The organism is Gilvimarinus sp. F26214L, assembly GCF_054401055.1.
This window is the reverse complement of the sequence record NZ_JBTIYG010000010.1, coordinates 57,672-114,869: the sequence shown is the minus strand read 5'-3', so window position 1 is coordinate 114,869 and position 57,198 is coordinate 57,672. Positions and strand designations below refer to the sequence as shown.

50 protein-coding genes, 1 tRNA gene, 1 other RNA gene and 1 riboswitch (1 of these 53 cut by a window edge) are annotated in these 57,198 nt (G+C 60.7%); of the genes, 40 read left to right on the top strand and 12 right to left on the bottom strand.

Translation table 11 applies throughout. The features are described from left to right. Positions 1-1,357 carry the 5' portion of a BCCT family transporter gene (locus ACURWW_RS12635; protein WP_445617354.1) on the bottom strand. 170 nt of this gene lie to the left of the window's left edge, so only the first 1,357 of its 1,527 coding nucleotides appear in the window; its start codon is at positions 1,355-1,357; its stop codon lies off the left edge, out of view. A gap of 200 nt (positions 1,358-1,557) precedes the next feature. On the opposite strand from ACURWW_RS12635, the gene ACURWW_RS12630 reads away from it, so the two are divergent. Both ACURWW_RS12630 and ACURWW_RS12625 read left to right on the top strand, forming a co-directional pair. Continuing rightward, positions 1,558-2,427, top strand: coding sequence for a hypothetical protein (locus ACURWW_RS12630; protein ID WP_445617355.1), 870 nt, complete (start codon positions 1,558-1,560; stop codon positions 2,425-2,427). 79 nt (positions 2,428-2,506) lie between these two features. After that, on the top strand, positions 2,507-3,682 hold the full coding sequence (locus ACURWW_RS12625) for a pyridoxal-phosphate-dependent aminotransferase family protein (protein ID WP_445617356.1): 1,176 nt from the start codon (positions 2,507-2,509) through the stop codon (positions 3,680-3,682). Between the two features lie 111 nt (positions 3,683-3,793). Here ACURWW_RS12625 and ACURWW_RS12620 read toward each other — a convergent pair whose 3' ends face one another. Beyond that, the gene (locus tag ACURWW_RS12620) at positions 3,794-5,185 is read right to left on the bottom strand and encodes a RimK family alpha-L-glutamate ligase (protein ID WP_445617357.1); all 1,392 of its coding nucleotides are present in this window, start codon (positions 5,183-5,185) and stop codon (positions 3,794-3,796) included. Positions 5,186-5,214: 29 nt separating this feature from the next. Then, a complete protein-coding gene (locus ACURWW_RS12615; RefSeq protein WP_445617358.1) occupies positions 5,215-6,060 on the bottom strand; it encodes a 6-pyruvoyl trahydropterin synthase family protein in 846 nt (281 codons plus the stop codon). Between the two features lie 210 nt (positions 6,061-6,270). Between ACURWW_RS12615 and ffs the strand changes: the two genes are divergently transcribed. The 17 genes from ffs to ACURWW_RS12530 all read left to right on the top strand — a co-directional run bounded on the left by ffs (position 6,271) and on the right by ACURWW_RS12530 (position 25,656). Next, positions 6,271-6,367: signal recognition particle sRNA small type (gene ffs / locus ACURWW_RS12610), an RNA gene on the top strand. 135 nt (positions 6,368-6,502) lie between these two features. Then, positions 6,503-8,536, top strand: coding sequence for a DNA polymerase III subunit gamma/tau (gene dnaX, locus ACURWW_RS12605; protein WP_445617359.1), 2,034 nt, complete (start codon positions 6,503-6,505; stop codon positions 8,534-8,536). Positions 8,537-8,652: 116 nt separating this feature from the next. Next, positions 8,653-8,970 (top strand): YbaB/EbfC family nucleoid-associated protein, encoded by a 318-nt coding sequence (locus ACURWW_RS12600; protein WP_445617360.1) that lies wholly within the window; start codon positions 8,653-8,655, stop codon positions 8,968-8,970. A gap of 64 nt (positions 8,971-9,034) precedes the next feature. Continuing rightward, entirely contained in the window at positions 9,035-9,628 is a 594-nt protein-coding gene (recR, locus tag ACURWW_RS12595; RefSeq protein ID WP_445617361.1) for a recombination mediator RecR, read from the top strand. A gap of 72 nt (positions 9,629-9,700) precedes the next feature. Beyond that, positions 9,701-10,861: a ribonuclease D gene (gene rnd / locus ACURWW_RS12590; RefSeq protein ID WP_445617362.1), complete on the top strand. Its 1,161-nt coding sequence runs from the start codon at positions 9,701-9,703 to the stop codon at positions 10,859-10,861. Continuing rightward, on the top strand, positions 10,854-11,291 hold the full coding sequence (locus tag ACURWW_RS12585) for a YcgN family cysteine cluster protein (RefSeq protein WP_445617363.1): 438 nt from the start codon (positions 10,854-10,856) through the stop codon (positions 11,289-11,291). The genes rnd and ACURWW_RS12585 overlap by 8 nt, the downstream gene beginning before the upstream one ends. Positions 11,292-11,417: 126 nt before the next feature. Beyond that, complete coding sequence (locus ACURWW_RS12580; protein WP_445617364.1) at positions 11,418-11,831, top strand: hypothetical protein; 414 nt, start codon at positions 11,418-11,420, stop codon at positions 11,829-11,831. Positions 11,832-12,141: 310 nt separating this feature from the next. Further along, positions 12,142-12,987 (top strand): AAA family ATPase, encoded by an 846-nt coding sequence (locus ACURWW_RS12575; RefSeq protein ID WP_445617365.1) that lies wholly within the window; start codon positions 12,142-12,144, stop codon positions 12,985-12,987. A gap of 61 nt (positions 12,988-13,048) precedes the next feature. Next, positions 13,049-14,224 (top strand): vWA domain-containing protein, encoded by a 1,176-nt coding sequence (locus tag ACURWW_RS12570; RefSeq protein WP_445617366.1) that lies wholly within the window; start codon positions 13,049-13,051, stop codon positions 14,222-14,224. A gap of 680 nt (positions 14,225-14,904) precedes the next feature. Then, positions 14,905-15,657 (top strand): TVP38/TMEM64 family protein, encoded by a 753-nt coding sequence (locus ACURWW_RS12565; RefSeq protein ID WP_445617367.1) that lies wholly within the window; start codon positions 14,905-14,907, stop codon positions 15,655-15,657. Continuing rightward, complete coding sequence (locus ACURWW_RS12560; protein ID WP_445617368.1) at positions 15,629-17,008, top strand: MGDG synthase family glycosyltransferase; 1,380 nt, start codon at positions 15,629-15,631, stop codon at positions 17,006-17,008. Before ACURWW_RS12565 ends, ACURWW_RS12560 begins: the two co-directional genes overlap by 29 nt. A gap of 8 nt (positions 17,009-17,016) precedes the next feature. Then, entirely contained in the window at positions 17,017-17,616 is a 600-nt protein-coding gene (locus ACURWW_RS12555) for a YkoP family protein (protein ID WP_445617369.1), read from the top strand. After that, the gene (locus ACURWW_RS12550; protein ID WP_445617370.1) at positions 17,597-18,238 is read left to right on the top strand and encodes a polysaccharide deacetylase family protein; all 642 of its coding nucleotides are present in this window, start codon (positions 17,597-17,599) and stop codon (positions 18,236-18,238) included. The genes ACURWW_RS12555 and ACURWW_RS12550 overlap by 20 nt, the downstream gene beginning before the upstream one ends. 68 nt (positions 18,239-18,306) lie before the next feature. Further along, the gene (hrpA, locus tag ACURWW_RS12545; protein WP_445617371.1) at positions 18,307-22,182 is read left to right on the top strand and encodes an ATP-dependent RNA helicase HrpA; all 3,876 of its coding nucleotides are present in this window, start codon (positions 18,307-18,309) and stop codon (positions 22,180-22,182) included. 127 nt (positions 22,183-22,309) lie between these two features. Then, complete coding sequence (locus ACURWW_RS12540) at positions 22,310-23,233, top strand: serine aminopeptidase domain-containing protein (protein WP_445617372.1); 924 nt, start codon at positions 22,310-22,312, stop codon at positions 23,231-23,233. A 291-nt stretch (positions 23,234-23,524) separates the two neighbouring features. After that, positions 23,525-24,637: an OprO/OprP family phosphate-selective porin gene (locus tag ACURWW_RS12535; protein WP_445617373.1), complete on the top strand. Its 1,113-nt coding sequence runs from the start codon at positions 23,525-23,527 to the stop codon at positions 24,635-24,637. A gap of 278 nt (positions 24,638-24,915) precedes the next feature. Next, a complete protein-coding gene (locus ACURWW_RS12530; RefSeq protein WP_445617447.1) occupies positions 24,916-25,656 on the top strand; it encodes an MlaA family lipoprotein in 741 nt (246 codons plus the stop codon). Between the two features lie 25 nt (positions 25,657-25,681). On the opposite strand, the gene ACURWW_RS12525 is transcribed toward ACURWW_RS12530, so the two are convergent. After that, complete coding sequence (locus tag ACURWW_RS12525) at positions 25,682-26,002, bottom strand: PilZ domain-containing protein (RefSeq protein ID WP_445617374.1); 321 nt, start codon at positions 26,000-26,002, stop codon at positions 25,682-25,684. Between the two features lie 477 nt (positions 26,003-26,479). On the opposite strand from ACURWW_RS12525, the gene ACURWW_RS12520 reads away from it, so the two are divergent. The 3 genes from ACURWW_RS12520 to ACURWW_RS12510 are packed head-to-tail and all read left to right on the top strand — an operon-like array spanning position 26,480 to position 28,552. Further along, complete coding sequence (locus tag ACURWW_RS12520; protein WP_445617375.1) at positions 26,480-27,676, top strand: response regulator; 1,197 nt, start codon at positions 26,480-26,482, stop codon at positions 27,674-27,676. A gap of 1 nt (position 27,677) precedes the next feature. Continuing rightward, complete coding sequence (locus ACURWW_RS12515; protein WP_445617376.1) at positions 27,678-28,160, top strand: STAS domain-containing protein; 483 nt, start codon at positions 27,678-27,680, stop codon at positions 28,158-28,160. Positions 28,161-28,174: 14 nt separating this feature from the next. Then, positions 28,175-28,552 carry a PA4575 family protein gene (locus ACURWW_RS12510; RefSeq protein ID WP_445617377.1) on the top strand — a complete coding sequence of 126 codons (378 nt, stop codon included), beginning with the start codon at positions 28,175-28,177 and terminating at the stop codon, positions 28,550-28,552. 483 nt (positions 28,553-29,035) lie between these two features. Here the strand turns inward: ACURWW_RS12510 and ACURWW_RS12505 are convergent, their stop codons facing one another. Beyond that, the gene (locus ACURWW_RS12505) at positions 29,036-29,875 is read right to left on the bottom strand and encodes a carboxylesterase family protein (RefSeq protein WP_445617378.1); all 840 of its coding nucleotides are present in this window, start codon (positions 29,873-29,875) and stop codon (positions 29,036-29,038) included. 291 nt (positions 29,876-30,166) lie between these two features. Between ACURWW_RS12505 and ACURWW_RS12500 the strand changes: the two genes are divergently transcribed. Further along, positions 30,167-30,754 carry a YdeI/OmpD-associated family protein gene (locus ACURWW_RS12500; RefSeq protein WP_445617379.1) on the top strand — a complete coding sequence of 196 codons (588 nt, stop codon included), beginning with the start codon at positions 30,167-30,169 and terminating at the stop codon, positions 30,752-30,754. Positions 30,755-30,897: 143 nt separating this feature from the next. Next, positions 30,898-31,356, top strand: coding sequence for a hypothetical protein (locus tag ACURWW_RS12495; protein ID WP_445617380.1), 459 nt, complete (start codon positions 30,898-30,900; stop codon positions 31,354-31,356). A gap of 19 nt (positions 31,357-31,375) precedes the next feature. Here ACURWW_RS12495 and ACURWW_RS12490 read toward each other — a convergent pair whose 3' ends face one another. Further along, the gene (locus tag ACURWW_RS12490; protein WP_445617381.1) at positions 31,376-32,305 is read right to left on the bottom strand and encodes a response regulator transcription factor; all 930 of its coding nucleotides are present in this window, start codon (positions 32,303-32,305) and stop codon (positions 31,376-31,378) included. Positions 32,306-32,559: 254 nt separating this feature from the next. Here ACURWW_RS12490 and ACURWW_RS12485 point away from each other — a divergent pair, with 254 nt between their 5' ends. After that, complete coding sequence (locus ACURWW_RS12485) at positions 32,560-32,742, top strand: hypothetical protein (RefSeq protein WP_445617382.1); 183 nt, start codon at positions 32,560-32,562, stop codon at positions 32,740-32,742. Between the two features lie 85 nt (positions 32,743-32,827). Then, a complete protein-coding gene (locus tag ACURWW_RS12480; protein WP_445617383.1) occupies positions 32,828-33,859 on the top strand; it encodes a hypothetical protein in 1,032 nt (343 codons plus the stop codon). 206 nt (positions 33,860-34,065) lie between these two features. Here ACURWW_RS12480 and ACURWW_RS12475 read toward each other — a convergent pair whose 3' ends face one another. The 3 genes from ACURWW_RS12475 to ACURWW_RS12465 all read right to left on the bottom strand — a co-directional run bounded on the left by ACURWW_RS12475 (position 34,066) and on the right by ACURWW_RS12465 (position 39,085). Beyond that, entirely contained in the window at positions 34,066-37,260 is a 3,195-nt protein-coding gene (locus ACURWW_RS12475; protein ID WP_445617384.1) for an efflux RND transporter permease subunit, read from the bottom strand. Positions 37,261-37,400: 140 nt separating this feature from the next. Next, positions 37,401-38,573 carry an efflux RND transporter periplasmic adaptor subunit gene (locus ACURWW_RS12470; RefSeq protein ID WP_445617385.1) on the bottom strand — a complete coding sequence of 391 codons (1,173 nt, stop codon included), beginning with the start codon at positions 38,571-38,573 and terminating at the stop codon, positions 37,401-37,403. Between the two features lie 110 nt (positions 38,574-38,683). Next, positions 38,684-39,085: a hypothetical protein gene (locus tag ACURWW_RS12465; protein ID WP_445617386.1), complete on the bottom strand. Its 402-nt coding sequence runs from the start codon at positions 39,083-39,085 to the stop codon at positions 38,684-38,686. On the opposite strand from ACURWW_RS12465, the gene ACURWW_RS12460 reads away from it, so the two are divergent. Next, positions 39,072-40,025: an AraC family transcriptional regulator gene (locus ACURWW_RS12460; RefSeq protein ID WP_445617387.1), complete on the top strand. Its 954-nt coding sequence runs from the start codon at positions 39,072-39,074 to the stop codon at positions 40,023-40,025. The genes ACURWW_RS12465 and ACURWW_RS12460 overlap by 14 nt on opposite strands. 33 nt (positions 40,026-40,058) lie before the next feature. Here ACURWW_RS12460 and dusA read toward each other — a convergent pair whose 3' ends face one another. Then, on the bottom strand, positions 40,059-41,078 hold the full coding sequence (dusA, locus tag ACURWW_RS12455) for a tRNA dihydrouridine(20/20a) synthase DusA (protein ID WP_445617388.1): 1,020 nt from the start codon (positions 41,076-41,078) through the stop codon (positions 40,059-40,061). A 200-nt stretch (positions 41,079-41,278) separates the two neighbouring features. Here dusA and gltX point away from each other — a divergent pair, with 200 nt between their 5' ends. Next, complete coding sequence (gene gltX / locus ACURWW_RS12450; RefSeq protein ID WP_445617389.1) at positions 41,279-42,772, top strand: glutamate--tRNA ligase; 1,494 nt, start codon at positions 41,279-41,281, stop codon at positions 42,770-42,772. A gap of 194 nt (positions 42,773-42,966) precedes the next feature. Continuing rightward, positions 42,967-43,042, top strand: a tRNA-Ala gene (locus ACURWW_RS12445). 157 nt (positions 43,043-43,199) lie between these two features. Here ACURWW_RS12445 and ACURWW_RS12440 read toward each other — a convergent pair. Both ACURWW_RS12440 and ACURWW_RS12435 read right to left on the bottom strand, forming a co-directional pair. Then, positions 43,200-43,415, bottom strand: coding sequence for a cold-shock protein (locus tag ACURWW_RS12440; RefSeq protein WP_445617390.1), 216 nt, complete (start codon positions 43,413-43,415; stop codon positions 43,200-43,202). A gap of 358 nt (positions 43,416-43,773) precedes the next feature. Continuing rightward, positions 43,774-43,923, bottom strand: coding sequence for an entericidin A/B family lipoprotein (locus ACURWW_RS12435; RefSeq protein WP_445617448.1), 150 nt, complete (start codon positions 43,921-43,923; stop codon positions 43,774-43,776). 489 nt (positions 43,924-44,412) lie between these two features. Here ACURWW_RS12435 and ACURWW_RS12430 point away from each other — a divergent pair, with 489 nt between their 5' ends. From ACURWW_RS12430 to ACURWW_RS12380, 11 genes are all read left to right on the top strand, one after another. Then, the gene (locus ACURWW_RS12430) at positions 44,413-44,832 is read left to right on the top strand and encodes a DUF4398 domain-containing protein (RefSeq protein ID WP_445617391.1); all 420 of its coding nucleotides are present in this window, start codon (positions 44,413-44,415) and stop codon (positions 44,830-44,832) included. A 21-nt stretch (positions 44,833-44,853) separates the two neighbouring features. Further along, positions 44,854-45,825, top strand: a complete 972-nt coding sequence (locus tag ACURWW_RS12425; protein ID WP_445617392.1) for an OmpA family protein — start codon at positions 44,854-44,856, stop codon at positions 45,823-45,825. Positions 45,826-46,221: 396 nt separating this feature from the next. Continuing rightward, a complete protein-coding gene (locus tag ACURWW_RS12420; RefSeq protein WP_445617393.1) occupies positions 46,222-47,949 on the top strand; it encodes a long-chain fatty acid--CoA ligase in 1,728 nt (575 codons plus the stop codon). Between the two features lie 302 nt (positions 47,950-48,251). Then, a complete protein-coding gene (egtB, locus tag ACURWW_RS12415) occupies positions 48,252-49,604 on the top strand; it encodes an ergothioneine biosynthesis protein EgtB (RefSeq protein ID WP_445617394.1) in 1,353 nt (450 codons plus the stop codon). Further along, positions 49,601-50,605 carry an L-histidine N(alpha)-methyltransferase gene (gene egtD, locus ACURWW_RS12410; RefSeq protein WP_445617395.1) on the top strand — a complete coding sequence of 335 codons (1,005 nt, stop codon included), beginning with the start codon at positions 49,601-49,603 and terminating at the stop codon, positions 50,603-50,605. The genes egtB and egtD overlap by 4 nt, the downstream gene beginning before the upstream one ends. Positions 50,606-50,756: 151 nt before the next feature. Beyond that, complete coding sequence (locus ACURWW_RS12405; RefSeq protein ID WP_445617396.1) at positions 50,757-51,395, top strand: PhzF family phenazine biosynthesis protein; 639 nt, start codon at positions 50,757-50,759, stop codon at positions 51,393-51,395. A gap of 52 nt (positions 51,396-51,447) precedes the next feature. Then, positions 51,448-51,612: riboswitch (cobalamin riboswitch) on the top strand. Positions 51,613-51,756: 144 nt separating this feature from the next. After that, positions 51,757-53,637, top strand: a complete 1,881-nt coding sequence (locus tag ACURWW_RS12400) for a TonB-dependent receptor plug domain-containing protein (RefSeq protein WP_445617397.1) — start codon at positions 51,757-51,759, stop codon at positions 53,635-53,637. A 10-nt stretch (positions 53,638-53,647) separates the two neighbouring features. After that, on the top strand, positions 53,648-54,253 hold the full coding sequence (gene cobO / locus ACURWW_RS12395) for a cob(I)yrinic acid a,c-diamide adenosyltransferase (protein WP_445617398.1): 606 nt from the start codon (positions 53,648-53,650) through the stop codon (positions 54,251-54,253). Positions 54,254-54,314: 61 nt separating this feature from the next. Beyond that, complete coding sequence (locus ACURWW_RS12390; RefSeq protein ID WP_445617449.1) at positions 54,315-55,292, top strand: FecCD family ABC transporter permease; 978 nt, start codon at positions 54,315-54,317, stop codon at positions 55,290-55,292. Continuing rightward, the gene (locus ACURWW_RS12385) at positions 55,289-56,056 is read left to right on the top strand and encodes a heme ABC transporter ATP-binding protein (protein ID WP_445617399.1); all 768 of its coding nucleotides are present in this window, start codon (positions 55,289-55,291) and stop codon (positions 56,054-56,056) included. Before ACURWW_RS12390 ends, ACURWW_RS12385 begins: the two co-directional genes overlap by 4 nt. A 4-nt stretch (positions 56,057-56,060) precedes the next feature. Then, positions 56,061-56,942 carry a cobalamin-binding protein gene (locus ACURWW_RS12380; RefSeq protein WP_445617450.1) on the top strand — a complete coding sequence of 294 codons (882 nt, stop codon included), beginning with the start codon at positions 56,061-56,063 and terminating at the stop codon, positions 56,940-56,942. The last annotated feature ends 256 nt before the right edge of the window (positions 56,943-57,198 follow it).

Here is a 57,198-nt window from a genome sequence, read left to right as displayed (position 1 = left end):
CCCAGAACACGCGTTGGATTGTGGGTGGGTTCGGATGTCCACCGGACGTAACGATGTCGTCCACCAGAGAGCCCGAGTCCGAAGAGGTGATAAAGAATATGATTACAACGACGGTCGCGAGAATCATGGTGACACTGGCCCACGGCATCATCTGCAGCAATGCGTGAAGCGAGATGGCCACGTTTCCTTTGACCTGCTCGGCTATTTCCGCGCCGCCAAAAAGCTGAAACTGCAGGGCGGTTCCGCCGAACACGGACATCCAGAAGAAAGTGACCAGCGTCGGTGCCACCAGGCCCGCGGCGACCAACTCACGCACGGTTCGTCCGCGGGAGATTCGGGCGACGAAGATGCCCACGAACGGCGACCAGGAAATCCACCAGCCCCAGTAGAACAGTGTCCAGGTGGCCTGCCACTCGGTATCTCGCGCAAAGTTGATGGAAAAGCTGGTTTGCACCAACTTCTGGAAATACAGCCCAATTGAATTGACGAAGGTTTCAAGAATGGCCACGGTTGGGCCGGCGATAAGCACGAACAACAGAAGCAGGCCCGCGAGAGCGAGGTTGAGCAGTGCGAGACGGCGGATTCCTTTTCGTACCCCGAGGACAACGGACCCGGTAGCCACCAGGGTGATGACGGCGATAATCAGGACCTGAACGAAAGGAGAAATGCCCACCGGGAAGAAGATGTCGAGGCCCACGTTGATTTGCATTGCCCCCAGGCCGAGCGAAGTGGACACGCCCAGGAGCGTACCCACGGTGCAGAGAATGTCCACTCCATGGCCGATGGGGCCACGAATGCGTTCACCCAGTAGCGGGTACAGGATCGAACGGGGAGCCAGCGGGAGGTCCATGCGAAAATGGAAGTACCCCACCGCCACGGCGAACACCATGTAGATGGCCCAGGGGTGCAGCCCCCAGTGGAAGAATGTGTAGTGCATGGCTTCACGGGCCGAATAGGCAGTGCTGCCATCGCCGACGGGCGGGTCGAGATAGTGGCTCAGGGGCTCCGCTACTCCCCAGAACACGAGACCGGTACCCATGCCCGCCGAAAAAAGCATGACGAACCACGGCAACCGTCGGTACTCCGGTCGCTCGTCCTTCTTACCCAGGCGAACTTTTCCGAAAGGACTCAGAGCCAGCCACACCACGAAGATCAGCATGAACGTCGTGGCTGACACGTAATACCAGCCGAGCGTCTCGGATATCCATGACTGAACACCGGAAAACGCGGTGGACGCGGATTCCGTAAAAACGCCTCCGTAGATGCAGAAAGCGATGACAATCGCGGCTGCGCCCAGGAAAACCACAGGCTCCATTCGGTTGGAGATTTTTTTCCACCATCCCCGGGCTTCCGCCATCTCAGAGCCTGTTCCCTGTCTGCCGCATCCGCATCTTCAGCGTTGAACCTCAGCGTCCATGCACGCTCTGTACCAGAGGCGGAGGCGCTTGCGTCGCCCATCCGCGAGTTTGCCGCTTGGGAAGCGAGTTGACGTGCGGTTTGTATGGGGGTAGTTTTCGCCCATAATCGAACAACAATAATCGACATGGAAGCGCTTTGATGTTGGGCCACTCCTCAATCCTCCCTGTTCTTGCGGCCGTTCTCTTCTTATCCGCCTGTGCATCCGCCCCCTATGAGTACGGCACGGGCCGCATGCATCTGGACGGGCCGCTTTCGCCGCCGATGGAGCAGCAGTTCTACATCGGCGAGCCGCACGCCTTTCTCGATCACGCGGACTGGATCTGGCCGGAAAGCCTGCTTCGCAAACTGATTCTGCTGGACCCCTCCATCGACAGCCATCAGATCTCCCCCGAGACCCTCGGAGCTCTGCGCGCCTATATCGACGATAACGAACTCCACAACGTGCAGGTGCTGGTGAACTGCTACAAGCCCGGCAATCAGTGGATGCGCCTTTTTAAAAACCGGGCCGTGGCGGGCGGTTGGCGATTTACCCTGGGCATTTTGAGCGTGGTGTCCTATACCATTTTTCCGGGGCGGTTCTTCGGGGGCGATGCCTACAACCCCTACACCAATACCATCTACTTGTACTCGGACAACATCAACGTGGCCCTGCATGAGGCCGGGCACGCGAAGGACTTTGGCCGCCGGGCGAACAAGGGGCTCCATGCGGGCATCTACGCCCTGCCGCTGGCCGCGCTGTACTATGAGCATCGCGCGTCGAGCGATGCCCTCAGCTACCTGCAGGACCAGGACAACAGTTTCCAGCAAGCGGAAGCCTACAAGGACCTGTATCCCGCCTACGGTACCTACATCGCAGGCAACCTGACCCGCAACGCCTCTGAGCCCCTGGCGGCCCAGCTCATGCTCATGATTCCCGCGCACATTGCGGGGAGAATTGCGGCCAGCCGGGTGGACCGGTCCGGGTTTGAGGCACCGCCCGGAGGCAGTGTGGACTTGAGCGAACGCTGAGCCGGGCCTTTTTTATTCGCTGATCCACTTGGTGTAGAATCCTGCGGTTTCCATTCCCACCACTGCCAGGGGTTCACACATGTCAGCTTTCCATCCTCCCGTTCGCACGCTCATGGGACCCGGTCCTTCGGACGTTAATCCGCGCATTCTCGAAGCACTGGCGCGACCCACCATCGGCCACTTGGACCCGGAGTTCATCCGTCTGATGGACTCCATCAAGGAACTCCTGCAATACGCCTTTCAAACCGCCAATCGACTCACGCTGCCGATTTCCGCGCCCGGCTCCGCCGGCATGGAAGCGTGTTTTGTGAACCTGCTGGAGCCCGGCGACACCGTGGTGGTATGCCAGAACGGAGTGTTCGGCGGCCGCATGAAGGAGAACGTGGAGCGCAGCGGGGCAACGGCGGTCATGGTGCAGGACGAGTGGGGCACTGCTGTAGACCCCGCCAAAGTTGAAGACGCGCTCAAGGCCCACCCGGAAGCCAAGGTCCTCGCATTCGTGCATGCGGAAACCTCCACCGGCGTACAGTCTGATGCCAGGGCGCTGTGCGCTTTGGCGCGCCAGTACGACTGCCTTTCCATTGTGGATACCGTGACCTCCCTCGGTGGTACGGAGGTGGACGTGGATGGCTGGGGCGCGGACGCGGTCTATTCCGGCACGCAAAAATGTCTGTCTTGTGTCCCGGGCATCTCTCCCGTGACCTTCAGCGAGCGCGCCATCGAAACCATTAAAGGCCGCAAAAACAAGGTCCAGAGCTGGTTTTTGGATATGGATCTGGTGATGGGTTACTGGGGCGGCGAGAGCAAGCGCGCTTACCATCATACGGCGCCCATCAACGCCCTTTATGGGCTGCACGAGTCGCTGCTGATTCTCAAGGAAGAAGGCCTGCAGTCAGCCTGGGATCGACACGCCCTGAATCACCGTGCATTCGCGGCGGGGCTGGAGGCCATGGGTCTTTCGTTGAATGTCGATGCAGAGCACCGACTGCCCCAGCTCAACAGTGTGGTGATTCCCGACGGCGTGGACGATGCTGCGGTCCGATCCGCGCTGCTGGAGCAGTACAGCCTGGAAATCGGCGCCGGTCTCGGAGCGCTCGCCGGCAAGGTCTGGCGCATCGGCCTCATGGGTTTTGGCAGCAGCCGCAAGAACGTTCGCTTTTGTCTGGGCGCGCTGGAGAGCGTCCTGGCGGGGGTGGGAGCGGACATTAACCTCGGTGTTGCCGTGAAGGCGGCCAACGAGGTGTATGGCGCTTAGCAGCGTTACGAACAGCAGTCTGCCCCGGGGTGGAAACCACCACCCCGGATTCAATACGGGCGCTCCGACGTCACTCCATTGCTGCGGGGGCTTGAATCTGCAAGCGTTCCGTTAGCCGCGCCGTTGCTTCCCGGCGGCGAGCCGCCATCCCAATGCCTTCTCTACCGCGCGGGCCATTTTTCCGGCGATGTCCTTGTTGGTCACCCGTTCCATCTCCTCCAGGCTCGGCACCGCCGTCACCCCGATGACCAGCGGCCCGTTGGCTGAGCGGAGCATATCGACCCCGGCGACTTTCAGGCGCAGTGCCTTTGCAGCGCGAACGGCCAGTTGTTTTTCCGTGTCGCTGCTGCGCACCGCGCGGCCGCTGCGGCGCATCTTCTTGCGATCGTTGAAATCCGTGGTCATCTCCATGGAGGCGACGACCTTGCCGTCCACTACAAAACACCGCAGGCTCTTGCCTTCGGCTTCGCTCACGTAATGTTGTACCAGCATGTTCGCGTGACGGGACTCCGCATCGTTGATGAAGGCGCGGGCCTGCTCCCGGGTCTCCGCCAGTTTGATGCTCTTGTGATGTCCACCGTCCAGTTGTTTGACCAGCAGGGGTGGGCCGCCAATCATCGCGATCAGGTCGTCGATGTCCACCGGGGAATTGGCGAAGGCCGTGGTGGGGATGGGGATGTCCGCGGACTGCAGTGCCTGTAACGAAAGCAGTTTGTCCCGGGAGTGGCTGATGGCATCGGCCGTGTTCAGGGCGAAGATTCCCAGAGACGCGAAGTGACGGGTGAGTGCGCAGCCATAGAAGGTCACGTCTGCGCGAATGCGCGGAATCACCGCGTCGAAGTCGGTCAGGGTGTGGCCGCCCAGGTAATGGACTTCGGGGTTGTCCATATCCAGCTTGACGTAGCATTGCTGGATGTTGAGGAAGACCATTTCGTGGCCGCGAGCGGTGCCCGCTTCCAGAATGCGGCGGTTGCTGTAGAGCCCGGGGTCGGTGGCGAGAAGGCCGATTTTCAGGCCGCTCTGGTGCTCGTTCTCGCCATAGAATGCTTTGAGTTCATCTTCACTGAACTGCCCGCCGCAGAAGCTCTCCGCCGGGTCCACCAGCATCCGGCCCAGCATGGCCTCACGGCCCAGCAACATGCGGTAGCCCATGGAATCCCGGTTGGTGAGGGTGAGCTCCACTTCCCAGTAGTTGTCACCGAGTTCGATGTCGGTGCGGATGACGTAGCGTTTTTCGGCCGTGCCCGTGGAGCTTTTCACAACGCGCCGGTCCACCACCGGTGCCTCGCATTGCACCACACTCTTGCGGTCGTTCTGCAGGGGGTGAACCTGAAAGCTGACCCAATCCTCGTCGTTCTTGCGAAACCCCTGAATATTGAACGCGTGAATCGCCGAGGTTTTTGCGCCGGAGTCGACCCGGGCCTTGATGGCTGGGATGTTGAGCGAAGGGAAGACACACCACTCTTCGCTGCCGACGATGATTCGCTCTTCTGCTGTGGTCATAGATCCGCTCGTCTGTGTGCCTGATTGCGTCAACGCACGACCAGTGCGCCTTTTCCCTGACCCTCATAGGCACGCACGGTATAGGCATGTTGCGGCTCGCGAACTTTGAGTGTGTCCGCAATGTGGGCGGCGATGTGCTCCACCGTGCTGTCACTGTCCATAAGGTGGACGTAGCGCTGGGGTAATTGCAGTGAGAACTCACCCTCGGCTGCACGATAGGCGAAACGGTAGTAGCCGGGCGGTGTGTCGTCGTCGGGGGACAGGTCGGCGCGGGTAGCAATGTAACTGTCGCGCAGGGTCTCCGCCCATTCCGCTTCCAGGTCCGGCGCCGCTTCGCCGTTGCGGAGAATATTGATTTTCGAGCGGTGGCCGTGGGCAATGCGCTGGCACTTGCCGTTATGCTTCTTCAGGCCGTGACTGTACTGGTAGTGGGCGCCCGCGATCTCCTCCGTGGTAAAGCGAACGCGAATGGACTGAATTGTGCCCGGCAGCCGCTGGCGCAGTTGCTGTTCACACCAGCGGGCGACAGTCTCGGCATCGATGTGCCCGGCTTCTATCAGAGTGACGCACTGACGGGGTGAGCTGTGGTCGATGGCCTGCCCGTCTTCAAGTGCCCAGTGCAGGCGCACATTCGAGCCCTGATCCTCCAGCCGCAGGTTGGCCGCCTCGGCGGGGACCAGCAGCCGGTGGTCGATCAGGTCGTCCAGCAGGGCGCGGGTGGTGGATTTGACGATGCCGAAGTCGCACACCATCCCCTGTTCGTCCAGCTCACCTTCCAGTTCGATGTGGGAGAGCCAGGTTTCACCGAGAAGGCCCCGCTCGTGGTGCAGGTAGGAAAAGTCGGAATTGGTGAGCTTGTCGACGAAAAGCAGCATAAATCGTAACCGGCGGAAAATGCAGGGATGATAACCCAATGACCGGCGATTGCCGATGATTATCCGGTGGTCCGGGCGGGCCTGAGGTGCGGCGAAAGCGGTGAAACGGGCAGCTGACGTCAGGCTCCCTTGCAATAGGATGCCAAAGTCCCGATAATCGCGCCTCTCGTCTGGCACCATGGGTGCCGGGCGCAGCGCTGTGGTGGCTCTTACCGGTCCCCCCGCAATGACCAGCTGCAAACCCCGCCAGGCCCGGAAGGGAGCAACGGTAGTGGTGACGTCATGTGCCGGGGTGTGGCTGGTTTGAGTCACCTCCATTTCCCCCTTTTCGCCATTGCTGCATTCAGCGGCCACCCTTTCGCCTGCACGGTCGCTCGGTAGGAGACTGCTGCTCCCTGGGTTATAATCCGGGCTTTTCGATACCCCGCAGGCAATCCTTTCAATGAGTTATCAGGTACTGGCAAGAAAGTGGCGCCCCCGCGTATTCCGCGAGATGGTGGGCCAGGAGCACGTGCTCAAGGCGCTCATCAATGCCCTGGACCACAACCGCCTGCATCACGCCTATCTTTTCACCGGCACCCGCGGCGTGGGCAAGACGTCCATCGCCCGAATCCTCGCCAAGTGCCTGAACTGTGAAGCAGGAGTCAGTTCCGAACCCTGCGATCAGTGCGCCGCCTGCCGGGAGATCAACGAAGGCCGCTTCGTGGATCTGATCGAGGTGGATGCGGCCTCCCGCACCAAGGTGGAGGACACCCGCGAGCTGCTGGACAACGTCCAGTACGCGCCCACCAAGGGCCGCTTCAAGGTCTACCTGATCGACGAAGTCCATATGCTCTCCGGTCACAGCTTCAACGCCCTGTTGAAAACTCTGGAAGAGCCGCCGCCCCACGTAAAATTCCTGCTCGCCACTACGGACCCCCACAAGCTGCCGGTGACGATCCTGTCCCGCTGTCTTCAGTTCAACCTGAAGAACATGTCGCCGGAGCGGATCGTGGAGCACCTGGAGCACATTCTCGAGCGGGAGATGATTCCCTGCGAGACCTCCGCACTGTGGCAACTTGGCCGCTCCGCCGACGGCAGTATGCGGGACGCCCTGAGCCTCACGGACCAGGCCATCGCCTTTGGCAACGGCAAGGTGACCGAGGCGGATGTGGCGGCCATGCTGGGCGCCATCGACCAGCGCCAGGTCTACGATATTCTGCGGGCTCTCGCCGACAGCGATGGCCCCCGCATTCTGCAGGCGACGGAAGCCCTGGCGGAACAGTCGGCGGATTTTGCCGAGGCTCTGGCGAACCTGATCAGTATTCTGCATCGCCTGGCCATTGCCCAGGTGCTGCCGGAAGGCATTGACAACACCTTCGGCGACCGGGACGAAATCCTGGCCCTGGCTCAACAACTGCCCGCCGAAGATGTGCAACTCTTCTACCAGACAGCACTGCTGGGCCGGCGTGACCTGGGCCTGGCGCCCGATCCGCGCGGCGGGTTCGAGATGGTTCTGCTGCGCATGCTGGCGTTTCGGCCCCAAGGCATCTCGGAGCCACCGGGTCAGCGCCTTCCCGGTGCCACGAAGGCCCCGCCTGCAGCGCCTCAGCCGCAACCGACGGCGAGTTCCGGGCCCGGCGCCCGGAACCCAGCGTCCCCGGCAGACGCCCCTGAGGCTGCTGCGCAATCGCAATCTGTTCCAGAACCTCAATCTGTTCCACAGCAGGGGAGGCAGCAAGAGTCGGAAAATCCGGCTCCCCCATGGGACGACGGCCCGGTTGCCCCGGCGGAGGGACCCGGGGCAAAAAAGCCTGAAGCTTCTGCCGCCCCGCCGGCGGCACCCGCTCCGGAAGCCGCGCCGGCGAGTGAAGCTGTGGCAACGGGTCAGCCATCCGAGCCGGCGCCGCGCAATGGGCAGCTAGTTCCTGAGCACCCGCGGGCCGGTTTGGCAGCACCTGCCGAAAACAACAGCGAACCGCCGCCTGCCGCCGCGAATACCGCTGAGCGACCGGTGCAGCCTGAACCCGCCACGGCGCCGCGGCAGCCGGAGGCTGCTGCAGGAGCCGAAGCGCCTGCTGCACCCGTTGCCAAGAAGATTACACTGGCAGAACTCACCCCCGACACCTGGAACCCGCTGGTGGACCAGCTTCCCATCGGCGGCGTCATCCAGAACACCGTGCGGAACTGCGTACTGGTCGAAAGGGCGGATAACGCGCTGCAATTTGTACTCGATGAGCGCAACAGCACACTCTACGACGAGTCTCACCAACAACGGCTGGCGGACATTCTCGGCGATCACTTCGGTGAGCCCATCCGCGTGTTCATCCAGGTGGGCGCGGTCACCACGGAAACCCCTGCGGCCGCCAATGCGCGAAGGCAGGCCGAGCGGCAGGCTCAGGCATTGAACGCGGTGAAAAACGACCCGCTGGTGCAGGACCTGATCGACACCTTTTCCGCCACCCTCAGGGAAGAGTCCGTGACACCGCTCGGCTAAGGAGGGGTGTGTATCAGCAAGGCAACCATTAGCAAGGCAATTATAAACAAGGCAACAACGTATTTCGGTTCCGCTTGCGGGTGGGGCCACCGACAGAATCAGCGAGGATTAGAGCCATGAAAGGTCTCGGCGATATCATGAAGCAGGCGCAGGCCATGCAGGAACACATGAAGCAGATGCAGGAAGACCTGGCCAACATGGAAGTGCAGGGCGAGGCCGGCGCCGGCCTGGTCAAGGTCACCATGACCGGGCGCCATGATGTGAAAAAGGTAGAGATCGACGATAGCCTCCTGTCCGATGACAAAGAGGTGCTCGAAGACCTGATTGCCGCGGCGGTGAACAACGCAGTGCGCAAGGTTGAAGAAGAGGGCAAGAACAAGATCGGCGGGATGACAGAAGGTATGAACATTCCCGGATTCAAATGGCCCCTGTAGCGATTGCCGGCTCGCCCGAGTTCCAGGAACCAGAGTATCAATAACGAGAAAATAGTTGGATTGAATGTTCAGCCCTTTGATTGACGATTTGATCGGCGCATTGCGCTGCCTGCCGGGCGTGGGCCCGAAATCCGCCCAACGAATGGCCCTTCACCTGCTGGAGCGGGACCGACAGGGGGCGAGCCAGCTTGCCGCCGCGATCGAGCGCGCGGTGGACCGGGTGGGCCGCTGCCAGAGCTGTCGTATTCTTACGGAGCAGACACTGTGCGAAGTCTGCCGCAACGAGAAGCGGGACGGCACCCTGCTCTGTGTGGTGGAAACCCCGGCCGACGTGTTCGCCATCGAACAGGCCGGAAACTTCAGCGGCAAGTACTTTGTACTGCTCGGCCATCTCTCGCCCATCGACGGGATCGGCCCCGCCGAAATAGGCATGGAGCAGCTTAACCGCCGCCTGGAGGAAGAGGGTATTCAGGAACTGATCCTCGCAACCAACACCACCGTGGAAGGCGAAGCCACCGCGCACTACATCGCGGAGGAAGCCAAACGCCGCGGCATTAAAGTGAGCCGCATTGCCCACGGGGTGCCCATGGGCGGCGAGTTGGAATTCATCGACGGCGGTACGCTCGCCCACGCGTTTTCCAGCCGTTACGCCGTATAGCCCGGCCCGCGCTCGTCATCCGGCCGACAGCTTGTGGCCGCTTTGTGACCTTTCACCAGCAGAAGTAATGCCATGACACCATCTCACATTGAGCCTGTTTGGGTTGCCAGCAACGAAGCACTGCGCGAGTGTTGTGCGGACTTCGTCGGCGCGGGCGCAGTGGCCATGGACACTGAGTTCATGCGCAGTAACACCTTTTATCCGAAAGCCGCCCTGTTTCAACTGTACGCCGGCGACCAGTGCTACCTGGTGGACCCTTTGCCGATCACGGACTTTCAGCCGCTGGTCGATCTGCTGCAGAATCCGGCGGTGATCAAGGTCTTCCACGCCTGCTCCGAGGATCTGGAAGTATTCAATTATTTTCTCGGTTGTGTACCGGAGCCACTGGTGGATACCCAGATCGCCGCCAGCCTGTTGCCGCACGGCAGCTCGACTTCCTATGCGGCGCTGGTGGAGAAGATGCTCGGCGTTTCCCTGGAGAAAGGGGAGACCCGCTCCGACTGGTTGCGGCGGCCCTTATCTGAAAAACAACTCCAGTACGCGGTTCAGGATGTGCACTATCTGTTGCCGTTGTACGAGGTCCTGATAGCTGAGTTGGAGAGGGCAGGGCGCCACAATTGGCTGCGGGAGGATTGTGAGTTGCTGGTGGCCGCCGCCAAACAACCGCCCGATTTAAACGGTTTTTATCCGCGCATCAAATCCGCCTGGAAGCTGAACTCCCACCAACTGGCCGTGCTGCGCGAGCTCAGCCTGTGGCGGGAACGCCGCGCGCGGGAGCGGGACCAACCCCGCAACCACGTGCTTCATGAGCGGGTTTTGTGGAATCTGGCCCGGCAGCAGCCGCGTAGCCTTGAGGAAATGAAACGGGTGGAGGGGATGGAGCCCAGGCAGCTCCGACGCGTGGGCGCGGAAGCGCTGGAAGCCATCGAACGGGGCCGCGCCTTGGATCGGGAGCAGCACCCGGAAGCGCTGCCGGCACCTCTGCCCATTGGCCAGCGGAATCTGGTCAAGGCGCTCAAGCACTGTGCCAGCCAAAAAGCTGAACAGCTTGAGCTCGCGCCGGAAGTGCTGGCCAGGAAGAGCGACTACGACTTTCTGGTCCGCTCCGGTATGGAGGATGGTGTCTACCGCTTGCCCGAGCGCCTGCTGGGCTGGCGTCGTGAGATCATCGGCGAAGCCCTGCTTCGGGTCGCCCGGGAAATGGCCCGCGACGGTGCCGCAAGCGATGACTGACACCTTCTGGCAGAACAAACCCCTGAGCCGGATGAGCGACGCGCAGTGGGAAGCCCTGTGTGATGGCTGTGGCAAATGCTGTCTGCACAAACTTGAAGACTGCGACAGCGGTGAATTGGTCTACACCCGCGTGGCCTGCCGCTATCTGGACGCGGACACCTGCCGCTGCCGGGATTACGCGCACCGCAAGGCCCTGGTTCCGGACTGCGTGGACCTGCGTGGGGCGGAACCGGAGGCCTTCGAGTGGCTGCCGGCCAGTTGTGCCTATCGGTTGCTGGCAGAGGGCCAACCGCTCCCGGAGTGGCACCCACTGGTATCCGGCTCTGGCGACAGTGTCCACGAAGCCGGTGCTTCGGTTCGGGGCCTGGTGCTGAGCGAAGACCACGTCCACCCGGATGGGCTCGAGGAGCACATCGTCCGCTGGGTGTGAGTGGATCGTTGGACTTCATCCCAAGCGGCGGCTATTCTCTGAAACAATTCTGCCCTCCGGGGCGAACCAGAACTGATACTTGCGGATTGGCCCTTGCCGGTCCGCGCCCAAGGAGTAACTGACCTAATGATGTCTAGCCAAGAATACCTGCTCAGCTGGGGCCTCTACCTGCTGGGCTGTCTCGGACTGATGCTGGTCTGGTGGAAGATGACCGGATGGGTGCGAATCCCCTTAGTTCGCAATATCCTTCGAATCAGCGCTCTTGCGACCCTGCTGATGCCTTATCCGGTCCCGGGCCAGGAAAGCTTTCTCGCCCCCGCGCTGATGATGACCTTTGTCGAAGGCCTCTTCTATGAAGACCTCGGGTTTTCCCATGCGGGGATTCCCCTGCTGATCACCATCGTGTTGGCGAATATCATTTATCTGATTGTGGATCTGGCCACACAGCCGTTTCGTCGCAAGCGCGACTCCAAGGCCGGCGAGGCGAGTGCAGGGCAGGGCGACTCCAGCGAGCGTAAAACGCCGACTCTGGGCATTTGAGCATCCACCAAATCCGGAAGGCCGGCCCCGCCGGCTTTCACTCGCTTCTTGCGCGATCGCTCTGCACCCATCGACTATTCCTGCGGCCATTCCCGGCAGCTCCCGATGCTTTACGAAAGAGCGGCATAAATTCATTTTATATCCTTCCATAGCGGCGGAAAATAGCTCGGTTGGAGCCTGTTTTCACCGGTCGTGAATCCCCTTAACCGCGCTCCAAGCTGTGATAGACTCCGTGATTCCGTTTTTTTACCCCCGGGGATTGCGCGATGCCTGCTCTCCGGCGCATCAGAATGTTTGAGAGGACTTGTCCATGAGGTTCGAAGGTACAGAAAGATACGTCGCCACCGAGGATTTGCAGATGGCGGTCAATGCGGCAGTTACTCTGGAACGCCCCTTGCTCATTAAGGGTGAGCCCGGAACGGGCAAGACAATGCTGGCCGAGGAAGTTGCGGCGGCCCTGGGCAAGCGTTTGATTCAGTGGCATATCAAGTCCACCACTAAAGCCCAGCAGGGCCTGTATGAATACGATGCGGTGTCCCGGCTGCGCGACTCCCAGTTGGGGAGCGATAAAGTCCACGATATCAGCAACTACATCAAACGCGGCAAATTGTGGGAGGCCTTCGACGCCGATGAACAGGTGGTGCTGTTGATCGATGAAGTGGACAAAGCGGATATCGAGTTCCCGAATGACCTTCTGGTGGAACTGGACAAGATGTCCTTCTTTGTTTACGAGACGGGCGAAACCGTGACGGCGCGGCATCGTCCCATTGTGATCATCACCAGCAACAATGAGAAGGAGTTGCCGGACGCCTTCCTGCGCCGCTGCTTCTTCCACTATATCAACTTCCCGGATCGGGACACGATGCTGTCCATCATCGACGTGCATTTCCCGACCTTGAAAACCGACCTCGTGAACGAGGCGCTGGACATTTTCTTCGATGTGCGCAAGGTGCCTGGCCTGAAGAAAAAGCCCTCCACCTCGGAGCTCATCGACTGGTTGAAGCTGTTGATGGCGGACGACATTCCGGACGAGGTTCTGAAGAACCGGGATGCCACCAAAGCGATTCCGCCGCTTTATGGTGCGCTGCTGAAGAACGAACAGGATGTTCACATGCTGGAGCGGCTCGCCTTTATGGTACGAAGGGAGAATCGCTAGTCGAACAGACTGATCGAGTTTCGAATCGTCTGTTACATATTGAGGTGCGGAGTACTTAGTTATGCTGGTCAATTTTTTCTACGGGCTGCGAAACGCGGAGCTGCCGGTCTCCATCAAGGAGCTGCTGGTGCTGTTCGAAGCCATGGAAAAGCGTCTGGCGTTTGGCAGTATCGATGATTTCTACCTGCTGGCCCGCACCTGCCTGGTGAAGGACGAGAAGTACTTCGACAAGTTCGACCGGGCCTTTGCCGCGTATTTTCGCGATCTCGAAAGCATCGACGACATCATCGAGGCCATTATTCCCGAGGACTGGCTGCGTGCGGAGTTTCTGAAGGAGCTCAGCGACGAGGAGAAAGCGAAGATCGAGTCCATGGGCGGCCTCGAGACGTTGATCGAGGAGTTCAAGAAGCGCCTGGAGGAGCAAAAGGAACGGCACTCGGGCGGCAACAAATGGATCGGCACTGGCGGTACTTCGCCCTTCGGTCATAGCGGTTATCACCCGGGCGGGATTCGCGTCGGGGGCGAGGGCAAGAACAAACAGGCGTCCAAGGTCTGGGAGCAGCGTCAGTATCGCAATCTCGATGACTCGGTGGAGCTGGGAACGCGCAATATCAAGATGGCCCTGCGCAAGCTACGCAAGTTCGCCCGCACCGGTTCCGCGGAAGAATTGGATCTGGATGACACTATTCGCTCCACTGCCCGCAACGCCGGCCTGCTGGACATCAAGATGGTGCCGGAGAAACACAACGCGGTGAAGGTGCTGCTGTTTCTCGACGTGGGTGGTTCGATGGACCCTTTCGTTAAAGTGTGTGAGGAGCTGTTCTCCGCTTGCCGGACGGAGTTCAAGCATCTGGAGTACTTCTACTTTCACAACTTCATCTATGAGCGGGTGTGGAAGGACAATTACCGGCGCCAGCAGAACACCACGCCCACCATGGACCTGCTGCATACCTACAGCAGTGATTACAAGGTCATCTTCGTTGGCGATGCGACCATGGGGCCCTACGAAATATCCCACCAGTACGGCAGTGTGGAGCACATGAACGAAGAACCCGGCTACCTGTGGATGCAGCGGATTCGGGAAACCTTCGACAAGGTAATCTGGCTGAACCCCACCACCAAGGATCACTGGGGATACACCACCAGCATCGATCTCACCCGGCAGTTGGTGGATGACAAGATGTATCCGCTGACGCTTGCGGGGCTGGACGAAGCCATCGCCTACCTGAGCCGCTGAGCGTCCATCCAATCCACCGCGCTCCGCGATGTGCCCACCCTGTCGGGTTACGCTGGCGCTAACCCAACCTACGGGTCGCTCATCCGATCCGCGACGTAGGTTGGGTTAGGCCAACGGCCGTAACCCAACGCAGCGCTCCGCGATGTGCCCACCCTGTTGGGTTACGCTGGCGCTAACCCAACCTACGGGTCGCTCGGACGTTGTGGTTTGATCCGATCCACGACGTAGGTTGGGTTAGGCCAAGGGCCGTAACCCAACACAGTGCTCTGCGATGTGCATACTTGTTGGGTTACGCTGGCGCTAACCCAACCTACGGGTCGCTCATCCGACTCGCGTCGTAGGTTGGGTTAGGCCAACGGCCGTAACCCAACACAGAGCCCCGCGACGCCCACCATGTCGGGTTACACCCCACGTTCTGTAAGAGTTACACATTGCGCGTCCTCCTGTGACCCCCCCCTGCGGCTGCTAACAGATGTTAAAGCTTCAGCAGCTCACCTGTGCGGGAGGGTGGCCAGCCCTGTCACATCCATTCTTGAGGCACGCAACTTGCTCACGCAAGTTGCTGGAGAGAAACTCAGCCAGTTTCCGCGGCTCGGCCGAACGGGTGGCCCGCTCTGTAATCAGAGGACAGCCAGCTGCTTGGGCCCAATGCCAGGAGTGGCACTGGAGTAAAAAGGGGTATGCCGCCAGAGAATCTCAGGGAAGAAGAACGCGCCGCATTGGCGGAAGCTCCGGTTCCCGCACGGGCAGTCCTGGCGCTGGTCGCGGGCATTGTGCTGGTGGTTGCAGCCTTCCAGGTGCCGGAGGAGTTCTGGCAGGAACTGCTTAGCAGCAATTATATCCGCTCGGATCTGGGCGGTTTTATTCTGCTCAGCTCGATCTACGTAGTGGCCATCCTGCTGATGGCGCCGCTTTCGCCGTTTCCCCTCAGCGCCGGAATGGTGTTCGGTTTCGCCTGGGGAACTTTTCTGGCTCTGCTTGCCCTTAATACGGGAGCCGCGCTCGCGTTTTTCATTGCGCGCTATCTCTTGCCCAAAAAGGTTATTGGAGCCTTTTCCCGAAACGGAAAAATGGCTGTTGTCGCACGGGCAATGCGCGGCGACGCGGTGCTTGCCATCGCGTTGCTTCGTCTCAATCCCATAGTTCCCTTTAATGTGCAAAATTATGTCTGTGGCGCGACAGGGGTGAATTTTGCACGTTATTCACTGGGAACCTTCCTGGGCTCGGCGCCTTTCACCGTCGCCCTGGTCTACCTGGGATACGCGGGCCGCAAACTGATGCTCGCCACGGGGCTGCAAGTGGAGCAATGGACGCTGCTGCTGTTTGCCGCGGGCGTGATTCTCACCATACCCATGACCTGGCTACTGCTTCGCAAGACCATTCGGCGCATAAGGGAGAGTCGGAATGACCAGATTGCCACAGACGAGGATTAATCTTCGGGTACTGTTCCTCACGTCCAATCTCGGGTTTGGCCACACCCGCGCAGCCGCCGCGATTGAAAAGGAACTGGCTGTGGAGAATGACCTCCATGCGGAATACCTGGATCTCTGGTCGCTTATGGACGACGAGGTTGCCGGCTCGGTGAAGGACGGTTATCTGCGTATGGCCACGGAGCACCCGGACTACTACCAGAAACTTTATGATCTGGATGTGGGGCTGTGGCAGCAGATCAGCGGTGAGGCGCCGGCGGATGCGGCCATCAAGGCATTCCTGTCGGACCAGCGGCAGCGCTGGTTTCCGGAGCGTTCGAAGTGGTTCAATAATCGCGGCCAGAATCTGGACCGGGCGCTGATCAATACCTTCATTACCTTGATCTGTGCGCCCCAGGAGCGACGGCTGCACCGCGTTCTGCTGCGCAGCATCCTCCTGCTGATGCGCGAAGTGCTGGTCAGCCGGCTACGGGAACGCATCGCACGCTATGACCCGGACGTGGTGGTCGCAACCCAGATGTATCCAGCGGCGCTGTTTGCCAATCTCAAGAAGAAGCAGGACTTCCGGGATATCCCCTCCATCGGTGTGATTACCGACTATGGCCTTCATACGGCCTGGGTGCGGCCGCAAACCGATTTCTACTGCGTCGCCTGCGACGAGCTGGTGGACAGCCTGGCGAAGGAGGGCGTGAGCAAGTCCCGCATCCGGGTAACCGGTATCCCGCTGATGCCGCATTTCCGTCACACCATCAGCGAACAGGGCGCCAGGCGCCAGTTGGGTCTGGATGTGAACCGGCGGACGATTCTGGTAACCGGGGGCCAGTACGGAATCGGAATCGTCAAGCCGGTGGCGGACCTGCTGCGCAGCCATCCCGGGTATCAGGTGCTGGTGACAACGGGTTCATCCGCGAAGGAAACCCTCAAGCTGCGCCATCTGGAGAAACAGTATCCCAGTCAGCTCAAGGTATTCGGCTGGGTGGAGGACATGTCGAAGCTGCTGTGCGCCGCTGACGTGGTGGTGGGCAAGCCGGGGGGGCTGAGTGTCAGTGAGGCCCTGGCCTGCGGCAGACCGTTTCTCGCTACCTGCTGTCTGGGCGGTCAGGAGCGCCACAACGTGGACTACCTGCGTCGATCGGGAATGGGCGACCTTGTGGAGCTCGACCGTCTTCCCGCCGTGCTCGAGTCCCTGTTTGTGCCCGGAGGGGATCTCGCCAATATCAAGCTGCGCGCCTTCCACATGGGCAAGCGGGACGCCGCGGCCAACATTGCGCAACTGGTGAAGCAGGTCTGGCTGATGCGCCATCAGGGGCGTGAGCTGGGCGACAGCGCCGCTCATCAGGCTGGGCAGGGGTGAGGGCAATCATGCGCAAAGCGCTGGCCCGTGTGTTTTTGGCGTTTGATTCCTGCTACCGGCTCATCCACCGCCTCCAGCCGGTGAACGAATTTCTTTTTATCAATCGGGCCGTCTACCGGGGGCCGCGTCGGGAATTTGCCGACGGCACCACGCTACAGCCCGGGGACCCCATCGGAATCATCCACTTCAACAATCGGTACATGAGCCGGGTCCAGGCGCGCAGCGGCAACAGTCAGTCGAGCAAGCGCGCGGCTTTCGCCTTCGGCGCGGCGTTAATCCGGTCCATGCAGGCCCTCGCCCGGCAGGTGAACCAGTCGCCGGCACTGGGGGATCTCAAGGTCATCTCGGGGGTGACCTGGTTCAAGGCACACGGGGAACAACTGGGTTTCGAAATTGAGCCTTTGCCGCCGGGGCGCCGCCAGCGCTTTCTGCGGGCTCATTTCAGGTTACTGCTGACCTTGCTGTTCCCCCATCTGGCAAAGCGGGAGAACCATCGGTTGCAGCCGCACCAGTTCTGGATGACACGCAGGCAGTTGCAGAAACTCACCGTGATCGAAGACAAACACACTGCTCAAAGGCTGGTTAAGTATGGTGAACCCACAGTCTGATCGGTCGAACGTGTACCTCACGTTCGATGACGGTCCGGACCCGGAATATACGCCGCGCATTCTCGACATCCTGGACCTGTTTCAGGTGCGGGCCACCTTCTTTGTGCTGGGCAGTGCCTGCGAGCAGCACCCGGAGTTGGTGCGGCGCATGGTGGAGCACGGGCACACGGTTGGTAATCATACCTATGAGCACTTTCACCCGTGGTGGATTCACAGTGCGCGGGCGCGGGAGGAAGTGCGGCGGGGTCATCACGCCATTGCCGGGGTTTGTGGCAAGGCGCCGCGGTTGTTCCGTCCGCCCTATGGGCGCGTTCGCCGCTGCATGGTGGAGGAGGCCGCAGCATTGGGAGCGGAAACCGTGCTCTGGAATCGCAGCGCGGTGGATTGGGGGTTCATGGCGGAGATCGACTCCATCGCCCGCAGGCTGGGCAGGGCTTGCGCGGGAGACGTTCTGCTGTGCCACGATGCGCCCTGTCGGAGCAACCGCCCCGATCTGACTCTCGCCGTGCTGCCCGGCTTTATCGAGGACTGCCTGCAGCGCCGGTTCCGGCTGGTGGGGCTCGGTGAACGTTGCGCGCCCGTTTGCGGCGCTGACTCGCTTTCCCGGCTTCAGTCTGTATAATCGGGCGCAATCGCGCGGGGCAGGTTCCAGTCCCCGGTCCGTTTGGTTGTTCTCGTCCTTCCGTCCCCATGCCGTCAACGAACTTTCCGATTCACAATTGCCTGTTGGCGGATCGCCCGCACCTCGAGAAGAAGCTGCAGCAGGTCTCCCGGCGTGAAGCCCAGGGCAAGCCCGCGGATCGCCTGCGTGACAGTGTCCGGCAGTTGCTCGACAAATCCGTCCGCCGGGTGGAGGAGCGACGGAGTCGTCTGCCCGCAATCTCCTTTCCCGACGAGCTGCCGGTCTCCCAAAAGCGGGACGACATCGCCGCCGCCCTGGCGGAAAACCAGCTCATCATCGTTGCCGGTGAAACCGGCTCCGGTAAAACCACCCAGCTGCCGAAGATCTGCCTGGAACAGGGGCGGGGCATCCATGGGATGGTCGGCCACACCCAGCCGCGGCGAATCGCCGCGCGCACTGTTGCTACGCGCATCGCCGAGGAGTTGCAGGTCCCGCTGGGCGAATCCGTGGGCTATCAGGTGCGCTTTACGGATCACAGCAACGAGAACACTCACGTTAAACTGATGACGGACGGCATCCTGCTGGCCGAGATCCAGAATGACCCGGACCTGCTGCGTTACGACACGCTGATTATTGACGAGGCCCATGAACGCAGCCTCAACATCGATTTTCTTCTCGGCTATCTCAAACGGCTCCTGCCCCGGCGTCCGGATCTCAAGGTCATCATTACCTCGGCCACCATCGACGTGGAGCGCCTGGCCTGGCATTTCGATGATGCGCCGGTGGTCCAGGTTTCCGGTCGCACCTATCCGGTGGATGTGTACTACCGGCCGGTGCAGGAATACGAGGACATGGTGGAAGCCATCGTCAGCACCATTCAGGACGCGCTGGCGGAAGAGAGCAGCCACAGTGGCGACTTTCTGGTGTTTCTCAGTGGCGAGCGGGACATTCGCGAAACAGCACTCGCCATTCGCAAGGCAAAAATTCCCCATCTGGAAGTGCTGCCCCTTTACGCCCGCCTGAGCCTGGCGGAGCAGAACCGGGTCTTTCACGGCCACCGGGGGCGGCGGGTGGTGCTGGCCACCAACGTTGCGGAAACGTCGATTACGGTTCCCGGTATCCGTTATGTGATCGACCCGGGCTACGCGCGCATCAGCCGATACAGCTACAAGACCAAGGTGTTGCGGCTGCCCATCGAGCCCATCTCCCAGGCCAGTGCCAATCAGCGCAAGGGGCGCAGCGGGCGGGTCTCCAATGGTGTGTGCATCCGCCTGTACGAAGAAAGCGATTTCAACACGCGCCCGGAGTTTACCGAACCGGAAATACTGCGCAGCAACCTGGCCAGCGTCATCCTGCAAATGGCACAACTGCGGCTGGGCGAGATCCGCGACTTCCCCTTTGTGGATACGCCGGACAAGCGCCTGGTCAATGACGGTTACAAGCTGCTGGAAGAACTTCAGGCTCTCGACTCGCGGGGCCAACTGACAGCGCTTGGTCGCCAGCAGATGCAACTGCCCGTGGACCCGCGCTTTGCAAGAATGTGTGTTGCAGCGGGAGCACAGGGGTGCCTGCGCGAAATGCTGATCATTGTCAGCGCGCTCACGATCCAGGATCCCCGGGAGCGACCGGCGGACAAGCAGCAGGCGGCCGATGAGAAACACCGCCGCTTCTGGGAGCCCAATTCCGACTTTCTCGCCTTCATCAATTTGTGGAACTACGTGGAGGAAAAGCGCCAGGACCTGAGCCAGAACCAGTTTCGAAACCTGTGCAAGAAGGAGTTCCTCTCCTTTCTGCGGCTGCGCGAATGGCGTGACCTGCATTACCAACTGCGCACCACCACTCGCCACATGGGCCTGCGGGAAAACAGCGAGCCCGCCTCTTTCGAGAGCCTGCACCGGGCGCTTATCACCGGCCTGCTCGGCAACATCGGTACGCTCAGTGAAGAGCGGCAGTACCTGGGCCCTCGCAACCGGAAGTTTTCCATCTTTCCCGGTTCGTCCCTGTTCAAGGCAAGCCCCAAGTGGATTATTGCCAGTGAGCTGATCGAAACCACCAAACTCTACGCCCACACCGTCGCCAAGGTGGAGCCGGAGTGGTTGCTGGACGCGGCCAATCACCTGGTGAAGCGCCATCACTACGAACCCTACTATGACGCGCGCCGGGGACAGGTCATGGCCTTCGAGCGGGTCACGCTCTACGGACTGGTGCTGGTGGAGAAGCGCCGCGTGAATTACGGCCGCATCGATCCGCACGAAGCGCGCAACATATTCATCCAGGCTGCGCTGGTGGAGGCGCGCTACAAGGCCCCCGCGGGAAAAGAGCCGGCTTTTTTCCGACACAACAAGGCCTTGCTGGCGGAACTGCTGGAACTGGAAGCCAAGTCCCGCCGCCGCGACATTGTGGCCGAGGATCGGGAGATCTTCGAGTTTTTTGCCGAGCGGGTCCCGCCCCATGTGGTCAACCTGAAAGGGTTCGAAAGCTGGCGCAAGCAAGCGGAACGGGAGACGCCGGATCTGCTGCACATTCCCCGCGATCTGCTGATGCAGAACGTGGCGATCGATGTAACGGAAGCGCAGTTTCCCGACGAACTGGAGTGGCAGGGCCTGCATTACCCGCTGCGCTATCAGTTCTCGCCGGGTCAACAGGAAGACGGGGTCAGTTTGCAGGTGCCCATTCATAACCTGCACCTGCTGCCGGAGAACCGTTTACAGTGGCTGGTGCCCGGCATGCTGCGGGAGAAATGCGTCCAGATGGTGAAGGGCCTGCCACGTCAATGGCGCAAGCATTTTGTGCCGGTGCCGGACAATGTGGATCGCGCACTGCGGTTTATGGAGGTGGCCGATGAGCCGCTCTCCGCTGCTCTGGGTCGCGCTCTGAAAAGGATCAGCGGGGTGGACGTGCCCGCTGAATGCTGGGGCGAAGTCCGGCTCGACCCCTACTACCAGTTCAACATCCAGGTGCTGGACGAGCGGGGCAAGGTGGTGGATTCCAGTCGCGATCTGGCGCAGCTTCTGGCCGGGTACCGGGACCGTTTGCAGGAGAGTCTGCGGGACGCCGGCGAGTCCGTGGAGCGCAGCGACATCACGGCCTGGGACTTCGGTGAATTGCCTGAGAACATCCATCTGAAAAAGGATGGCGGCACCACCGTGGGCTTTCCGGCGCTGGTGGACTGCGGGGACGCGGTGGACCTGCAGGTGCTGGACGACCCGGAACGCGCGCGTTATATGAGCGCAAGGGGCATAGCCCGGCTGATCGCCCTGACCCTCAGGCAAAGTGTCAAATACGCAAGCAAAAACCTGCTCAAAGGCAAGAACATGGGGTTGCGACTGACCGCGTTCGGCCAGCCGGAAAAGCTGCGCGACGATTTGATCCTCACGGCGATCAAGCAGCTCGGCCTCGATCACGGGAGCGGGGAGTTGCCCCGCAGCCAGGCGGACTTTGAGGAGCGGGTGGAACGCTGCCGCCAGGGCTTTACCGGCCGTGTTCAGGAACTGGAAAAGCTGCTGCTGACCATCGCCGACATTCTGCTGGAGGTTCAATCCCTGCTGGCGGCCCGCGCGGACAAGCCCCTGTTCCAAAGCATCCGCAAGGACGTGGGGGCGCAGGTGCAACAGCTCACCCGGCCCGGCTTCCTGTTCAACACCCCGGGGCAGTGGCTTCAGCAATACCCTCCGTACCTGCGGGGCATCAAGGCGCGGATTGAAAAATCCGATGCCCAGGTGCAGAAGGACCTGGCGCGGCAGGAGGAACTGCAACCGTTTCTGGACCGCATGGCGGAGTATTGGCAGGAGGGCGACGAGTATCCCTTCTGGCGTAACCCGGAGCTCACCACCTATCGCTGGATGCTGGAGGAGTTCCGCCTCTCGCTGTTCGCCCAGCCCATGAAGACCAGTATCCCCGTCTCCGCCAAGCGCCTGGAAAAACAGTGGGAGAAGGTTGCCTGACGGGACAACCGGTTCCGCGCCCGGTCCGTGACCCAGGACCGGCCAGAGAGTGAACCGGCCCGGATAATTGGGGTGGCACGCCGCACTGGCGGTGTACAGCGGCCGTGTTTTCCCCCATGATTGGCCTATGAAAGCGCTCACCTGGCGAGGCATCCGCCTGCGCATCCAATCCTACATCGTCAACTCCGGGGATCATCAGCTGGAACTGCGGCGCTGTACCCGCGAGAGCGGCCAGCCGGGAACCCCGGTGTTGATGCTGCCGGACTTCCTCGAGACCACGGACATCTTCGTGCCGGGGGAGGGGGAGGGCGGACTCGCGCACTTCCTCGCGAGCCAGGGCTACGACGTTTTCCTGCCCGAGTTGCGCGGCAAAGGCGGCAGTTGGCCGGCGACCCGCCGCGGTTCGAGTTGGGGGCTTGATGCCCTGCTGGAGGAGGATCTGCCGGCTCATTTGCGCAAGCTCTCCGAGTTGCGCGCCGGGGCCAACGCCTTCTGGCTGGGGCACGGGCTTGGCAGTCTGCTGCTGATGGTGGCCTGGCTTCGCCACGAGGACCGGGAGCGCGTTCTGGGCATGGTGCATTTTTCCGCTGCCCGCCGTTCGCCCACCCGCAATCCGGCGCTCCGCTCACCCCTGGTCCGCCCCCTGGCTTCGTTGCGCGGTTACGTCTGCCCCGCTCTTTTAGCGGGAAAATCCCGGTGTCGGGAATCGCTGCCAGTGTTGCGTGACTGGTCCCGTTGGCAATCCGATTCCTGGAGTGATTCCCAGGGCCAGGATTATGCCGAGGCCCTCCAGAGTGCGTCCCTGCCACCCAGTCTTTATTTCGCCAGCCTGCAAAAGGGCCAGTGGGGCAACATCGCCGACACCCGCCGCTGGCTCGCCGAGTTGCCTGACCACGACGCGCGCCTGATGGGGGTGGGGAAGCAGGGGGGCAATCTGCGCAACTACTCCCGCCGTGAACTGCTGCTGCATCCCCAGTCCTGTGACGATCACTTTACCCAGTTGCTCGACTGGATGCAGAACCTCGAAAACGGGCTCGCCCACGCTGCCTGAGAATTGTACGACCTTCCTTCATCTTTTTTCTTCGCGAGCGTACGAGCGGGGCGAACCCTTTTAACACCACACAAAAAATGACAATTAATTTGCAGATAAAAGTCTCTTTTGTGGCTGTTCTGTTAAAAATGTAATAAAGCTGCAATACTCCGCACCGAAAATTTGCGCCTGAACTGCTCGGGCGACCAGCCAAAGCGTGTAATCGCCACGCCGGGTCCAAATATTAAGGCTGCGTTAAATCGGGCCGAAAATTCGTTCGATCCATATCGTGTTAATCAGGAGAAAGAAGAGATGAAAAAAGCACTGCTGCCTCTGGCTATTGCCGCTGTCGCGACTACCGCACAGGCGGGCACTGTCACCACCGAGGGTTCGGATATTGAACTCAGCACCAATGGTGGTTTGAAAGCCGCCACCTCTGATGGCCAGGCCTCGGTGCAGTTGGGTGGCCGTATCCAATGGGACTACGACGCGACGGAAGCTGAAGACTACGGCATCGACAACGATGACCTGGATGTCCGCCGGGCACGCCTGTTTGTTCAGGGGCACTACGGGGACTGGACCTACAAGGCCCAGTTCAATATCGCCGAAAACGAGGGTGCCAGCGGTGGCGATGCGGAAGACCTGTACGTTCGCTATACCGGCTTTGGCAATCTGGCCAACATCACCGTGGGCAAGCAGAAGGAACCCTTCGGCCTGGAGACATTGACCAGCGGCAACGATACCTCAGCGCTGGAACGTTCGGCCATGAGCGAGCTGTACACTCCTGGCCGCAGCGGCGGCGTTCAGTTGCATGGTAAGGGGGCCAACTGGACCTACGGCGTGGGCGTGTTCGAAGCCGACGGGAATGGCAGTAACGACTTCGGCGATACCGCGTTCACCGGGCGCGCAACCTTCGCGCCGATCCTGTCCGACGACATGGTGCTCCATCTGGGCGCCGGCTTTACCACCCGTGACGCAGACGTAGACAACGTCCCGACCACCACCGAGGACGTGGAAGCCTACAACCTGGAACTGGGTCTGACGACCGGTCCCTTTCACGCCCAGGCCGAATACTTCGACTCTGAAGTAAGTGGCGACTTCGGCGACGTGGATCGTGACGGTTATTACCTGCAGGCCGGCTGGATCATCACCGGTGAAACCCGACCCTACCGGGACGGTGTATTCAAGCGGGTCAAGCCGGCCGCAGCCAGCGGCGCCTGGGAAGTGATTCTGCGCTATGAGGACGGCGATGGCCGATACTCCGACGTGGGCCTGGCAACCGTAGAGGGCAACCAGACCACCTTTGGCGTTAACTACTATGCCAACAACAACGTCCGCCTGGGACTCAGCTACATGACCGGTGAGGAAGACAGCACCGACTTCGAAGGCGATGAGTTGCGCGCGCGCGTTCAGTTCGTCTTCTAGAGCGTGAGCAATGTTGGGTTACGGCCTCCGGCCTAACCCAACCTACCCCCCCCACACCCCTCCATACGTAGGTTGGGTTAGCGCAGCGTAACCCAACACCATCTCGAAGATCGCACCCACTCTCTTCGCGGCCCAGGTACCATCCCACGCCCTTCACCCTTCACATCCCAGGCGCAAAAGGCCATACTTTCCGGCTTTAGGCGGAGCACTCCGTCGAATGAACGCCGAGGGGAAGATCGATGACTGAGCGACTGGGGCAGGGCCTCCTGTGCGTGCTGATGATGGGCGCTCTGGCGCTGCCGGCCTGGGGGCAGGAAGAAGAGCCGGTACCCGACCCCTGGGAGGGATTCAACCGCAAGGTCTTTGCCTTCAACGAGACTGCCGACCGCTGGGTGCTCAAACCCGTTGCCCAAGGCTACGTCAAGATCACGCCGGACCCGGTGGAGCAGGGCGTGAGCAACTTCTTCGGCAACCTGCTGGAAGTGCGCAACGTCCTCAACGACATCCTGCAATGGAAGTGGAAGCAGGCCGGCAACGACACGGGCCGCTTCCTCATCAACTCCACACTGGGTCTGGCCGGGATCTTTGATGTGGCCCGGCACATGAATCTGCCCAAGAGCGAAGGGGAGGACTTCGGTCAGACCCTGGCGACCTGGGGTGTACAAAGTGGCCCCTACGTCGTACTTCCATTCCTCGGCCCCAGCACCATCCGGGATGCTGGTGCTCTGCCTGTTGACTGGGTGACCAACCCGATCGATGAGGTGGACCACACTGCCACCCGCAACAGCCTTTGGGCAATGAACTTCCTCGATACCCGGGCCGGGCTCCTGGAGGCGGAGGCGTTGGTGAGCGGCGATCGCTACAGCTTTTTCCGGGAGGCTTTTCTACAGCGTCGCGGCTACCTCATCAACGACGGGCAGGTAGAGGACGACTTCGGGGACTTTGACGATTTTGGGGACGACTACGAGTCCGACTACGAGTACGACGACGATTCGGACTTCGATTCCGACTTCGAGTAAGCCGTCGCTGATCAATCTCTGGCTTTCAGTCCAGAATCTCCAGTATCTCCAGCCCCAGCACCCAGCGACCGTCGCTGGGCGTTACCCGTGCCACCCGGGCCCGGGCACTCAGCATGGGGCTGCCGTTCCAGTGAGAAGCCAGCCGCACCTCCATTATTCCGCCGGCCCGAAGCTGCGCTCCGCTCTCCGGGAGCGCGACCTCGATCAGCATCCCCCCGCCGCTGAGGTCGCGACAGATGCCGTACAGGTGTTCCCCCGTTTCCTGCACTTTCAGTTCCGCCGGTGTATCCACCTGAAGGCGCGTAAAACTTCGCTTGTTCTGGTCGTTTTCAGTGGTGTTATCCATCTTTGGACTCACTCGCCTCTTTATTATTGTTGCTCTGAGCTGTTCCCGTGCCGGTCCGGGGCAAAGTGTTGTTTCCCGTGACTGTCCAGGATTCTGGGCTGCGGCGCCACCAAACTCAGCCGTTACGCCCGTGTCGTTGCAGTTTACCCAATACCGCGTTTTTTTGCGCCTGCGGATCGCTGCGTCTTATTGCGAAGCCCTACATAAAGGAGTAGTGTTACCGCCCTGAATTCCGGCCCATTTCCCCACACAACGAGCAATTATTGATTGGTTTCCGGCTCGAATGATTCACCTGATTCTGGACCACCAAGGCGTTTTGCGACGTTGGGGGAAAGGCGCCGCCTTTTCCTGCCTTCACTTGTCCGCGACCGAATCTGCTAGCGCACCGTTAAGCGGGAATGCGCGAGCCGTTCTGCTCCGTTCGAGACATTCACGGCGAGTGTTTCCCTCACTTATTTCTTCGGGCGCGGGTATCTGATGGCCGCGCGCAAACTACTCATTATCGACGATGACAAAATCGTCCGCCAAAACGTGGCGGCCTACCTGGAGGACAGCGGTTATCTCGTCCTCGAAGCGTCCAATGGCGCCGAAGGCCTGGCTATCTTCCATAGCGAAAACCCGGAAATCGTTCTTTGCGATCTGATGATGCCCGACATGAGCGGGTTGGACGTGCTCAAGGAGGTCCATGAGGCGTGCCCGGAAGTGCCTGTCATCGTCATCTCCGGCGTTGGAGTCATGGATGATGTGGTGGAGGCCCTGCGCCTGGGCGCCAGCGATTACCTCATCAAACCCGTAGCGGATATGGAGGTGCTCGAACACGCCGTCCGCCAGGGGCTGGAGCACTGTGATCTGCTGGCGGAGAATCGTCGCTACCGCGAAGAGCTGGAACAAAAGAATGCCGAGCTCTCCCGCAACCTGCAAATTATCGAGCGCGACCAGAAAGCGGGCCGCCAGGTTCAGGAGCGGTTGTTACCTCCTAGTCCTCTAAAAAGGGCTGGCTATAAAATTTCCCGTTATATACATCCCTCCTTGTATTTGAGCGGGGATTGCATTGATTACGCATTCATCTACGATCGCTACTTTGGCTTTTATCTCACCGACGTCAGTGGCCACGGCGCCTCGTCCGCCTTCGTCACAATATGGCTGAAGTATCTCGTGCGCCACCTGATGCGCGACAAGACGATATTCGTTGACAAAGGGCGCGAGAACGTTTTTGATCGCGGGCCGAATCTGCTGCTGCAGGGAATCAATCGGGAGCTGATTGCAAGTCGACTGAACAATCACCTGACTTCCTTCCAGGGCACCATCGACAGCAAAACCCACAGGATGAGCTATGCTGTAGGTGGACATTTGCCGATGCCGATTCTTGTCACCGACGAGGGCGCCCGCTACCTGGAAGGCCGAGGTAAACCGCTGGGAATTTTCAGCGACGTCGAGTGGGACGTGTACGAACTGGAGCTGCCGGAAAAATTCACTTTGGTGATCTGTTCCGATGGCGTGCTGGAGCTCTTGGAGGCGGACAGCTTGCAGGAGCGAGAGGCACTTTTGTTGGAAAAGCTGTCTAAAATTGGTGGCAACATGAGTTTTGAGGCAATTTGCGAATCACTGGGGCTTGGAGAGACTTCCGAACCCCCCGACGACATCGCAATTCTGATGGTAACGCGAGGGCATTGAGATGCAGCCCGGACAGATTCTCGTCGCTGATTCCGACAATACCCACGTAATCAAAATGGTGGGGGATGTACGACTCACGTTGTGCGTATCCTTCGATAAGTTCATCGACTCCGTCTTCAAGAACAACCACTTCTGTTCCATCGTTTTCGACCTCACCGAAGCCAGCGCCATCGACAGCACCACTCTGGGGCTGATGGCCAAGATCGCCATTCTCTCCCGGGACCGCTGCGACATGACACCGGTGGTCTTCTCCACCAACCCTACCGTCGACCGCCTGCTGGAAACCATGGGATTCGAGGATATCTTCGAGATCATTCACGAGCGCCACGATTGCGGCAAACCGTGCCGCCATCTCAACGCCACGGATCTCGATGAGAGCACCGCCAAAGAACGCGTGCTCGAAGCCCATCAAATCCTGATGAACCTCAACGAATCCAACCGCGAAACCTTCCGTGACGTGGTGAGCACACTCGAGGGCTGCTGAGTGCGGCACCGCCCATGCGCCTGCGCTACGACCTCAGTCTCCCCGCGGATCCCGCGCCCCTAATTCTCGACGGTCCGGACGACCGTCATGTGGAGTTCCACATCCGCCGCGACCCTGACCAAACGGTCTCGCTGGTCGCCATGAGCGGCCGCCGGGGCGCCGACCCGGACCGCATCACCCAGCAGGGCCCCTACCACCGCCCCGAGCAGGCCGTCGCCGCCCGCCGCGCCATTGCGGCGGAGCTGAAACGCAGCGGCTTCCAGCTGGCCAACGACAGGATTCCACTCTGGTCCCTGAGCGCCCAACGCCAGCTCAACGCCACCCGCCGCCACAAGGCGGCCCTCCAACTGGACTACCGGTTCGACCCGAAGGACGTGTATCTGGACTGGTGATTGTGGTCCCCACGTTCACGGGTCCCGTTCAGCGCATCTCGCTCCAAACTTGCTCCCACCTGGCCGGGCGATTACCCGACGTTCGCATTTTCCCTTCGCCCGTGGTTATGTGCGCCAAACACTTCCCTGATAAATCACTGGGAAGGGGGGACCGGAAAATCAAATGGGAACAGAACTCCATTCCCCTCAGAACGCATCGGAGTCAGCGAAAAAAACGAAGGGAAAAGTAAGGAGATGATGCCAAGGCGGGCAAGAGTCATTGTATCTGGGTTGCCGCAGCACATTGTTTAACGCGGGCACAATCGGCAGGCGGTGTTTGTGGAAGATCAGGATTACCGCATTACCTGGAAAATCTTCCTGAATGGAAAAAAGAGCCTGGCCTTGAGGTGTACAGCGGGTCCCAAGGCCGACGGCAGGCTTCCTATATGCGCCTGCTTGCCTCACCGCAAGCAGGCGCCGTCAACCAACCGGAACGCTAATCGATTATCGGCTATGCCCCGCCAGGAAGTTGAATACCTCGGCCATCAACTCCGGATTGCGTGCGATCACGCGGACGTGATCGCCATCGGGGATCTCAATGTATTTGCTGGTCAGGCCGGCGCCGTCGAAGCTGGTCATCAGTTCTCTTACCATGGCGACCGGTACAAGCTCGTCCTTATCGCCCTGAACCGTCAAGATGGGCACGTTCTTTATGTTGTCGAGGGAACCTCGCGGGCCACCGAACACGGCCGGTGACATTTGCGCAAGCGCCGCCCACTGGTCGCTGTATTTGATTCCCAGGTAGAGAGTGCCGGCGCCGCCCATGGAGTGGCCCATCAGGTAGGTGCGATCGTTATCGATCGCAAATTCTTCGCGAATGATTTCCATAACATTCAGCACGTCGAGCTCGCTCAACTCGCCGAGGTTTTCCGGGGCGCCTTCGGTGAACATGTTGGCGGTTTTCATCCCGAAATCGTTTCCGTGCCCTCGGCTACCGTACCAGCCGCCCTCGTTATAACCGAAGGGTGCAACAACGATCATGCCGTGTTTTTCCGCCTGCTCTGTAAGACCCTCATATCCAATAACCGCATCCGGGTTGCTGGTGAGCCCGTGCAGCAGGACAACCAACGGTGTTTCACTGGAGCCGTCGTAGGTGCTGGGAACATACAAGGCATAGCTCATGTCCTTGCCGGCTTCCTCGAAGAAGTAAGTCCGCGCATTGACTTCACCGCTGCTAACGTCAGTGGGCAGCGGCTTGACGGAATTGCTGGCGCAACTGGCCAGAAGCAAGGCCATTGCTGCCAGGAAAACGGATTTTTTGAAAGATCGTAAAGAAATGTTCATGAGGTCTCCAAAGACGGGTTAGGCAAATCCTGCTTCGGAGTATAACAACCCCACATTTTTCGAGGAAGCTTGCAGGTTCAAGCTACACCCCGGTCCATGGTCTCCAGCCTGCCGTGACAAAATCAGCCCGGCAAGGAGCTACACCGGCGGCTCGAAGCAGCAATTGAACAGGTGATGTTCTCAGGAGGGTTTCCGTTAAACTGCGAAAAGGCGGGCGGTTCTGGATGGTCCGCTGTGGAATCATGAACCTGACAGGGTGGACGATCATGACCGGAGGGAGATTACACAAACATGAAGAGCCTGGATTCAAAAGTTGAAGCACTCCTCAGCCAGTCCAACTGGCACGAGGAACGAAAGATGTTGCGAGCCATCATTCTTGGCCGCAACCTGACCGAGGAGGTCAAGTGGGGGAAACTCTGTTACACGTTTCAGGGAGGTAACGTCGTGGCGATCTTCTGTTTGAAGCCGTACTGCGCGCTTGGGTTCTTCAAGGGCGCCTTGCTCAAGGACCCTGCGGGAGTGCTGGTGACCCCCGGCGAGCATTCCCAGGCCATGCGCCAGATCCGCTTCACCGGGGCCGACCGGATTCAAGAGATGGAGCCTACCCTGATCACCTATATCGAGCAGGCGGTTGAGGTGGAGAAATCCGGCATGAAGGTGGACTTCCGGGAGAAGCGAGAACTCGAGTATCCCGACGAGTTCAAGAACAAACTGGCGGAACTCCCTGAACTGAAGGAAGCCTTCGAACGCTTAACGCCCGGGCGGCAGCGGGGCTATGTGCTGCACTTCTCTGGTGCCAAACAGTCGGCGACCCGGACCTCCCGGATCGAAAAGTGTATACCCGGAATCATGGAGGGGAAGGGGCTGAACGACCGGTAGTCAACCGGTTGAGCATGGGCGAAAAAGCACGGGCTGAACCAGGGGCAGTGCGTGAGCGCCCAGAACCGGGACGCAGCTCGATGGTCTATTTCAGCAAACAGGTGATACCAGCCAGGCGGCGGGTATCGGTCACGGAGGACGGTATGAAGATCGAATCCATCGGGTCGCTGGTCGACTGGACCAAAGACGTGCACCGCAACTTGTCCCGCTGCTTCGGCATGGCGCTGAAGGAGCACCCGGAAGAGCGGTCACGAGCGTTGCTGGACTATCTGAAGCACCACGAAGCGAGGCTGGCGAGGATGGTGGCCGGTTTTGAGGAGCAGGCGGATCCGAAAGCGCTGCACACGATGGTTTACGATTATGAACTGCACGCGCCCGTGGACATCCACGAGGTCTGCCGGCGGCCTTATGCATCCATGAGTTACGACGCCATTGCCGACGAGGTGTTTGCGATGCAAAACGAGGTGATCGATCTGTACCGCTATCTGGTAGGCCGTTCGACCATCCCCGAGGAGCAGGAGGTATTGGAAGAGCTGCTGAGCATGGAGCACCACGAAACCATGCAGATGTCCCAGCAGGTCAACCGGGGGCGCGACATCTAACAGGCTGCCCGTATCGGGGTCAGCCGTGGTCCTTCAGCCACAACGCCAGGGCGCCCTTGTCTTTAACGTTCAGCTTTTGATAAATCCGGCCCAGGTGGGTCCGCACCGTTGCGGGAGATATATCGAGTGCTTTCGCCACATCTTTGTGGTTTTTACCGGAGGCGTATGCCCAGGCAACTTCCAGTTCTCGTTCGCTGAGCCGGGTCAGAATGCGCGGCTGCGCTGATACCACTAAACGTTGCCCGGCGGCCCGGGCCTCCAGCTGAATCGTTCGCCCCTGATACGCACCGAATTGCCACAGCGCTCGCGTGGCCGCTAGGGGAAGTTGAGAGTGCCCGCTGCGTCCCCATTCCGCCGCGACCAGGGCTCGAAAGTCCGCCACAGCACCATGGAGCAAGCCGCGACGGTCGACCAGTGCAACCGGGGCGCCAAAGCCGCTCAAGTAATGCTGGTCGTTATGGCGCGCGGCCAGAAAAAGGTGCTGGGTGATCAGATTCTTGAAGCGCATTTCGTCCGGCGTGAAAGGGCTTCGCGCCTGATCACGGGCCAGCGTCACGAAGACGTAGAGCCCCGTGTCCGGGTCCGTCTGCATGGTGGAGATCATCTGCTGGGCGCGATAGAGGCTCCAGTGCTCGTTGAAAGCACGGGTCTTCTGCACCTCGGGGACCTGGCTCAGGGACCAGGTTCGCCCCGTGTTGCTGATAACGAGGTCCGCAAATTTGTCCTCGGACTTGACCGGCTCCCAGGTCTCAAAAAGGGTATCGGTCTGGTCCAGGACTGTGGCGGTATGGAGGTTGCGCTCGAGCCCGTCTCCGCCGCCCCAGATCGCAAAGTCGAAGTCGATGTACTCGCGCAGCTTCGAGAGCGTGCTCTTTTGGAAGGCTTCTGCGGAAAGCCTCATGCTGGCGTCGTGTACGTCCAGCAAAAACTCGCTGAGTTCTTTGTCCATGTCCGTTTGCCACCGGAATGGCGGTCCTCCGTGGGAGTCAAGCCTGTCATAAAGCCTCGTCGGCATTCTAAACCATCTGATTCCCCATGTGAAAACACGCGCCAGAACACCCCTTGGGCGGAGCCGGGAGGCGACGAGTGGCGTGGTCTGCATGACTCATGTACTGCATTTGCCCGATAGGCATGGCGCCTGAGTTCTCCTAATCTTGCCCGCAGTTCCTCCCGAGTCTTTCCACTCTGAACCAGGAAAATATTATGAAAGTGCAAATTACCGTACTCCTGCTTGCTCTCGCCATCGCCGGTTGCGGTGGAGGAGGCGGTTCCAGTTCCAGTGGTGCGCCGCCAGCCAACGCCGACTCCCCCCCGGACGGGGACCCGGCTGCTACGGACAGCCAGGTTTGGGACGAGATGCGCTGGGACGAAGGAAGCTGGGGTTGATCGACATTTGAACCGTGGAAACTGCAGGGCCCGGTCCGGCCGGCTCTTGCTTCAAATCGAAACAAAAACCGAACGAGAACACGTCATGGGTAAACGAATTCGTACACTGTTTTTCGGTGCGCTCGCCGTTACGGCGAGCCCATTCCTGAACGCCGAAGTCAGTATCCCCCACCAGTTCGCCGCAGGCGACCCCGCGGTAGCTGCGGAGGTGAACGCGAACTTCCAGGCACTGGCTGAGGCTCTGAATGCCGCCTTGCTGCAGATTGAGGAACAGGGAGCCATATTGGACGACCGTTTGGCTCGCATCGAGGACCTTGAGGCAGAAGTTGCGGGCCTGGAGGCCGAAGTCGCTGCGCTGGAAACCGGCGGACCCGGATCTTCCGCTCTGGACGATTTTGTAGAGGTTATTCCCGATCCATATGTGCCGGGCGGAACCACAATCCGGTTCACCGGAGTGAATGTTCAGGTCGTCAGTGGCAGCGGGGAAACTGAGGCCGCGCCCAATGGCTTGGGCAACCTCATCGTTGGCTACAACGAAGCAGATAGCTCGGGGTTTTCCTGTACCAACGGGGCTTATCTCATCGAGTCCGATTGTGAATATAACGGCTACGAGTGGAGCAAGGACTACAAAACCGGTTCACACAATCTCATCGTGGGCCCCTCCCACAACTACTCCCAATATGGTGGCTTTGTGGCCGGGCGAAACAATACCATCAACAGCGGTAACGCCACTGTGGCCGGAGGTATCGAAAACTTTGCCTCGGGGCCGAACAGTAGTGTCAGCGGCGGCCACGGCAACCGTGCCAGTGGGCAGCAAAGCAGCGTCAGTGGTGGCAAGTTGAATACAGCCGAAGGCACCGCTTCGAGCGTTAGCGGCGGACTGGACAATCTGGCAACCGGTGACCAGAACAGCATCAGCGGCGGCTTCAATAACACCACCAGCAACACTTACTCCATCATCGTCGGCGGTGAGGCAAACATAGCCAGCGGTACACGAAGCGTCGTGGTTGGTGGCAAGGGCAACACTGCTTCAGGAGCCCACAGCGTCGTCCTTGGCGGCCAGACTAAAGACGCGGCTGCCGACTACACCATTGTCCCGACGCCCTCAGGCCCCTGATGGGACTACTGTGAAAATCAAAAGCGATGGTCGAAGCTAATCGCAACAACAGGGGATCATTGGCGGAGAGCCAATGGTCCCCTTGCCTGGAAGACCAACTCGCCGCGACGGAGCAACAGCTCGCTGATGCGGAAGATGAGATCGCTACCCTAGAAGATAACTCGACGGGTTGATCCTCGTCGGCATCACCGGCGCTGCATGACGACTCACGTTGACGTTTCCGGGAGGGCCATCCCCGCGTCGGCTTCGGACTGCGTAGCTGCCCCATGGCTTTTCAGCGGCTTGCTGCCGGACAGCGTGCGCAAGGCTACGTAAAAGACGGGAGTCAGGAACAGGCCGAACAAGGTAACTCCGATCATTCCCGCGAATACGGCCGTGCCCAGGGCCTGACGGACCTCGGCGCCGGCGCCGCTGCTGATGACCAGCGGAACCACAGCGGCCGTAAAGGTGATGGAAGTCATGATGATCGGCCGCAGCCGCAGGCGGCACGCTTCCAGAGCCGCTTCCACCACTCCCTTGCCCTGCAATTCCAGTTCGCGGGCGAACTCCACGATCAGGATGGCGTTCTTGCACGCCAGGCCAATGAGCACCACCAGGCCCACCTGCACAAAAATGTTATTGTCGCCGCCGCCAAACCAGACCCCCAGCAGTGCGGACAGCATGCACATGGGAACGATCAGGATTACCGCCAGCGGCAGCGTCCAGCTTTCGTACAATGCTGCGAGCACAAGAAACACCAGCAGGATGGCCAGCGGGAACACCACCAGAGCGGCATCGCCCTGGGTGGCCTGCTGGTAACTCAGATCGGTCCATTCGAACTCCATCCCCGGCGGCAGTACTTCCGCCGCCAGTGCGCTCAGGGTGTTCATGGCCTGCGCCGAAGACAGCACCTGCGGGTCCGCCTCGCCGGCCAGGTCCGCGGCGGGGTAGCCGTTGTAGCGCATCACCGGATCCGGGCCGAAGGTCTCGCGAATGCTGACCATGGACCCGATGGGCACCATCTCGCCCTGATCGTTGCGGGTGCGCAGCCGGGCGATGTCCGCAACACTGTCCCGGTAAGGTGCATCCGCCTGGGCGATCACCTGCCAGGTGCGGCCGAAGCGGTTGAAGTCATTCACGTAGGTGGAGCCCAGGTAGGTTTGCAGGGTATCGAAAAGCTCCGTCAGCGGAACGCCCTGCGCCTTGGCTTTGAGCCGATCAATCTCCGCATCCAGTTGTGGCACGTTGGCCTGATAGCTCGTGATCGGGAAAAACATTCCGGGGGTTTGCCCGACTTTGTCCTGCATTTGGGTAACGGCGTCCTGCAGTGCGCCGTAACCCAGGTTGCCGCGGTCCTCGATAAACATCTGGTAGCCGGCTCCAGTGCCGAGACCCAGGATGGGCGGCGGCATCATCGAGAACGCAAACCCTTCCTTCAATGCGCCTATTTTTTCATTGATTTCAGCGTTGATCTGTTCGGCGCTGCGGCTGCGCTCACTGAATGGTTTGAGCGGGAAGAACGCAACCCCGGTGTTGGAGGTGTTGGTGAACTGCAGGGCATTCAGGCCGGGGAAGGCGATTGCATGCTCTACGCCTTCTGTTTCCCTGGCGATGCGGGTGACCTGTTGCAGCAACTGATCGGTGCGCTCCAATGAGGCCCCCTCCGGCAGGATGACACCGGCCATCAGGTAAAGCTTGTCCTGCACAGGGATGAATCCGGGCGGCACCACCTTGAACATCAACCCGGTGCTCGCGAGCAGAACGGCATACACCGCAAACACTGCGCCGCGCCGACGCAGGGAGCGGGATACTCCGCCCTGGTATTTCTCGGCACTGGTGTTGAAGAAGCGATTGAAGGGCCGGAACACCCAACCGAAAGCCCAGTCGATGGTGCGGGTCAGACGATCCCTGGGCGCAGCATGGGGCTTGAGCAGCATGGCCGCCAGAGCCGGCGACAGGGTGAGGGAGTTGATGGTGGAGATCACGGTAGAGATGGCAATGGTCACCGCAAACTGGCGATAGAATTCCCCCGTTACGCCCGAAAGGAAAGCCATGGGCACGAACACGGCGCACAGTACCAGGCCAATGGCGACGATGGGCCCCGAGACTTCCGTCATGGCCTGGTGGGCCGCGGCCAGAGGGCTCAGGCCTTCCTCGATGTTGCGCTCCACGTTTTCGACCACCACGATGGCATCGTCCACCACGATGCCGATGGCCAGCACCAGGCCGAACAGACTCAGAGTGTTGATGGAATAGCCCAGCAGGTGGAGCGCGGCAAAGGTTCCCACCACCGACACCGGCACCGCGAGCAGGGGAATGACTGACGCGCGCCAGGTCTGCAGGAACAGGGTCACCACCAGCACCACCAGCAGCACGGCTTCCAGCAGTGTCTTCACCACCGCCTTGATGGAGTCGCTGACGAAGACGGTGGTGTCGTAGACGGCCTCATACTCCAAGCCGTCGGGGAAATGAACAGCCAGCTCGTCCATGGTCTCGATTACTTGCCGCTGGATATTCAGCGCATTGGCTCCCGGCGATTCGAAGATACCGATGGCGACCGCCTGCTGCCCGTCCAGTTGTGAGCGCAGGGTGTAGTCGCCGGCGCCCATTTCCAGCCGGGCCACATCCTTCAGCCGCAGGATCTCACCGTTGCGGTCCCGTCGCAGAACGATGTTGCCAAATTCCTCCGGCGTTTCGAGCCGGCCGCGGGCGTTGATCAGAGTCAGGAAGTCACTGTCGGGTACGGGCTCGGCGCCCAGTTGCCCGGCGGATACCTGAATGTTCTGTTCCCGCATGGCGCGGACCACATCGCTGGCGGTCAGGTTGCGGGCGGCGATGCGGTCCGGGTCCAGCCAGGCCCGCATGGCGTAATCGCCACCGCCAAAAATCTGCGCATCGCCAACGCCGCGAATGCGGGCCAGTCTGTCCCGCACATGGAGCCGGGCGTAGTTGCGCAAGTACAGCGTGTCGTATTCGCCGCCGGGGGAGGTGAGGTGTACAACCATCAGGAAGGTGGGTGATTGCTTCTGGGTGGTAACCCCCTGGCGACGTACCGCTTCAGGTAACCGGGCCTGGGCCTGACTGACGCGATTCTGCACGCGTACCGCGGCATCTTCGGCGTCGGTACCCGGGCGGAAGGTCACGATCATCTGCAGCACCCCATCCGAACCCGCGACGGACTTGAAATACATCAGGTCTTCAACGCCGTTGATGGCTTCCTCCAGTGGCGTTGCAACGGTTTCGGCGATTTCCTTGGGGTTGGCTCCCGGATAAACCGTGCGAACCACCACCGAGGGCGGCACGACAGAGGGGTATTCACTGACCGGCAGTTGGGGAATGGAAATCACCCCGACGGCGAAGATGATGATGGACAGCACCGCGGCAAAGATCGGCCGGTCCACAAAAAATCGTGAGAAATTCATGACAGTAGGTTCCCTGGCGGCAGCGAGCCTGGCTGCCGCGATTGCGTTGTCCCGGGTTGGATGTTCAAGCGTTCAGTTCGCCGATGTTTCGTTTCGATCGTGCCGGATCGTGCAGGCGGCCCTGCGCAGTGTTAACACCCTCAAGGTGCGGCTGCTGCCACCGCGGTGGCGGCTCGGGAGCTCTTGCCCATGGCAACCCGTTGGGGAATGACCTCTGTGCCTGCGCCCATGACCTTCTGTACCCCATTGACGATCACCCGGTCCCCATTGCGGAGTCCGCCCCGGATTACTACCAGCTCGTCCACTTGTCGGCCGGTGGTGACTTGCCGTCGATCCGTGCGGTTGCTGTCGTCCACCACGTAGACGAAGCGCCGGTCCTGATCCGTCAGTACCGCTTTGCGATCCACCAGTAATGCATTGTTCAATTGCGCCACCGGCATCTCCACGCGAGCGAACTGGCCCGGCTTGATGCGTCCGTCGGGGTTGGGCAGTACGGCGCGGTACTGCAGCGTACCTGTGCCGGCATTGAGCCGGTTGTCTATAAAATCCAGGGTAGCCGTGTGGTCAGCCGAGTGGCTCCCGCCCAGCTCAACCCGCACGTTCTGGAAGCGACCATTTGCCGAGAAGGTTGGGCTGCCAAACGCAGTCCGCTCGTCCGCTTCGAAGTACACGTGCACCGGGTCCACGGAAACGACGGTGGTGAGCAGCGTTTGGTCGGCGCTGGCCAGATTGCCCCGGGTCACCAGCGCCCGACCCGCGCGACCGCTAATGGGTGCCGTTACCCGGGTGTACTCCAGATCCAGTTCGGCGGCGTCCAGCTCCGCTTTGGCTGCGTCCACGTGGGCCCGGGCGCCTGCGACGGCGGCCTGACGCTGGTCGTACAGCTCCCGGGATACGGCGCGGCTTTTCAGCAGTGATTGGGTTCGTTTGGCTTCGCTGCTTGCGAGTTCAAATTGGCTCCGGGCCTGGGCCAACTCCGCCCGGGCGGCATTGACGCGAGCCTGATAGGGGCGCGGGTCGATCTGGAACAGCAGGGCACCGGCTTTAACCAACTCACCTTCCTCGAAGGCTACCTTCTGAATGTATCCACTCACCCGCGGCCGCAATTCGACGGTTTCCGCGGCGGCGACGCGACCGGTGAATGATTCCCAGACGACGACGGGTTCGGCCGCAACTTCAGCCACGTCCACAGCGGGTGGCGGTGGTGCGTCTTGTGCTTCATGGCCCTGGGCGCCGCAGGCGCTGAGAAGCACCACCATCGGTATCAGTGGGCTGAGCAGGCTGGGAATCAATTTTCGATTTCGACTATCCATGGGTCTATCGCTCCAGTAATGCTGTAAGAACTGTCGGCTGGGACGCTCACAACAGGGCGTTTGAACGTAAGTCGGCTGGCCCTGAAAGATTCGACATCCAGACTGCTTGCTCAAGTCAACTTGAGGTCAAGGGTTTGAATGTGAAGGCTTGATAGTGAGAAGCGCGGCCCTGCGCCGAGCTGGCCGCTTACGGTAGTGAGTTCGCCGACCGTATGGGTATCGCATTTCTGCGGGAGCATTGCCTGATTCTGTTTCAGCTTCCAAAATTCAGCGGTACGCGGAGAATGCCGCCAGATGAGCGTCTGATTTCCGCTTTGTTTCAGGCAGGTGAAACTTGCGAACCAATGCTCACCGGGCGCGGCCGGGTTGCGGGTTTCTGCAGAGTCATTGCCTGATCCTGCAAGCCCACGGGCACATTCAGGAAGCACGGGTTTATACTGCGGGTCTCGTAGGGCGGATCCGCCAAGGTCGAGGAGCCCGAAGGAAAGGAGTACAAAGATGACCAAGTCCATGCCACACGTTGTTGTCACCACCGACGTGCAGCAGCAGATGAGCGATGTTGTCCGTCGCTGGACACCACAGGAAGGTCACCAGGATTCCGTCATCGAAGGGGTGGCGCTGATCCGTTCCGATTCCGCGACCAGCTACTGCTCCGCGGTTTACGATCCCTCCCTGTGCTTTGTGATTCAGGGCAGCAAAGTTGTGCAGCTGGGCGATCGCGAGATCATCTACGAGCCGCTCACCGCGATGGCGAGCGCTGTTCATCTGCCGGTCCTGGGCCGGGTCAACGAGGCCACGCCCGAGCGCCCGTATCTGGGCGTAAAGCTCAACGTGGACCCACAGGAAGTGGCGGACCTGGTTCTGGAACTGGGCGAGAAGGCACCCCAGGTCGACATTCAGCCGCGTTGCACGGAAGCCGATTGCGGGATGTGCACCTCACCCATGGATGAGCGCATGCAGGGGGCGGTCTATCGGTTGCTGAGCCTGTTGGACGCGCCGGAAGACGTTCCCATCATGTTGCCGCTGGCGCGGCGGGAGATTATTTACCGGGCTCTGATGAGTGACCTGGGCCCGCGGATGCGCAAGTTCGCCGCGACGGATTCCCAGGCGCATCGGGTCTCAAGAGTCATCGCAGCGCTCAAGGATCGGTTTGCGGAGCCCTTGCGAATCCGGGAGCTGGCGGACGCGGCAAACATGAGCGAGTCGACGCTCTATCACAGCTTCAAGCAAGTGACCCGCATGTCCCCGCTGCAGTTTCAGAAGAAGCTGCGCTTGCATGAAGCGCGCAGACTGATGCTGACCGAAGGTCTGGAAGCGGCTACTGCCAGCTACCGCGTCGGCTACGAAAGCCCCTCCCACTTCAGTCGCGAATACAGCCGCATGTTCGGAGCGCCACCGCGCGCCGATGTGGGCCAGTTCCGCGGTCGGCCGAGCGCCTCCGAACTCGCCTAGCGCGGACGTTCGATCGCGGGTGATACGCCAGGGTCAGCTCTGCATTGCCTCGTAGGCGCGCAGCAGCAATTCCTTGTCACTGCGGTTTTTCGGAACCTGTTCGCTGATGTAGCGGCGGAATTTCTTGCCGCCTTTCTCGCCGTGAAACAGCCCCAGCACGTGACGGGTCATGTGGTGCAGTGCCACGCCCTGGTCGATCTGTTGTTCACAGTAGCGAGCATAATCTTCCAGGACGGCGCGACGGCTGGGCGCCGCCCCGGTGTCCCCAAACAGATATGCATCCACTCCGGCGAGAAGGTAGGGGTTCTGGTAGGCCTCGCGCCCGACCATTGCGCCGTCTACACGCTCGCAATGTTCGCGAACCGCGTCGAGAGTGTCGATGCCGCCGTTAATGATGATCTCCAGTTCCGAAAAGTCCCGCTTGAGTTGATAGACCCGCTCGTAGTTGAGTGGCGGCACTTCGCGGTTCTCCTTGGGGCTGAGCCCCTGCAGCCAGGCTTTGCGTGCATGGACGATGAAAGTCTTGCAACCGCTGGCCGCCACAATATCCACGAAGCGGGTGAGGTCGGCGTATTCGTCCTGGTCATCGATGCCGATGCGGTGCTTGACCGTTACCGGCACCGCGACCGCGTCCTGCATTGCTTTTACACAGTCCGCAACCAGGCCGGGTTCGGCCATCAGGCAGGCGCCGAAGCGGCCGGACTGAACCCGGTCACTGGGGCAACCGCAGTTCAGGTTGATCTCGTCGTAGCCCCATTGCTCGCCCAGTTTCGCGCAGGCGGCCAGTTCCGCCGGATTGCTGCCGCCCAGTTGCAGGGCCACGGGATGCTCCGCTTCGTGAAAGGCGAGATGGCGGGGCACGTCACCGTGGAGGAGGGCGCCGGTGGTAACCATTTCACTGTAAAGCAGAGCACGCCGGGACAGCAGCCGCCACAGATACCGGCAGTGGCGGTCACTCCAATCAATCATGGGCGCGACGCAGAACCGACGGGAGAAGGTCTCGTCCCGTGTAGCGGGTGAGCGGGCGCGAGCTGGTGAGGTGTTGGCTGACATGAATCCGGCGCAAGCGTGGAGAACTGTGGAAGGGCCGCTATGGTAGCGGCCGCTCATTTATTGCGCAATGCGGGTGCGTGGGCAGAGAGCCGCGAATTAGCGTGGTGCAGATGGTATCATGCGGCCCGTTTTACAGGGCCGCGAATACCCTTCGGCGGCCCGATCGTCCACGGATTCCGATCGCCACTCAAGGTTGTTCTATGACAGTTCGCACGCGCATCGCGCCGTCGCCCACCGGCGACCCCCACGTTGGCACCGCCTACATCGCTTTGTTCAATCTGGCGTTTACCCGCCAGCATGGCGGGCAGTTCCTGCTGCGAATCGAGGATACGGACCAGAGCCGCTCCACTCCCGAATCCGAGCAGGCCATTCTCGACAGCCTCCGCTGGCTGGGATTGGAGTGGGATGAAGGCCCGGACGTAGGCGGCCCCAACGGCCCATATCGCCAGAGCGAGCGCAAGGACATGTACCGCTCCTTTGCCGAGGAACTGGTGGCCAAGGGCCACGCCTTCTACTGTTTTGCGACGGCGGAAGAGCTGGAGCAGATGCGCCAGGAGCAGATGGCCCGCGGGGAAACCCCCAAATACGACGGCCGGGGCCTGAAACTCTCCCAGGCGGAGGTGGAAGGGCGCCTGGCAGCGGGCGAGCCCCACGTGATCCGCATGATGATCCCCTCCAGCGGAACCTGCCGGGTGGAGGACATGCTGCGCGGGCAGATCGACATCGACTGGTCCCAGGTGGACATGCAGGTACTGCTGAAAGCGGACGGCATGCCGACCTACCACCTGGCCTGTGTGGTGGACGACCACCTGATGAACATCAGCCATGTGATTCGGGGGGAGGAGTGGATCAACTCCACGCCCAAGCACCTCAAGCTCTACGAATATTTTGGCTGGGAGCCGCCGGTGTATTGCCACCTGCCGCTGCTGCGCAATCCGGACAAGTCCAAGCTCAGCAAGCGCAAGAACCCCACCAGCATCCTGTACTACCAGCGCATGGGCATTCTGCCGGAAGCCCTGCTCAACTACCTGGGGCGAATGGGCTGGTCCATGCCCGACGAGCGGGAGAAGTTTTCTCTGAGTACGATGGTGGAGCACTTCGACATCAATCGTATCTCCCTGGGCGGGCCGATCTTCGACTTGGAGAAGCTCAACTGGCTGAACGGAATGTGGATTCGCGAAGACCTGAGCGCCGAACAACTGGCGGACCGGCTGGTGGAGTGGGGCTACAATCGCGACAACCTGATGAAGGTACTGCCCCATGCCCAGCAGCGCATGGAAAGCCTCAGCGACTTCGCGCCTCTGGCTGGCTTCCTGCTGTCCGGCACCTTGCCGATTCAGGAGCAACAGTTCGCGGCCAACAAGCTCCCGGTGGAGGAACAGAAGGAGGTCCTGCAGTTTGCCCTGTGGCGGCTGGAGGCGGAACGACACTGGGAGCGGGACCGCATCTTTGCCGGGCTCAAGGAACTGGCAGACGGTATGGGGATCAAGGTGAAGGACTTCCTGGCCCCCTTGTTCATTGCCATCGCCGGCACCTCCGCGTCCTTCTCGGTAATGGACTCCATGGTACTGCTGGGGCCCGATATGTCCCGGGCGCGGCTCCGGCACGCGGTGGAAGTGCTGGGCGGCTACGGCAAGAAGGCTCTGAAAAAGCTCGAGAAAAAGTACGCGGGATTGCAACAAAAGTCTGATTAGAAGTGTTGACAGCGAGGGCGGCGATCCGTCTGGAGCAGGGGTGGGCCTTCCGAAAACGCATGAGTACGTCCCTGTAGCTCCCTCGCGGGGTCCCTCCCGCGAGGGTTTCGAAAGGCCCACCCCTGCTCCAAACGCCCTCTCGCAGAAAGTGTTGACAGTGCGGGCGGTCCTGATACAATCGTCGCCCTCATTTCGGGGCTATAGCTCAGCTGGGAGAGCGCAACACTGGCAGTGTTGAGGTCTGCGGTTCGATCCCGCATAGCTCCACCAATAGAAAACCCCTGGTGCATGCACCAGGGGTTTTTTCTTGCGCGGTAAAAAAGAACCGAACGAAAAAAGGCAGGATATGAATCCTGCCTTTTCGGTATCTGGCACTCTTGTCCATGACCTCTTAGCCGGAGAGGCCATGGCGCATATCAGTGCGAGCCTAGATGGTAACGATGTTTTCAGCCTGAGGACCTTTCTGGCCCTGGGTGATGGTGAACTGAACCTTCTGACCTTCACTCAGCGTGCGGAAGCCGTCGCCGACAATGCCGGTGAAGTGGGCGAATACATCGGGGCCGCCGTCCTGTTCGATAAAACCAAAACCCTTGCTTTCGTTGAACCATTTCACTGTGCCAGAGGTAGTGGTGGTGCTGTTCATGTATTTCTCCTTTCTCTCTTTCATACGCTTGGTTGTGCCCCGAAGGGCGGTAAAAACTGTTGCTTGGGGTTCAACAAAAACGACTACTCGGTGGCATCGTGACGGTACTGCTTTCAACCTGCATTTGAACGATCGCTTCTGGTCTCTGACCCAAGGACTTCGGTCCCGCGGCGACCTTGTTCGATGCTGACCTTGCTTGTTGTTGCGCTCTTCCTGATTGAACTTTCGACCCCGTCTTCCCTTCCTGCGGACGCATTCTTGTGGACTTAAAGGATGCTCCTGTGCCCGTTCTTTGTTTCTCCTCTGCGCTTCAGTGTCCGGGCATCGCACCCGAGGACCTGGCCGCGCGAAGAGGGATTCAATCCGCTGCTTCTTCGATCTCTTCGCCCGCTGACTCAACGTCGCGTCCCATGCCTTCCATGGTTTCGCAGCCGGCCAGGATCCAAAGGCCCAGACTGGCGAGCAGCGCGGCGAGTATGCGGGTTTTGCTACTGGCAATCCTGATCATCACGAGTGACGCTCCTCTGTCGAAAAACGGGCTCCTGCCCAGACTCTGAGTGGTGTGTTGCCTGTCTCTGACCTGTGCGAAGCAATATCGAGACCATTAATCCCGTGCCGCTGAAAGTTTTTGGTGTGGACGCCGGACAACACAACATGTCGTGTTCCGGATGTTGGCCAATGGCACATATAGATGAGCTGGTGTTGGCCCGGATCAGCTCATTTCCCCGGGTGATAGCCTGTCGCGTGGGTCATCCAAGGCGCGAATAACAGGCGGACGCATCCACTTGTAAGTTTTGCAACGGCAAAGGTAAAGATGACCCGCCCGACCCTCATGCTCAACACGGTTTCGCGGTCGTCATTTTTTCAAGGGGATCACTTCCAAGGTGGTGGCATATTTGCTGCTTTTTTGATCAATAAGGGCGGGCGCCATCCGGCGCCTGGTTTTGCTGGCACCCCCGGGGAGCTGGCGATCTTCAGGACGAAGTGAGGCACAACCATGAGGACAAATGAGCAAACAGGAAAGGCGGACCTCCCGCTGAGTGCCGGTGGCGGGAGGCATCTCGCGCTAGGAGCGGGGCTTGCCGTGCTGCTGTTGGGCGCTTGTGCGAGCCAGGACATGACCCGGCCGGTAGCGCAGATGACGCGGGCGGAAACGGCCATCGAGAACGCCATCCAGGCGGGCGCCCGGGACTCGGCTCCTCTGGAGTTGCAGACGGCGGAGCGGCACTTTTCCCAGGCTGAGGAGGCTAATCTGAACGAGAACTTCGAGGAGGCTCTGATGCTGGCCGAGAAGGCCGAAGCGGATGCAGATGTAGCCGAGTCAAAAGCCCGAACCGCCCAGACCTACGAAACGGTGGCGGAACTCAAGGAAGGCATCCGGGTGCTGCAGGAAGAACTGGAACGCAGCACACGCTAAAGCGACAAGGAGAGTGATCCCATGGACACCCAGGAAAAGGTTTTCAGAAAGGGCTTCGGCCTCGCGGCGGCCTTCGCGTTCGTGCTGATGGCGGGCTGCGCGAGCACTCCGGAGAACGAGATGGTGAGCGAGGCGAGGCAAACCGTCGAAACAGCCCAGCAATCGCCCGAAGTGGCCCAGCACGCGGCCGTGAAACTGCAGGAAGCGGAGCGGTCGCTGGCGCAGGCTGAGCAGTTGCTGGAGCAAGGGGGAGAGGAAAATACCCGAGCCGCAGAGCACCAAGCTTATCTTGCCAAGCAGCAAGCCACCACGGCAAACCAGCGCGCTGCTCTCGGCGAGGCGCGGGAGGAGGTCGCGGAGGCCAGCCAGATGCGCGAGCAGATTTTGCGCCAGTCACGGGAAGACGAACTGCAGACCGCGGAACGGAGGGCTCAAACCGCCGAGCGCCGGCTGGAGTCGGCACGGGCCCGCGCTCAGTCTGCGGAAGAGCGCACGGCCCAGAGCCAGTCCCAGAGCGAGGAGCAGGAACTAGCGGAGCTGCAGGAAACCGTGCGTTCCCTGCAGGCGCAACAAACCGAGCGGGGCATGGTGCTGCGCATGGGAGATGTGCTGTTCGACTTCGGGGACGACGAGCTCAAACCGGGTGGCGAGCGCTCGGTGCGTGAGCTGGCCCGCTATCTGGAGCGCAATCCCGATCGCCGGCTTTTGGTCGAGGGTTACACCGATGCGGTGGGCGCGGAGGATTTCAATCGCCAGCTCTCAGAGCGCCGGGCGGAATCAGTTCGCGAGCAGTTGGTGGCCGCGGGCATCGAGGAGGACCGGATCGAAGTGCGTGGACATGGCGAGGGCTTCCCCATCGCCACCAATGAAACCACCGCCGGGCGCCAGCTCAACCGGCGGGTCGAGGTGGTGGTTGGTTCCGAGGACCAGCAGTCGCCGGAGCCCCGCACCGAATCGCCCCAGGAGGAGGAATCCCTGAATCCCAGCCCCTGAAGCCTGACAAGCCCGCCCCGCAGGACGCGCACTCCCAGGCGACCAGGCCCGGGAGCAGCGCGTCCTGGGGATCAACCGCTGTTTTGAGTCACATATTCTTCCGTTGCTTAACCTTACTAAACCAGGTCATTCGCTTCAGTTGCCTGCCAAACATAAGGTAGAATGCGCAGCTCCAATCGATTCGATTCGAAACCACAATAATCGCGGGAGACATCCAAGCTGGCGTGCCGCGTCGGCCTCCCCATAATCAATCAGCTGAAAGCCGCTTGTTTCGACGTCCAGCCGTCAGGTGCTCTCCGAGCCCGCCTGCCGTGGGCTGCGCCGTTGGGGCAGGTCAAACCACAAGAGTGGTGCTTTCGTGGTAACTGACATCATAAGCCGACGGAGACATTGACGGTGGACACACGCTATCTAGATCACTGGCCGAAGCATCTGCCTCGCGACATCGCCCTCCCCAACGTGACCATTTGGGAGAACCTGGACATTACGACCCGTCGCTACGCGGATCGGACCGCCATCAAATTCTTCGGCAACGACATCAGTTACCGCAAGCTGTACGACGACGTGGACGCGCTGGCTGGCTGGCTGCAGCAGGTAGGCGGCGTTCAGAAGGGCGACCGTGTGCTGCTGTACATGCAGAACTGCCCGCAGTTTGTGATGGGTTACTATGCGATCCTGCGCGCGGACGCAGTGGTTATTCCGGTCAACCCCATGAACCGGGAAGACGAATTCCAGCACTATATCAAGGACACGGATGCGAAAGTGGCGATCTGTGCCTCCGAGTTGGCCGGGTTCGCCAAAAACGCCAGCGACATGCTGCCCGAAGTACAGCAGCTTCAAAACATTCTGGTGGCGCACTATGCGGATGCGCTGCCCGACGAGTATCCTCACCCGGAAGATGCGCCACCGGCGGTCATGAAGCCTCTTCTGGATGCCAACCCGGAGTTGCCTGCGGGAGCCGTGACCTGGAAGGACGCCCTGGCGGCCGCTCATAAGCCGGGCCCTCATACCGCGCGCCCCGATGATCTGGCGGTCATGCCCTATACGTCCGGCACCACCGGTTTCCCGAAGGGCTGCATGCACACCCACAAAACCGTGATGCACACCTTGATGGTTGGCTCGCTGGCCAACTCTTCCACCGCCGACGCAATTTCCCTGTCCGTGCTGCCGTTGTTCCACGTAACCGGCATGCAGTACGGTATGAACACACCCATCTACATGGGCGGCACCGTGGTCATGCTGCCGCGCTGGGACCGCGAAGTGGCCGGCAGTTATGTGTCGCGCTACGGTGTAACTCACTGGACTGCCATTCCCACCATGATCATCGATCTGTTCGGCAGCCCGAATATCGACAAATTCGACTTCTCCAGCCTGCGCTACATCGGCGGTGGTGGTGCCGCGATGCCGCAAGCAGTGGCCAAAAAGGTGCAGGACACCTTTGGCCTGGACTTCCTGGAAGGCTACGGCCTGTCGGAAACCATCGCGCCGACCCATACCAATCCCATGTACCGTCCCAAGCGTCAGTGTCTGGGTATCCCGACCTTTGGCACAACCGCGGTCATCATCGACCCTGAGACTCTGAAGCCGCTGCCCCAGGGCGAGACCGGCGAAATCGCGGTCCACGGTCCCCAGGTAATGCTCGGCTACTGGCGCAACGAGGAGGCGAGCGAACAGGTCTTTTTCGAGCTGGACGGCAAGCGCTTCTTCCGCACCGGTGACCTGGGCAAGATGGACGAAGAAGGTTACTTCTTCATTACAGATCGCCTGAAGCGCATGATTAATGCCTCTGGCTTCAAGGTGTGGCCGGCGGAAGTGGAAGCGCTGCTCTACAACCATCCCGACATTCAGGAAGCCTGTATCATCGGCAGCAAGGATCCCTATCGAGGGGAAACCGTCAAGGCAGTTGTGGTGCTGATGGAAAAGGCGAAGGGCAAGGTGAGCGAAGAGGACATCATCAACTGGTCCAAGGAGCACATGGCCGCCTACAAAACGCCGAAGATCGTGGAGTTTGTGGACGCGCTGCCCAAATCCGGCAGTGGCAAGGTTATGTGGCGCATCCTTCAGGAGGAAGAATACAAGCGTACTGAAAACCTCCAGCACGGCGCCAAGGTCACGGAAGCCTGATAGCCACTGAAGTCTGATAACCACTGAAGCTTGAACATCCCGGGCGCCTCGAAGTTTGATTGGAGGCGCCCTGAATTCCATGCACATCCCGTCCGGGGTGTGCATCTCTTCCCACCGTTTTCGCAGGTCTTTTCCTCCCGCTCGCTTGACGGAATGAGCGGCTGATCCGTTTTGTCGCCGTCTTCCGGACCTGCCCGTTCGCCCGCTGCGGAACGAAAGCGCGGCTCACAACCACTAACACCCACGAAGCTTCCCGAAGCATGGGAGGCCCGCCAGAACCTCAGGGGAAAGGAGGAGTGTTTGTGGGATCGTCCGAAAGCCTGGCCGATTTCTATCAGTCAGTTCGCCACCAGACCTTGCGTTTGACCGAGAACCTGTCCGCGGAAGACATGTGCGCGCAGTCCATGCCGGAAGCGAGCCCGGGCAAATGGCACCTCGCCCATACCACCTGGTTCTTCGAGGAGTTCATACTCCGCGAGTACCGGGAGGGCTACCAGCCTTTCGACCCGGATTTTCAATTTCTCTTTAATTCTTACTACGAAACAGTGGGCGAGCGCCACCCGCGAGCCGAAAGAGGGCTCTTGACGCGCCCGCCGCTGCCGGCGGTGCTTCATTACCGCGCCTACGTGGATGGGGCGATGCAGAAGCTCATGGCCACCCGCGCGGACGAGCTTGCATCGTTGGTGACCACCGGCTTGCATCACGAGATGCAGCATCAGGAATTGCTTTTGACCGATATTCTGCACCTGTTGTCCTTCAATCCGATCCAGCCAGCGGTCATTTCCCCTCCCGGGGAAGGGGCGTCCGGTGCCGCACCATCCGTCGTGGAATTCCAGGAATTCGAGGGCGGCCTGGTGGAGGTGGGTGCATCGGGCAGTGGATTTACCTACGACTGCGAGCGCCCGCGGCACCAGGTGTTTCTGCGCCCCTACCGACTCGCCCGGCGCCCGGTCTGCAATGCTGAATGGCTGGAATTCATGGCCGACGGCGGCTATCAGAATCCCATGTTATGGCTTGCGGACGGGTGGGAGTCCTGTCGCCGGGAAAACTGGCGGGCACCGTCCTACTGGCGGCAGGTAGAGGGTGAATGGCACCAATTCGGACTGGATGGATTGCAGCCGCTCGTGCCGAATGCGCCGGTTTGTCATATCAGCTATTACGAAGCGGACGCCTACGCGCGCTGGGCGGGACGCAGGCTCCCCACCGAGGAAGAGTGGGAGCACAGTGTCGCCTCCTGCTCTATGGAAGGAAAATTGCTGAAAGGAAAACCACTTAAAGGAAAACCACTTAAAGGAAAACCGCTCAAAGGCAAATCGCTCAAGGGTGAGCAGTCGGCGTCCGCCGAGCCGGCAAACATGCTGGAGTCCGCCCGCTGGCGGCCGTCGCCGCCCGCGTCAACCCAGGACGGGCTCGCTCAGATGTTTGGCGATGTCTGGGAATGGACCAGCAGCCCTTATCGGGCCTATCCGGGGTTCCGGCCGGAGGGGGGCGCCTTGCAGGAATATAATGGCAAATTCATGGCCAATCAGTTCGTTCTGCGGGGCGGATCCTGTGTAACGCCGCGCCTGCAGATTCGCCCCAGTTACCGAAATTTCTTCTTTCCCCATCATCGCTGGCAGTTTACCGGGATGAGACTTGCGGAGGATGTTGAATGACCGAAAGCTCTATGGCCACGACGTTTGCGGAAACGGGAAACAATCCATCCGCTGCTATCTGCCCGCCCCATGAGGCCCCACCGGCAGAAACATTTCTTCAGGACGTGCTCGAAGGGTTGACGCGGACGCGGAAAAACCTGCACCCGAAATATTTTTACGACCAAAAAGGTTCGCACTACTTCGACCTGATCTGCCAGCTGGAGGAATACTATCCTTTCCAGGCGGAACTGGATCTTCTTCCACGGGTTGCCGAGGACCTGAGGCCGCGTTTGCGTGAGGATTACCACCTTATCGAGTTTGGCGCCGGCTCATTGTTGAAGGTGCAACCGCTTCTGGACACCATTGACCGGATTCGCAGCTTCACTCCCATCGACATCTCCGGAGAACATCTCGAGCGCAGTTGCGAGCAGTTGCGCGGCGATTATCCCGCATTGCAGGTGGACGCTGTGGTGGCGGACTTTACCCGACCGGTGCACCTTCCCCCCAGTGACGATACCCCGCTGGGGTTTTTCCCCGGATCGACCATCGGCAATTTCTCACCGGAAGAAGCGCGCAGCTTTCTGGCCTGCGCGGGGAGCACCCTGGGCCGCTCCCGCCATCTTCTGATTGGTGTCGATACCAAGAAGTCACCGGAGCGACTTCACGCAGCCTACAACGATCGCAAGGGCATTACCGCCTGCTTTAACCGCAACATTCTCGAGCGCATCAATCGCGAGTTGGGCGGGAACTTTGCCCCGGAACGGTTCGGGCACTATGCCTTTTACAACCCTGAGCCTGGTCGTGTAGAGATGCACCTGGTCTCGCGGGAAGAGCAGACCGTCGAGGTGGGTGGCCTGGCGATTCATTTCCGGGAAGGGGAGAGCATTCATACGGAATCCTCCTACAAATACACCCCCGAGGAATTTGCGCGACTGGCGGCGAAAGCCGGCTGGGCGGTGGAACGTGAATGGCTCGGCGCCGATCGACTGTTTGCCATTTATCTCCTGCGCAATGCCGGCTAGGTCTGCCCGGGGTCAACACCTGCCCGTCTTTCGGATCAGCAGTTTCATCGGTCCGGAATGCGAGGGTAATTCCCATCTGGTTGCTCTCGATCCCTCCTTTACATCCGAGCGCAAACGCGCTGAATGGCTTGAGCAACACGCCCGATCTATCGTGGTAATCCTTCAGGAGAGGGAGCGCCGCGTTGAGTTCCACCAGGCCGGCCGGGAGATCCTGCGCTGCGGCTCTGGCACACTCGCGGCCGCGCACCTGTTGCTTCGCGAAAGGCGGCACACCGAACCCCTTCAGTTGGAGACCCGGGCGGGTATCGTCCGGCTGCGGGCCTGTGGTGAGTGGCTCGGTTACGCGGACCGGCCCTTGTCCCAGGTTCCTTCGAGCCGCTTCGCCGAGTGGCAGTCACTGCTGGGCCAGTTCTTATGCTCCTGCCGGGACGTGGGTGGCGACCGGGATTATTGCCTTGCCGAGGTGCGAAGCGAGGCAAATTTGCAGGCATTGCGAATCGACAGCGACGCGCTCGCCCGCTTCAGCCAGCGGGCACTGATTGTTACGGCACCGAGCGATGAGCCTGGCTATGACTACGTGCTGCGTTATTTTGCGCCGCAGTATGGCAATGAGGAGGACGGGGCGACCGGTTCCGCCAACGTGCAGCTCGGGCCATTCTGGCAGGAAAAAACCAGGAAAAGTCGTCTACGGGGCCGACAGCTTTCACCTTCCGGCGGCGATTTTCTGCTTCAGGTTGATGGCCCGGAGGTGTGGGTTTTTGGCCGGACCCGCGACCTGGATTCCCATTGAACCAGTTACGAATATTCGGATTCAGTTGACGCCCCACCCTGATTTGCCCTACATTGCCGACCGGTTAGCAGGTGCCTGCCACCTTCGTCCCGGCGACGAGGTTGGGTAGGTTAAATGGGAAGTCTGGTGCAAGGCCAGCGCTGCCCCCGCAACGGTAAGCGAAGCGTACACACAAGCGTTTTGCGAGCCCGATACCGGCCTTCTAACCTGGGAGTTGCCCCGCGCTAACTCCCGCGCTGATGGAGCGGAGGGCTACCATCCAGGGATTCATTACCTTTTTTTTGGACCCCTTGTCCTCCCTCGATTGCCAGTGCACCGGTCGACACGGTGCTCGTTATCCTTTTGGCTATTGAGGTTTTCAATGAAATCTGTGTACTCCTTTCCTCTGGGCCGTACCCTGTGCGGTTCTCTGGTTTGTTCTATTTTGTCTGTTCCGTCCCTGGCGGCTGATCCACCCGCGGGCGCGCGGGAACTTGAAGAGATTGTGGTCAGCGCGTCACGCATGCCGATGCCCCAGCGGCGCATTGGCAGCTCCGTCACCCGCCTTGAAGAAGACGACATTGCCCGTCGCAGCGCCTTCAGTCTGGCGGAGGTGCTGCGCACCGTGCCGGGAGTGGGTGTCAGCGGCACGGGGGGGCTGGGCAAACCGCAAACCCTCCGAATTCGCGGTGAAGAGGGCTACCGAACCCTTCTGCTGATCGACGGCATGGATGTATCCGATCCCACCCCGCCCCAAATGGCGCCGCGCATTCAGCACGTTCCCACGGTGGGAGTTGCGGCCGTTGAGGTCTTGCGGGGAGCGCAGGGCATGATGTACGGCGCAGATGCAGGCGGCGTGCTCAGCGTCGAGACAAGGCGCCCCGAAAATGGGGTGGAAAGCCGCGTTCGTGTAGACACCGGGCGCTACGACTCCGAGCAGCTTTTTGCCGACCTTGGCATTGGAGGCGAGCAGGGCGGTCTTTACCTGGCGGCCACCGAGCTGACGAGCGATGGCTTCAATGCGCGCTCGGACGATCTCGATTTGAAAGATGATGACGGCTACACCAACAAAAGCATTCACGGTCGAGCGGGCTGGCAACCGTCGGAAGAGCTGCGGGTACAGGCTGTCTTTCGCGGTACCAATGCCTCGAACGAATACGACGATTGCTACGGCCTGGCGCTTACCCATGATTGCCGCAACGACTTTCGACAGCGCGCCGCCCGTTTCAGCGTGGACCACGAAGGAGATGTGATAGCCCAACGCTTCGCCGTACAGAAATCAACTCTGGACAGTCGCGACAAAGCGGACGGCCGGGACAGCTTTGCCAGCGAGGGGGAGATTGCCAAGGCGGAGTATCTGGGTCGAATGGAATTGCCCGCGAACACAGCGCTCCTGTACGGGCTCGATTACAAACGAGAGCAGATGGACTCGGATGGCAGTACCCAATCGCGGGGACAGCGGGGGTATTATCTGGAGTATCAGGGCGCCTTCGGCGCGGACCTGTTTCTGAGCGCGGGCATCCGTCTCGACGACAACGACGACTTCGGCCGCCACGACAGTTACAGGATTGCAGCGGCCTACCTGGTTCCGGTGACCAAAGACCACCTCCTGCGCCTGAAGTCCAGTGCCGGCACTGGCTTTCGCGCCCCCAGCCTTTATGAGCTGGCCTACAATGCTTCACCCTGGGCCGCAGAACCGGCTTCCGGAGTATCTCTGAGCGAAGAGCAGAGTCGCAGTTTTGATCTGGGCTTCGAATACTACATCGCGGATCACACCCGACTGGACCTGGTGTTTTTCGATCAGCGCATCCGGGACGAGATCTACTATGACCTGGTGGCGTACTCAGGTTATCTGCAAAGCAGGGGAACCAGCGAATCCAGAGGTTTTGAGTTTTCCGCCCGCTATCAGCCCTCGGACTTCTGGGCGCTCACGGGCAACTTCACCTACAACCGTACGGAAACCGTCGACGGTGAGGCGCGCATTCAGCGCCCGCGGCAGATGGCCCATGCGGGCCTGAGCCTGTTTCCCTTTCGCGAGCTGGCCCTGCAATTGAACTGGCGCGCGTCGCGCGATGCGCGCGCCCACGATGGCAGCGCGTTGGATGATTACAGTGTTGTGGACCTGAATGGGAGATATCCGCTTTCCGACGCGCTGGTGGTTTATTCGCGCATCGAGAACGTCCTGAACGAGGACTACCAGGAGGTGCTCGGCTACAACACTCCGGGACGGGCGGCGTACCTCGGGGCACAAGTGAACTTTTAGGGTTGATACCGTGAACGAGAAAAAATCCGCGAAGCACAAGCGGGCCATGGAAAAACAGAAGGTCCGCGTGGACGACGCCATCGAGGCGGCGCAAACCGACCGGGGCGTGGCCGTGTTGCTCACCGGCGACGGCAAAGGCAAGAGCAGCTCGGCTTTCGGCATGGTTATGCGGGCGCTCGGATACGGACAGCGAGTGGGGGTGGTTCAGTTCATCAAGGGGCAGCAGGCTTCCGGGGAAGAGATATATCTGCGGGATCATTGTCCCCAGGTCACTCTCGTGCAGATGGGCACCGGTTTCACCTGGGACACCCAGGACCGGGACTCGGACATGGCCGCGGCGCAGCGAACCTGGCAGGCGGCCACCAAAATGCTGGCCGATGGTGACTACGATCTGGTGGTGCTCGACGAGCTTACCTATATGCTCGCCTACCAGTACCTGCCCGAGGCGGAAGTGATCGCGGCCATTCAGGAACGACCTGTCTCCCAGAGCGTGGTGGTGACCGGCCGCGGTGGCGGCTCCGCCTTGCGTGAGGCGATGGACACGGTGTCCGAGGTCAGGGAGATCAGCCACGCGTTCCGGCACGGGATTCGGGCCCGCAAGGGGGTGGATTATTAGCGAAGCCCTGTCCGCATTCGCCCCTGACCGCCGGGGAGCAAGGGTGCTGTTGCTGACGCTTATGTTCGTGCTGTTGCCCCTGTCCTTCCTGACGGCTCTTGTGTTCGGAGCGGTGGATCTCTCTCTGGCTACCGCAATCACGGCTCTGCTGGGTGATGGCGACGGGGCGGGGCAGGGTGCCCTCATCATCCGGGAAATCCGCCTGCCGCGCGCCTTGCTGGCAGCCCTGGTGGGGGCGCTTCTGGGGATCTGCGGCGCGGCGAGTCAGGGGTTGTTCCGCAATCCGCTCGCGGATCCGTCTCTCATCGGCGTTACCGCAGGTGCTTCCGCCGGGGCAAGCCTGGTGATCGTGAGTGCGGGGAGTCTGCTGGGAAGTGCCTGGGGTGTCTGGCTGCTTTCCCTGGGTGCGTTTGTGGGGGGCATGGCGACGGTGTGGCTTGTCTACCGGCTCGCCACCGGACCCGCGGGAACCTCCGTGGCCAGCATGCTGTTGGCGGGGATCGCCATTACCGCTATGGCGGGCAGTCTGACCAGCCTGCTGTCGCTTACCGCCAGCAACGACCTGCTGCGGCGCATCAGCCTGTGGCAAATGGGCGGTCTGGAGGGGGCGAACACACCGAGGGTGCTGCTGGCCTTCATCCTGACCGCACTGCTCCTTGTACTGTTGCCCCGCTATGCACGGGCGCTCAATGCGCTTCTGCTGGGCGAGTCGGAAGCCCGACACTTGGGCTTTGACACGTCGGCCGTGCAGCGGGCACTGGTGGTCCTTATTGCGCTGGGGGTGGGCAGTTCTGTCGCACTGGCTGGCACCATCGCCTTTGTGGGGCTGGTGGTGCCACACATGGTTCGGCTGATCTGCGGACCGGACCACCGGCTGTTGCTGCCTTTATCCGCGGTTGCCGGCGCCGTGCTGTTGCTGCTCGCAGATACCGCAGCCCGTAGCGTTGCCGCTCCCGCCGAACTGCCCGTGGGCTTGCTCACGGCTCTGGTCGGGGCGCCGTTCTTTTTGTTTCTGCTGCGGCGGCGGGAGTGGCTATGAGCCTGCGCGTACACAACCTCCAGGTACGCCTGGCGTCGCGGCCCGTGTTGCAGGACATCGGGTTTGCTGTGGAGCGCGGGACGATACTGGCCCTGGTGGGCCCCAACGGCGCCGGAAAGACGAGCCTGCTCCGTACCTTGTCCGGCGATCTGGAGCCCGCGCAGGGCGTGGTGGAGTGGGGTGAACGAAGTCTGCGATCCCTGTCATTGCAGGACCGCGCCCGCCATGTGGCCGTGTTGCCTCAGCTTAGTTCGTTAGCGTTCCCCTTCACCGTGGAGGAGGTGGTCCTGCTGGGGCGTTCGCCCCACGGAAGCGGCCGGGAGCGGGACCGGAGCATTGCCATTGAAGCCATGGCGAGTCTCGACCTGGCTCATCTGCGCGCCCGACCCTATACACGGCTGTCCGGCGGGGAGCGGCAGCGAGTGCAACTGGCCCGCGTTCTGACCCAGGTGTGGGAAGCTCGCTCCTGCCTGCTCCTGCTGGATGAGCCCACCAGCGCTCTGGACTTCGCCCACCAGCAGTTGCTGGTGAGCACGCTCAGGAAACTGGCGGCCCAGGGGCTGACCATTGTGCTCGCAACCCACGATCTGCACCTGGCCGCTCTGCACGCGGACCGCATGCTGGCCCTCAAAGCAGGGCGCTGCATTGGCGCCGGCAGTGCGGAGGAGGTGATTCAGGAAAGGGTGATGAAAGCCCTGTACGGCGTGGATATGCAAATTATCCGGCATCCCCAAAACGGCAAGCCTCTGGCGCTCGGGTTGTAACGTGATGTGCCCGGCAATCACCAAAATCCCGATCCTCTGCGCCCTGTTACTGATGCCGTTCTACTGTCTGGCTGAGCCGGTGACGGTGCAGGATTACCGGGGGCGATCGGTGGTCCTGGAGGAGCCCGCCCGCCGAATCGTGGCTCTGGCTCCCCACGCAGTGGAGAACACCTATTCGGCCGGAGCAGGGGATCTGCTGGTGGCCGCCGTGGAGCACAGTGATTACCCAGCGGCGGCGCGCCGGCTGCCCCGCGTGGGAGGATTCAATACCGTCAGCCTCGAGGCCATTGTGGCCAGCGAACCGGATCTGGTGATTGCCTGGGCTACGGGTACGAACGGCGCCTTGATTGAGCAGCTTTCCCGGTTAGGGATTCCGGTGTATGCCGATGAGCCGCGAGAGCTGGAAGATATCGCGCGATCCATTCGCGACATCGGGCGCCTCACCGGCCGGGAGGCCCGTAGCGCAGCGGCGGCGGATCGCTTCCTGGGCGGGCTCGATGCTTTAAGGAAGCGTTACAGCGGGCTGCCGCTGCGGCGGGTCTTCTATCAGGTTTGGAATCAGCCCCTGCAGACTGTCAACGGCGAACACATCATCAGTCACCTGCTTGCGGCCTGCGGGGCGCAGAATATTTTCGCCGATGCGGCTCCGCTGGCCCCGACCATCAGCCTGGAGGAGGTGCTCACCCGCGACCCCGACGTGATACTGGCCAGCGGCAGCGGTGTGGAACGACCGGACTGGCTGGATGACTGGCGGCGTTTCCCGGGGCTGAAAGCGGTGCGGAACGAGCAACTGTTGTTCGTTCCCGCGGATTACCTCCAGCGGCACACGGTGAGGCTTCTGGAGGGCGCGCAGATGCTGTGTCGACAGATTGATGAGGCGCGGTAGCTGAGATCGGAGCTCGGGGGGCTGTTGGGTTACGCTTCGCTAACCCAACCTACGGGGTTGGTTGCCGGGTGGCGTAGGTTGGGTTAGGCCGCAGGCCGTAACCCAGCATTGACGGAAGACCGGAAGCGGCGCTCGGACAGGGAATGCTCGGGCCTTGTTGGGTTACGCTTCGCTAACCCAACCTACAGAACCGGTTGCTGGCTGGCGTAGGTTGGGTTAGGCCGCAGGCCGTAACCCAACACTGACGAAGGCCGGA

Excerpts from the sequence above, each read along its gene's own strand:
- ACURWW_RS12530 (WP_445617447.1), top strand. The coding sequence starts at position 24,916 with ATGATGGGCGCTCTGGCGCTGCCGGCCTGGGGGCAGGAAGAAGAGCCG.
- gltX (WP_445617389.1), top strand. The coding sequence starts at position 41,279 with ATGACAGTTCGCACGCGCATCGCGCCGTCGCCCACCGGCGACCCCCAC.
- ACURWW_RS12470 (WP_445617385.1), bottom strand. The coding sequence starts at position 38,573 with ATGGATAGTCGAAATCGAAAATTGATTCCCAGCCTGCTCAGCCCACTG.
- dusA (WP_445617388.1), bottom strand. The coding sequence starts at position 41,078 with ATGTCAGCCAACACCTCACCAGCTCGCGCCCGCTCACCCGCTACACGG.
- ACURWW_RS12555 (WP_445617369.1), top strand. The coding sequence starts at position 17,017 with ATGCGCAAAGCGCTGGCCCGTGTGTTTTTGGCGTTTGATTCCTGCTAC.
- ACURWW_RS12485 (WP_445617382.1), top strand. The coding sequence starts at position 32,560 with ATGAAAGTGCAAATTACCGTACTCCTGCTTGCTCTCGCCATCGCCGGT.
- ACURWW_RS12490 (WP_445617381.1), bottom strand. The coding sequence starts at position 32,305 with ATGGACAAAGAACTCAGCGAGTTTTTGCTGGACGTACACGACGCCAGC.
- ACURWW_RS12425 (WP_445617392.1), top strand. The coding sequence starts at position 44,854 with ATGGACACCCAGGAAAAGGTTTTCAGAAAGGGCTTCGGCCTCGCGGCG.
- ACURWW_RS12440 (WP_445617390.1), bottom strand. The coding sequence starts at position 43,415 with ATGAACAGCACCACCACTACCTCTGGCACAGTGAAATGGTTCAACGAA.
- ACURWW_RS12515 (WP_445617376.1), top strand. The coding sequence starts at position 27,678 with ATGCAGCCCGGACAGATTCTCGTCGCTGATTCCGACAATACCCACGTA.
- ACURWW_RS12575 (WP_445617365.1), top strand. The coding sequence starts at position 12,142 with ATGAGGTTCGAAGGTACAGAAAGATACGTCGCCACCGAGGATTTGCAG.
- hrpA (WP_445617371.1), top strand. The coding sequence starts at position 18,307 with ATGCCGTCAACGAACTTTCCGATTCACAATTGCCTGTTGGCGGATCGC.
- ACURWW_RS12520 (WP_445617375.1), top strand. The coding sequence starts at position 26,480 with ATGGCCGCGCGCAAACTACTCATTATCGACGATGACAAAATCGTCCGC.
- ACURWW_RS12620 (WP_445617357.1), bottom strand. The coding sequence starts at position 5,185 with ATGACCACAGCAGAAGAGCGAATCATCGTCGGCAGCGAAGAGTGGTGT.
- ACURWW_RS12615 (WP_445617358.1), bottom strand. The coding sequence starts at position 6,060 with ATGCTGCTTTTCGTCGACAAGCTCACCAATTCCGACTTTTCCTACCTG.
- ACURWW_RS12510 (WP_445617377.1), top strand. The coding sequence starts at position 28,175 with ATGCGCCTGCGCTACGACCTCAGTCTCCCCGCGGATCCCGCGCCCCTA.
- ACURWW_RS12550 (WP_445617370.1), top strand. The coding sequence starts at position 17,597 with ATGGTGAACCCACAGTCTGATCGGTCGAACGTGTACCTCACGTTCGAT.
- ACURWW_RS12435 (WP_445617448.1), bottom strand. The coding sequence starts at position 43,923 with ATGATCAGGATTGCCAGTAGCAAAACCCGCATACTCGCCGCGCTGCTC.
- ACURWW_RS12570 (WP_445617366.1), top strand. The coding sequence starts at position 13,049 with ATGCTGGTCAATTTTTTCTACGGGCTGCGAAACGCGGAGCTGCCGGTC.
- ACURWW_RS12585 (WP_445617363.1), top strand. The coding sequence starts at position 10,854 with ATGACTGACACCTTCTGGCAGAACAAACCCCTGAGCCGGATGAGCGAC.
- ACURWW_RS12580 (WP_445617364.1), top strand. The coding sequence starts at position 11,418 with ATGATGTCTAGCCAAGAATACCTGCTCAGCTGGGGCCTCTACCTGCTG.
- ACURWW_RS12390 (WP_445617449.1), top strand. The coding sequence starts at position 54,315 with ATGTTCGTGCTGTTGCCCCTGTCCTTCCTGACGGCTCTTGTGTTCGGA.
- ACURWW_RS12475 (WP_445617384.1), bottom strand. The coding sequence starts at position 37,260 with ATGAATTTCTCACGATTTTTTGTGGACCGGCCGATCTTTGCCGCGGTG.
- ACURWW_RS12385 (WP_445617399.1), top strand. The coding sequence starts at position 55,289 with ATGAGCCTGCGCGTACACAACCTCCAGGTACGCCTGGCGTCGCGGCCC.
- ACURWW_RS12525 (WP_445617374.1), bottom strand. The coding sequence starts at position 26,002 with ATGGATAACACCACTGAAAACGACCAGAACAAGCGAAGTTTTACGCGC.
- ACURWW_RS12600 (WP_445617360.1), top strand. The coding sequence starts at position 8,653 with ATGAAAGGTCTCGGCGATATCATGAAGCAGGCGCAGGCCATGCAGGAA.
- ACURWW_RS12535 (WP_445617373.1), top strand. The coding sequence starts at position 23,525 with ATGAAAAAAGCACTGCTGCCTCTGGCTATTGCCGCTGTCGCGACTACC.
- ACURWW_RS12380 (WP_445617450.1), top strand. The coding sequence starts at position 56,061 with ATGTGCCCGGCAATCACCAAAATCCCGATCCTCTGCGCCCTGTTACTG.
- egtD (WP_445617395.1), top strand. The coding sequence starts at position 49,601 with ATGACCGAAAGCTCTATGGCCACGACGTTTGCGGAAACGGGAAACAAT.
- ACURWW_RS12430 (WP_445617391.1), top strand. The coding sequence starts at position 44,413 with ATGAGGACAAATGAGCAAACAGGAAAGGCGGACCTCCCGCTGAGTGCC.
- dnaX (WP_445617359.1), top strand. The coding sequence starts at position 6,503 with ATGAGTTATCAGGTACTGGCAAGAAAGTGGCGCCCCCGCGTATTCCGC.
- ACURWW_RS12495 (WP_445617380.1), top strand. The coding sequence starts at position 30,898 with ATGAAGATCGAATCCATCGGGTCGCTGGTCGACTGGACCAAAGACGTG.
- ACURWW_RS12565 (WP_445617367.1), top strand. The coding sequence starts at position 14,905 with ATGCCGCCAGAGAATCTCAGGGAAGAAGAACGCGCCGCATTGGCGGAA.
- ACURWW_RS12630 (WP_445617355.1), top strand. The coding sequence starts at position 1,558 with ATGTTGGGCCACTCCTCAATCCTCCCTGTTCTTGCGGCCGTTCTCTTC.
- ACURWW_RS12500 (WP_445617379.1), top strand. The coding sequence starts at position 30,167 with ATGAAGAGCCTGGATTCAAAAGTTGAAGCACTCCTCAGCCAGTCCAAC.
- ACURWW_RS12560 (WP_445617368.1), top strand. The coding sequence starts at position 15,629 with ATGACCAGATTGCCACAGACGAGGATTAATCTTCGGGTACTGTTCCTC.
- ACURWW_RS12480 (WP_445617383.1), top strand. The coding sequence starts at position 32,828 with ATGGGTAAACGAATTCGTACACTGTTTTTCGGTGCGCTCGCCGTTACG.
- recR (WP_445617361.1), top strand. The coding sequence starts at position 9,035 with ATGTTCAGCCCTTTGATTGACGATTTGATCGGCGCATTGCGCTGCCTG.
- ACURWW_RS12460 (WP_445617387.1), top strand. The coding sequence starts at position 39,072 with ATGACCAAGTCCATGCCACACGTTGTTGTCACCACCGACGTGCAGCAG.
- ACURWW_RS12465 (WP_445617386.1), bottom strand. The coding sequence starts at position 39,085 with ATGGACTTGGTCATCTTTGTACTCCTTTCCTTCGGGCTCCTCGACCTT.
- ACURWW_RS12400 (WP_445617397.1), top strand. The coding sequence starts at position 51,757 with ATGAAATCTGTGTACTCCTTTCCTCTGGGCCGTACCCTGTGCGGTTCT.
- rnd (WP_445617362.1), top strand. The coding sequence starts at position 9,701 with ATGACACCATCTCACATTGAGCCTGTTTGGGTTGCCAGCAACGAAGCA.
- ACURWW_RS12540 (WP_445617372.1), top strand. The coding sequence starts at position 22,310 with ATGAAAGCGCTCACCTGGCGAGGCATCCGCCTGCGCATCCAATCCTAC.
- ACURWW_RS12625 (WP_445617356.1), top strand. The coding sequence starts at position 2,507 with ATGTCAGCTTTCCATCCTCCCGTTCGCACGCTCATGGGACCCGGTCCT.
- ACURWW_RS12505 (WP_445617378.1), bottom strand. The coding sequence starts at position 29,875 with ATGAACATTTCTTTACGATCTTTCAAAAAATCCGTTTTCCTGGCAGCA.